This window comes from Pseudomonas grandcourensis (genome assembly GCF_039909015.1).
Classification (GTDB): domain Bacteria; phylum Pseudomonadota; class Gammaproteobacteria; order Pseudomonadales; family Pseudomonadaceae; genus Aquipseudomonas; species Aquipseudomonas grandcourensis.
The window spans coordinates 2049617-2107287 of the sequence record NZ_CP150919.1; the positions used below are offsets into that span (position 1 = coordinate 2049617).

At 60.9% G+C, this 57671-nt stretch carries 50 protein-coding genes (1 of these 50 cut by a window edge); 21 read left to right on the forward strand and 29 right to left on the reverse strand.

Annotated elements, in window-relative coordinates; all coding sequences use genetic code 11:
* Together AABM52_RS09235 and AABM52_RS09240 are read left to right on the forward strand one after the other, a co-directional pair.
* On the forward strand, positions 1-619 hold the 3' portion of the coding sequence (locus tag AABM52_RS09235) for a response regulator transcription factor (protein ID WP_347911442.1). Its footprint begins 8 nt before the window's first position; only the last 619 of its 627 coding nucleotides appear in the window; its start codon lies beyond the left edge, outside the window; its stop codon occupies positions 617-619.
* The gene (locus AABM52_RS09240; RefSeq protein ID WP_347911444.1) at positions 620-3847 is read left to right on the forward strand and encodes a transporter substrate-binding domain-containing protein; all 3228 of its coding nucleotides are present in this window, start codon (positions 620-622) and stop codon (positions 3845-3847) included.
* Positions 3848-3850: 3 nt separating this feature from the next.
* Here AABM52_RS09240 and dkgB read toward each other — a convergent pair whose 3' ends face one another.
* Both dkgB and AABM52_RS09250 read right to left on the reverse strand, forming a co-directional pair.
* Positions 3851-4654 carry a 2,5-didehydrogluconate reductase DkgB gene (gene dkgB / locus AABM52_RS09245; protein ID WP_347911445.1) on the reverse strand — a complete coding sequence of 268 codons (804 nt, stop codon included), beginning with the start codon at positions 4652-4654 and terminating at the stop codon, positions 3851-3853.
* Between the two features lie 269 nt (positions 4655-4923).
* On the reverse strand, positions 4924-5832 hold the full coding sequence (locus AABM52_RS09250; protein ID WP_347911446.1) for a LysR family transcriptional regulator: 909 nt from the start codon (positions 5830-5832) through the stop codon (positions 4924-4926).
* 104 nt (positions 5833-5936) lie between these two features.
* Here AABM52_RS09250 and AABM52_RS09255 point away from each other — a divergent pair, with 104 nt between their 5' ends.
* From AABM52_RS09255 to AABM52_RS09275, 5 genes are all read left to right on the forward strand, one after another.
* Positions 5937-6803, forward strand: coding sequence for a pirin family protein (locus AABM52_RS09255; RefSeq protein WP_347911447.1), 867 nt, complete (start codon positions 5937-5939; stop codon positions 6801-6803).
* Positions 6804-6896: 93 nt separating this feature from the next.
* Positions 6897-7580, forward strand: a complete 684-nt coding sequence (locus AABM52_RS09260; protein ID WP_008049795.1) for an isochorismatase family protein — start codon at positions 6897-6899, stop codon at positions 7578-7580.
* Positions 7581-7636: 56 nt separating this feature from the next.
* Entirely contained in the window at positions 7637-8263 is a 627-nt protein-coding gene (gene ycaC, locus AABM52_RS09265; protein WP_347911448.1) for an isochorismate family cysteine hydrolase YcaC, read from the forward strand.
* 221 nt (positions 8264-8484) lie between these two features.
* The gene (locus AABM52_RS09270; protein WP_347911449.1) at positions 8485-9927 is read left to right on the forward strand and encodes a mechanosensitive ion channel family protein; all 1443 of its coding nucleotides are present in this window, start codon (positions 8485-8487) and stop codon (positions 9925-9927) included.
* A 91-nt stretch (positions 9928-10018) separates the two neighbouring features.
* Positions 10019-10459, forward strand: a complete 441-nt coding sequence (locus AABM52_RS09275; protein ID WP_347911450.1) for a carboxymuconolactone decarboxylase family protein — start codon at positions 10019-10021, stop codon at positions 10457-10459.
* A 12-nt stretch (positions 10460-10471) separates the two neighbouring features.
* Here AABM52_RS09275 and AABM52_RS09280 read toward each other — a convergent pair whose 3' ends face one another.
* Complete coding sequence (locus tag AABM52_RS09280; protein ID WP_347911451.1) at positions 10472-12064, reverse strand: DHA2 family efflux MFS transporter permease subunit; 1593 nt, start codon at positions 12062-12064, stop codon at positions 10472-10474.
* A complete protein-coding gene (locus AABM52_RS09285; protein WP_347911452.1) occupies positions 12061-13182 on the reverse strand; it encodes an HlyD family secretion protein in 1122 nt (373 codons plus the stop codon). Before AABM52_RS09285 ends, AABM52_RS09280 begins: the two co-directional genes overlap by 4 nt.
* Before the next feature lie 336 nt (positions 13183-13518).
* Between AABM52_RS09285 and AABM52_RS09290 the strand changes: the two genes are divergently transcribed.
* From AABM52_RS09290 to AABM52_RS09310, 5 genes are all read left to right on the forward strand, one after another.
* Positions 13519-16254: a type VI secretion system tip protein VgrG gene (locus tag AABM52_RS09290; protein WP_347911453.1), complete on the forward strand. Its 2736-nt coding sequence runs from the start codon at positions 13519-13521 to the stop codon at positions 16252-16254.
* Between the two features lie 5 nt (positions 16255-16259).
* Entirely contained in the window at positions 16260-17033 is a 774-nt protein-coding gene (locus AABM52_RS09295; RefSeq protein ID WP_347911454.1) for a hypothetical protein, read from the forward strand.
* A 65-nt stretch (positions 17034-17098) separates the two neighbouring features.
* Positions 17099-17482 carry a hypothetical protein gene (locus AABM52_RS09300; RefSeq protein WP_347911455.1) on the forward strand — a complete coding sequence of 128 codons (384 nt, stop codon included), beginning with the start codon at positions 17099-17101 and terminating at the stop codon, positions 17480-17482.
* 21 nt (positions 17483-17503) lie between these two features.
* Positions 17504-17947, forward strand: coding sequence for a hypothetical protein (locus AABM52_RS09305; protein WP_347911456.1), 444 nt, complete (start codon positions 17504-17506; stop codon positions 17945-17947).
* A gap of 136 nt (positions 17948-18083) precedes the next feature.
* On the forward strand, positions 18084-18401 hold the full coding sequence (locus AABM52_RS09310; RefSeq protein WP_347911457.1) for a hypothetical protein: 318 nt from the start codon (positions 18084-18086) through the stop codon (positions 18399-18401).
* A gap of 142 nt (positions 18402-18543) precedes the next feature.
* Here the strand turns inward: AABM52_RS09310 and AABM52_RS09315 are convergent, their stop codons facing one another.
* Both AABM52_RS09315 and AABM52_RS09320 read right to left on the reverse strand, forming a co-directional pair.
* The gene (locus AABM52_RS09315) at positions 18544-19725 is read right to left on the reverse strand and encodes an acetyl-CoA C-acyltransferase family protein (RefSeq protein WP_347911458.1); all 1182 of its coding nucleotides are present in this window, start codon (positions 19723-19725) and stop codon (positions 18544-18546) included.
* Positions 19722-20504 carry an enoyl-CoA hydratase-related protein gene (locus tag AABM52_RS09320; protein ID WP_347911459.1) on the reverse strand — a complete coding sequence of 261 codons (783 nt, stop codon included), beginning with the start codon at positions 20502-20504 and terminating at the stop codon, positions 19722-19724. The genes AABM52_RS09315 and AABM52_RS09320 overlap by 4 nt, the downstream gene beginning before the upstream one ends.
* Before the next feature lie 215 nt (positions 20505-20719).
* On the opposite strand from AABM52_RS09320, the gene AABM52_RS09325 reads away from it, so the two are divergent.
* From AABM52_RS09325 to AABM52_RS09335, 3 genes are read left to right on the forward strand one after another with little or no spacing between them, the layout of a single operon-like run.
* Positions 20720-21826 carry a polyamine ABC transporter substrate-binding protein gene (locus tag AABM52_RS09325; RefSeq protein WP_347911461.1) on the forward strand — a complete coding sequence of 369 codons (1107 nt, stop codon included), beginning with the start codon at positions 20720-20722 and terminating at the stop codon, positions 21824-21826.
* 39 nt (positions 21827-21865) lie between these two features.
* Positions 21866-23284 (forward strand): aminotransferase, encoded by a 1419-nt coding sequence (locus AABM52_RS09330; protein WP_347911463.1) that lies wholly within the window; start codon positions 21866-21868, stop codon positions 23282-23284.
* Entirely contained in the window at positions 23281-24189 is a 909-nt protein-coding gene (locus tag AABM52_RS09335) for a LuxR C-terminal-related transcriptional regulator (RefSeq protein ID WP_347911464.1), read from the forward strand. Before AABM52_RS09330 ends, AABM52_RS09335 begins: the two co-directional genes overlap by 4 nt.
* 125 nt (positions 24190-24314) lie before the next feature.
* On the opposite strand, the gene paaZ is transcribed toward AABM52_RS09335, so the two are convergent.
* From paaZ to paaF, 16 genes are all read right to left on the reverse strand, one after another.
* Positions 24315-26384 carry a phenylacetic acid degradation bifunctional protein PaaZ gene (gene paaZ / locus AABM52_RS09340; protein ID WP_347911466.1) on the reverse strand — a complete coding sequence of 690 codons (2070 nt, stop codon included), beginning with the start codon at positions 26382-26384 and terminating at the stop codon, positions 24315-24317.
* A gap of 58 nt (positions 26385-26442) precedes the next feature.
* Positions 26443-27696: an OprD family porin gene (locus AABM52_RS09345; protein ID WP_347911467.1), complete on the reverse strand. Its 1254-nt coding sequence runs from the start codon at positions 27694-27696 to the stop codon at positions 26443-26445.
* Between the two features lie 34 nt (positions 27697-27730).
* Entirely contained in the window at positions 27731-29377 is a 1647-nt protein-coding gene (locus AABM52_RS09350) for a cation acetate symporter (RefSeq protein WP_347911468.1), read from the reverse strand.
* Positions 29374-29682, reverse strand: a complete 309-nt coding sequence (locus tag AABM52_RS09355) for a DUF485 domain-containing protein (protein ID WP_046042846.1) — start codon at positions 29680-29682, stop codon at positions 29374-29376. The genes AABM52_RS09350 and AABM52_RS09355 overlap by 4 nt, the downstream gene beginning before the upstream one ends.
* A gap of 172 nt (positions 29683-29854) precedes the next feature.
* Positions 29855-30931 (reverse strand): 1,2-phenylacetyl-CoA epoxidase subunit PaaE, encoded by a 1077-nt coding sequence (paaE, locus tag AABM52_RS09360; RefSeq protein ID WP_347911469.1) that lies wholly within the window; start codon positions 30929-30931, stop codon positions 29855-29857.
* A gap of 34 nt (positions 30932-30965) precedes the next feature.
* Complete coding sequence (gene paaD, locus AABM52_RS09365) at positions 30966-31499, reverse strand: 1,2-phenylacetyl-CoA epoxidase subunit PaaD (protein WP_347911470.1); 534 nt, start codon at positions 31497-31499, stop codon at positions 30966-30968.
* Positions 31486-32247, reverse strand: coding sequence for a 1,2-phenylacetyl-CoA epoxidase subunit PaaC (gene paaC / locus AABM52_RS09370; RefSeq protein ID WP_347911471.1), 762 nt, complete (start codon positions 32245-32247; stop codon positions 31486-31488). Before paaC ends, paaD begins: the two co-directional genes overlap by 14 nt.
* 8 nt (positions 32248-32255) lie before the next feature.
* Positions 32256-32537: a 1,2-phenylacetyl-CoA epoxidase subunit PaaB gene (gene paaB, locus AABM52_RS09375; protein ID WP_007943393.1), complete on the reverse strand. Its 282-nt coding sequence runs from the start codon at positions 32535-32537 to the stop codon at positions 32256-32258.
* 28 nt (positions 32538-32565) lie between these two features.
* Positions 32566-33555 carry a 1,2-phenylacetyl-CoA epoxidase subunit PaaA gene (gene paaA / locus AABM52_RS09380; protein ID WP_347911472.1) on the reverse strand — a complete coding sequence of 330 codons (990 nt, stop codon included), beginning with the start codon at positions 33553-33555 and terminating at the stop codon, positions 32566-32568.
* 984 nt (positions 33556-34539) lie between these two features.
* Positions 34540-35844, reverse strand: a complete 1305-nt coding sequence (locus AABM52_RS09385; RefSeq protein ID WP_347911473.1) for an IS4 family transposase — start codon at positions 35842-35844, stop codon at positions 34540-34542.
* A 314-nt stretch (positions 35845-36158) separates the two neighbouring features.
* Positions 36159-37484: a phenylacetate--CoA ligase PaaK gene (gene paaK / locus AABM52_RS09390; protein WP_347911474.1), complete on the reverse strand. Its 1326-nt coding sequence runs from the start codon at positions 37482-37484 to the stop codon at positions 36159-36161.
* A gap of 99 nt (positions 37485-37583) precedes the next feature.
* The gene (gene pcaF / locus AABM52_RS09395) at positions 37584-38795 is read right to left on the reverse strand and encodes a 3-oxoadipyl-CoA thiolase (protein ID WP_347911475.1); all 1212 of its coding nucleotides are present in this window, start codon (positions 38793-38795) and stop codon (positions 37584-37586) included.
* A complete protein-coding gene (paaI, locus tag AABM52_RS09400) occupies positions 38788-39237 on the reverse strand; it encodes a hydroxyphenylacetyl-CoA thioesterase PaaI (RefSeq protein ID WP_347911476.1) in 450 nt (149 codons plus the stop codon). Before paaI ends, pcaF begins: the two co-directional genes overlap by 8 nt.
* Complete coding sequence (paaH, locus tag AABM52_RS09405; protein WP_347911477.1) at positions 39230-40747, reverse strand: 3-hydroxyacyl-CoA dehydrogenase PaaH; 1518 nt, start codon at positions 40745-40747, stop codon at positions 39230-39232. The genes paaI and paaH overlap by 8 nt, the downstream gene beginning before the upstream one ends.
* 3 nt (positions 40748-40750) lie before the next feature.
* The gene (gene paaG, locus AABM52_RS09410) at positions 40751-41542 is read right to left on the reverse strand and encodes a 2-(1,2-epoxy-1,2-dihydrophenyl)acetyl-CoA isomerase PaaG (RefSeq protein ID WP_347911478.1); all 792 of its coding nucleotides are present in this window, start codon (positions 41540-41542) and stop codon (positions 40751-40753) included.
* 51 nt (positions 41543-41593) lie between these two features.
* Complete coding sequence (gene paaF / locus AABM52_RS09415) at positions 41594-42367, reverse strand: 2,3-dehydroadipyl-CoA hydratase PaaF (RefSeq protein WP_347911479.1); 774 nt, start codon at positions 42365-42367, stop codon at positions 41594-41596.
* 348 nt (positions 42368-42715) lie between these two features.
* Here paaF and paaY point away from each other — a divergent pair, with 348 nt between their 5' ends.
* From paaY to feaR, 3 genes are all read left to right on the forward strand, one after another.
* Positions 42716-43312 (forward strand): phenylacetic acid degradation protein PaaY, encoded by a 597-nt coding sequence (gene paaY, locus AABM52_RS09420; protein WP_347911480.1) that lies wholly within the window; start codon positions 42716-42718, stop codon positions 43310-43312.
* Between the two features lie 139 nt (positions 43313-43451).
* Positions 43452-44375, forward strand: a complete 924-nt coding sequence (gene paaX / locus AABM52_RS09425; RefSeq protein ID WP_347911481.1) for a phenylacetic acid degradation operon negative regulatory protein PaaX — start codon at positions 43452-43454, stop codon at positions 44373-44375.
* Between the two features lie 101 nt (positions 44376-44476).
* The gene (gene feaR, locus AABM52_RS09430; RefSeq protein ID WP_347911483.1) at positions 44477-45391 is read left to right on the forward strand and encodes a transcriptional regulator FeaR; all 915 of its coding nucleotides are present in this window, start codon (positions 44477-44479) and stop codon (positions 45389-45391) included.
* A gap of 33 nt (positions 45392-45424) precedes the next feature.
* On the opposite strand, the gene AABM52_RS09435 is transcribed toward feaR, so the two are convergent.
* Both AABM52_RS09435 and AABM52_RS09440 read right to left on the reverse strand, forming a co-directional pair.
* Positions 45425-46162, reverse strand: coding sequence for an anti-sigma factor (locus tag AABM52_RS09435; RefSeq protein ID WP_347911486.1), 738 nt, complete (start codon positions 46160-46162; stop codon positions 45425-45427).
* Positions 46155-46667, reverse strand: a complete 513-nt coding sequence (locus AABM52_RS09440) for a sigma-70 family RNA polymerase sigma factor (RefSeq protein ID WP_347911488.1) — start codon at positions 46665-46667, stop codon at positions 46155-46157. Before AABM52_RS09440 ends, AABM52_RS09435 begins: the two co-directional genes overlap by 8 nt.
* A 154-nt stretch (positions 46668-46821) precedes the next feature.
* Between AABM52_RS09440 and AABM52_RS09445 the strand changes: the two genes are divergently transcribed.
* Positions 46822-47790 (forward strand): metallophosphoesterase, encoded by a 969-nt coding sequence (locus AABM52_RS09445; RefSeq protein ID WP_347911489.1) that lies wholly within the window; start codon positions 46822-46824, stop codon positions 47788-47790.
* A 14-nt stretch (positions 47791-47804) separates the two neighbouring features.
* Positions 47805-48131 carry a plastocyanin/azurin family copper-binding protein gene (locus AABM52_RS09450; RefSeq protein WP_347911490.1) on the forward strand — a complete coding sequence of 109 codons (327 nt, stop codon included), beginning with the start codon at positions 47805-47807 and terminating at the stop codon, positions 48129-48131.
* Between the two features lie 254 nt (positions 48132-48385).
* Here the strand turns inward: AABM52_RS09450 and AABM52_RS09455 are convergent, their stop codons facing one another.
* Genes AABM52_RS09455 through AABM52_RS09475 form a run of 5 tightly spaced genes read right to left on the reverse strand, consistent with a single transcriptional unit; the run spans position 48386 to position 56716 of the window.
* The gene (locus AABM52_RS09455) at positions 48386-49672 is read right to left on the reverse strand and encodes a DUF6396 domain-containing protein (protein WP_347911491.1); all 1287 of its coding nucleotides are present in this window, start codon (positions 49670-49672) and stop codon (positions 48386-48388) included.
* Positions 49581-50930 (reverse strand): DUF6396 domain-containing protein, encoded by a 1350-nt coding sequence (locus AABM52_RS09460; protein WP_347911492.1) that lies wholly within the window; start codon positions 50928-50930, stop codon positions 49581-49583. The genes AABM52_RS09455 and AABM52_RS09460 overlap by 92 nt, the downstream gene beginning before the upstream one ends.
* Positions 50839-52104: a DUF6396 domain-containing protein gene (locus AABM52_RS09465; RefSeq protein WP_347911493.1), complete on the reverse strand. Its 1266-nt coding sequence runs from the start codon at positions 52102-52104 to the stop codon at positions 50839-50841. The genes AABM52_RS09460 and AABM52_RS09465 overlap by 92 nt, the downstream gene beginning before the upstream one ends.
* The gene (locus tag AABM52_RS09470; protein ID WP_347911494.1) at positions 52104-54008 is read right to left on the reverse strand and encodes a phospholipase D-like domain-containing protein; all 1905 of its coding nucleotides are present in this window, start codon (positions 54006-54008) and stop codon (positions 52104-52106) included. Before AABM52_RS09470 ends, AABM52_RS09465 begins: the two co-directional genes overlap by 1 nt.
* Positions 54005-56716, reverse strand: coding sequence for a type VI secretion system tip protein VgrG (locus tag AABM52_RS09475; protein ID WP_347911495.1), 2712 nt, complete (start codon positions 56714-56716; stop codon positions 54005-54007). Before AABM52_RS09475 ends, AABM52_RS09470 begins: the two co-directional genes overlap by 4 nt.
* 595 nt (positions 56717-57311) lie before the next feature.
* Between AABM52_RS09475 and AABM52_RS09480 the strand changes: the two genes are divergently transcribed.
* Positions 57312-57659 (forward strand): DUF6124 family protein, encoded by a 348-nt coding sequence (locus AABM52_RS09480; RefSeq protein ID WP_347911496.1) that lies wholly within the window; start codon positions 57312-57314, stop codon positions 57657-57659.
* Positions 57660-57671: the final 12 nt, after the last annotated feature.

A 57671-nucleotide genomic window follows, 5' to 3' on the forward strand; every position in this document is an offset into this window, starting at 1 on the left:
AGCACTGATTGTGGAAGATCATCCGGTGGTTCGATCCATGATCAAACTCGTACTCAAAGGCGAAGGGTTCAAGCAGGTTTACGAGGCTTCCCGTGGCGATGAGGTCCTGGCGTTGATCCGCGAGCATCGACCGGATGTCGTGCTGCTTGATCTGGGCCTTCCCGGTGTGGCGGGGCTTGAGGTGATGGACCGTATCAAGGCCGAAAACACGCGATGCCGCGTGGTGGTGTTCACTTCACTGGAGGCCCAGTTCTATCAGGACCGCTGCATGCGTGCCGGGGCTGTTGCCTATGTTTCCAAGAGCAAGGCCCTGGATGACCTGAAGGCGGCGGTGAATTGCGTGATGGCCGGCTACACCTATTTCGCCCAGACGCCCTCCAGCTCAGTGTCGATGGGGGAGTTGCAACGCAGTGAAAAGCAGTTGATCGACAGGCTTTCCAATCGTGAGTTGACCATTCTGCAGTACCTGGCCCGGGGCTCGAAAAACCTGGAAATCGCCGAGGTCATGCACCTGAGCTACAAGACCGTCAGTACCTACAAGACCCGACTCACCGTCAAGCTCAACGTGAGCTCGTCGGTGCACTTGAGGGATTTCGCCCTGCGCAATCATCTGATCTGAATGAACGCTCTCCGACGACTGGCAGGTGGGGTGTTGATCGGCCTTCTTCTCTGGGCATCGACGGTCTGTGCACAACAGTCGTTGACCCTGTTGGGGCGCTCGAGCGTCGAAGGCCTGAGCGTCAGGTTGTCGGGAACCGAGTCGCGCTGGCTACAGCAAAAGGGCCGATTGGTGCTGGCTGTCTCGGCGCCGGACTATCCCCCTTTCGAGTTCAACACGGCGGGCAAGGTATTCGAAGGCGTGACCGCCGATTACGCCGGGTTGCTCGAACAATTGTTGAACATCGTCATCGAGGTCCGACGTTATCCGTCGCGGGCCGATGCGGTGCAGGCCATCAAGGAAGGGCAGGCGGACCTGCTGGGAACGGCCAATCGGTTTGAAGCCGAAGATCCACAGCTGCAGATGTCCAGTGCCTACGCGGTCGATCAACCGGTGCTGGTCACCCGCACCGATTTCCCTCCGGTACTCGACCCGACACTGGCCGGCAAGCGGCTGGTGATGCTGTATCACTACCTGCCCGAATACAGCGTGCAACAGTTCTATTCCAGGGCGCAGGTCCAGCTGTTTCCCTCGACATTGGCGGCGATGGGCGCCGTGGCGTACGGTCAGGCCGATGTCTACCTGGGGGATGCGATCAATGCCCATTACCTGATCAGCAAGAATTACCTGGACAACGTGCAGCTGACGGACTTCTCGCCCATGGAGTCCGGGCGGTTTGCCTTTGCGATGGCCCGCGACAACGATTCGCTGTTGCGCATTGTCAACAAGGCGCTGGCGGCCATCACCACCAATGAACAAATGAACATCCTGCGTCGTTGGGGGGCGAACGGGGTGTCTATCCCCGGCAACCAGTCCTTGCAATTGAGCGTGGCCGAACAGCGCTGGCTCGAACGCCACCCACGGGTGAAGGTCGCGATCAACGAAAATATCCCGCCGATTTCCTTTATCGACAGCGAAGGCAAGTTCCGCGGTATCGGCATCGATGTGCTGGCGAAAATCAGTTTGCGCACCGGCTTGCAATTTGACATCCAGGGCATGAAGTCGGTGGCCGAGATGATGACCGCCATCAAGAGCGGGCAGATCGATGTACTGGCCGGTATCGGCCTCAGTTCCCAGCGTGAAGATGAGTTGCTGTTCACCCGCGCGTTCCTGAGCAGCCCTTCGGTGCTGGTGACCCGCGAGGATACGGACAGCCCCAGGACGCTGGATGACATGGCGGGAAGGACGTTGGCGCTGACCCGGGGCAACATTGTCGGCGAGTACCTTCGCCAGTATTACCCGCTGATCCAACTGGTGGATGCGCCACTGTCGACGGACGCCATGGAAATGGTCGCCCAGGGCAAGGCCCAAGGCGGCATCAATTCCTTGATCAGCGCCCGTTACCTGATTTCCCGGCAATATCGCGATCGCCTGCAAGTGACCAGCACCGTGGGCACCGACCCTGCACGAAGCACCCTGGCGACCGGTCGCGAGGCCACCGAGCTGCATTCGATCCTGGACAAGGCGCTGTTGAGCATCCCTCCCGAAGAAATTGACGAGCTGACCCAACCCTGGCGCTATGACTCGATGGTCGAGCAGAGTTACTGGCTGAGACACCGGCAGGCGATCGTGCAGGCGTTTGCGGTGGCGGGTGCCTTGCTGTTGCTGGCGTTGGTCGGGATCGTCTGGCAGCGGCGGCAGATTCGCCAGCGTCAGCAATTGCTCGGGCAATTGCAGGAAGCCAAAGACGCGGCGGATGAGGCCAACCGGGCCAAGACTACTTTCCTGGCCACCATGAGCCATGAAATCCGCACGCCGATGAACGCGTTGATCGGCATGCTCGAACTGGCACTGAAACGGGCCGATGAAGGGGAGACCGACCGCGCCGCCATCGAGGTGGCGTCCGATGCCGGGCAACAGTTACTGGATTTGATCGGCGATATTCTGGACGTCGCGCGGATCGAATCCGGGCATTTGTCGCTGGCGCCGGAACGGGTCAATCTGCACGCGCTGGTGACGTCGGTCTGCCGGGTTTTCGAAGGGCTGGCGGTGCAGAAGAATCTGCAGTGGCGGGTCGAACTCGACGAACACAGTGACTGTGACGTGATGCTCGACCCCACGCGCTTCAAACAGGTGCTGTCCAATCTGCTGAGCAATGCGATCAAGTTCACCCGGGAAGGCCAGGTGAGCCTGACGTTGCGGGTGCGACCTCAAGCCCCGGCGCACCTCGCCGTCAGCGTATGCATCGAAGACAGTGGCATCGGCATCAGCGCGCTCGACCAGCAACGCCTGTTCAGCCCGTTCGTGCAGGCGGGCAACAGCCAGCAGAGCGCCCGGCAAGGTTCCGGTCTGGGACTGGTGATCAGTCGTACCCTGTGCGAAATGATGGGTGGCCGGTTGCAACTCGACAGTGAGCTCGGGCGCGGGACTCGGGTGGACATCAACCTGGTGCTGCCTGCCCTGCAAGCCTTGCCGGCGGGAGGGGTGCCCCAGGATCCGGCGCAGCTCACGACCCGGGCGTTGTCGATTCTGGTGGTCGACGATTATCCGGCCAATCGTCTGTTGCTCTCGCGGCAGCTGAGCTACCTGGGCCATCGCGTGGTGCAGGCTGAAGACGGGGCGCAGGGGCTGGAACAGTGGCGCGGGCAAGGGTTCGACCTGGTCATCACCGACTGCAACATGCCGCAGCTCAGCGGGTACGAATTGGCGGGTGCGATACGCGAGCAAGAGCGGGTGCAGGGGCTGTCGTCGACGCTGATTCTGGGCTTTACCGCCAATGCGCAGGTCGAGGAGAAGGCTCGATGTCTGGCGGCGGGCATGGACGACTGCCTGTTCAAGCCCATTCGCCTGGTGGATTTGCAGGCGTGGCTGGCCCAGTGGTTTTCCAGCGCGTCCTCAACGGCAATCGACGATCCTGGCGTCGCCGAGTTCGATTTGAGCGGGCTGGAGCGTTATGCGGATGCAGATCGTGAGCTGTTCGATCAATTGTTGCACGATCTGGCGCTGAGCAACCGCGAGGATCGCGTGCATCTGCTCGCCTTGCATGCCGGCGGCAATCGCCCGGGCTTGGGGGAACTGGCGCACCGGATCAAGGGCGGGGCGCTGATGGTGCGAGCGCTCGCCCTGGTCGAGTGTTGCGAACAGCTGGAGCAGGCGTGCAATGACGGCCGCGCGGCAATGATCGACGACGCCGTCGACCGGTTGCAGCAAGCCATGGCCCGCCTGGACCAGCGTCTGGAGCAGGATTGAGGCTCAATCCCAGTTCGGTGCGATGCCTTTCGGGCTGGTCAAGCGGTGGCCGCGATCCAGCGTTGCGATCAAGGCCATGTCGGCCTCGCTCAAGGTCAGCTCGCGAGCCTTCAAGTTGCTTTCAAGGTTGGCCCGGCGCGTGGAAGACGGGATCACCGCGTAACCCGATTGCATGGCCCAGGCCAGGGTGACCTGCGCCGGTGTCGCGTGCAGGCGTTCGGCGATCTGCTGGATGAGCGGATCCTTGAGGACTTCACCGTAAGCCAGGGTCATGTACGACGTGATACCGATGCCCTGGCTGCGCGCGAACTCGACGACCTCACGGTTTTGCAGGTAGGGGTGCAGTTCGATCTGGTGGGTGGCGATGTGCTCGGCGCCAATGGCCGCGATCGCTTGTTTCATCAGGTCGATGGTGAAGTTGGACACGCCGATCTTCCGGGTCAGGCCCAGGCGTTTGGCTTCGAGCAGGGCGCCCATGAATTCTTCGACCGGCACTTGATCGTCCGGCGACGGCCAGTGGATCAGGGTCAGGTCCAGGTAGTCGGTCTGCAGTTTGCGCAGGCTTTCTTTCAGGCTGTCGATCAGGCGATCACCGGCCAGGTTGGCGACCCAGATCTTGCTGGTGATGAACAACTCTTCCCGGGCGATGCCGCTGGCGGCAATGGCTTCGCCGACGTCGGCTTCGTTCTCGTAGATTTGTGCGGTGTCGATCACCCGGTAGCCGAGCGCCAGGGCGGTGCTCACCGAATCGATGACCACCTGGCCTTGCAAGCGAAAGGTACCCAGGCCGAAGGCGGGAATGGACATTGAAGACTCCAGAGGTTGCAGTGGGAATAGGCGGCAGTATCCGCGCCTGCATCCGTGAGAAAAACCGCTTGATCGGCAAAGCAATGTTTACCGAAAGTCATGAATCATCGGCAGATTTCGGCATTGATGGTGTTTGTACCGGCCTCATCGCGAGCAGGTCGGGTCGCCGCACCGTCGCTCCCACATTGGATCTATATGCGCCACAAATCCCCTGTAGGAGCGAGCCTGCTCGCGATAGCCATCACTCGGTACAAAGCCTTACCCCGACCCTAAGCAATATCACTGCGACTGAACTCCTCCCCGAGAAAATCGATCAATGTGCGCACCGAAGGCAGCAAGCCCCGGCGTGAAGGGAAGATCGCGTGGATGACACCGCTCTTCGGTGCCCAGCCCGGCACCAGTTCCACCAGTTGCCCGGCGGCGATTTCATCGCGCACCACCACACTGGGCAGGTGCACGATGCCGATCCCGGCGACCGCCGCATGGCGCAAGGCCAACAGGTCATCGGTGACCATGCGCGGTGCATGCCGGATCATCGCGGTGCTGCCATCGGCCCCGAACAGTTCCCACTGATATTCGCGCTGCGCCGCGCCCCAGTGCAGGCTCGGCAAGCCGCTGAGGTCGGCCGGGGAGGCCGGTGTCGACAGGCGCGATAAAAAGGCCGGGCTGCCAACCACGCTCTGGGTGCTGTTGCCCAGCACCTTCATCACCATGTCGGTGTTCTCCAGCGGCGGAAAGCGTACACGCAAGGCAATGTCGAAGCCTTCGTGAATCAGGTCGACCCGGCGATTGGTGCTCTCGATGAACAACTCCACCAGCGGGTACTTGAGCAGGTAGCGGGTCAGCATCGGCCCGACCCAGGAATTGAGCAACGCCGTCGGGCAACTGACACGCACCAGGCCCTGAGGCTCGGAACGGTTGCGCTCGATCAGTTCGGCGGCGCTTTCCGCCTCCACCCGCATGGCTAGGCAGCGCTGGTAATAGGCCTGGCCGATTTCCGTCAATGAGCAATGCCGGCTGGTGCGGTGCAGCAGGCGCACGCCGAGGCGCTCTTCAAGCTCGGCAATGCGTCGGCTGAGCTTGGACTTGGGCATGTCCAGTGCCCGGCCGGCCGCGGCAAAACCGTGATGCTCCACCACCTGGGTGAAGTAGTAGAGGGTGTTGAGGTCTTCCACCATCGTTCTCCAAATAGAACGCTAAAGCTGATTTTTGCAGTCTAGCGCAGCAAAGGTCACGGTTTTAAGCTTTGTCCATGGCTTCACTCACCTCATCAGGAGACACCATGAAAAACATCATCGGTATCTACACCAGTCCACGGACCCATTGGGTTGGCGACGGTTTTCCGGTTCGCACGCTGTTTTCCTACGACAACCTGGGCAAGCACATCAGCCCGTTCCTGTTGCTGGATCACGCCGGCCCCGCTGAATTCACCCCGACCAGCGAGCGACGTGGCGTTGGTCAGCATCCTCATCGTGGCTTCGAAACCGTGACTATCGTTTACAAGGGCGAACTGGAGCACCGGGACTCCACCGGCAGTGGCGGCAAGATCGGCCCTGGCGATGTGCAATGGATGACCGCGGCCTCGGGGATCCTGCATGAAGAGTTTCACTCCGAAGGTTTCGCCAAAAGCGGTGGCACCCTGGAGATGGTGCAACTGTGGGTCAACCTGCCGGCCAGGGACAAAATGGCCGACCCCGGCTACCAGACGATTCTCGACCGTGACATCCCGGCCATCGCCTTGAAGGACAACGCCGGCAGCCTGCGCCTGATCGCCGGTGAGTTCGACGGCCACAAGGGCGCGGCGCGCACCTTCACCCCGGTCGACGTGTGGGACATCCGTTTGAATGCCGGCAAGTTGCTCACCCTTGACCTGCATGAAGGGCGCAACACCGCACTGGTTGTGCTGCGCGGCACGGTGCAGGTCAACGGCGTGGAATCGGTGCGTCAGGGGCAACTGGCCCTGTTTGACCGCAAGGGCGATCAGGTGACCCTTGAAGCCAGCGAAGACGCGGTGGTGCTGTTGCTCAGCGGCGAGCCGATCGACGAGCCGATCGTCGGCCACGGGCCGTTCGTGATGAACACCGAGCAGGAAATCCACCAGGCCTTCGCCGACTTCCAGTCCGGTCGCTTCGGCCGGATGCACGCCTAATTCGCAACGCTTCAACACCCGACTCTACACAGGATGAGTAGGCCGGTTTTCAGGCCAGGGATGGCTGTTGCCCAAAAGAAAGAGGAAACGCACATGAACACTGTCTACGCGGCCAACTTCAACGGCCAGAAACCGACCATCGACCCCAACGACAGCGCGATGCTGTTGATCGATCACCAGAGCGGACTGTTCCAGATCGTCAAGGACATGGACGTGCCCCAACTGCGCGCCAACGCCATTGCCCTGGCCAAGGCCGCGACCCTGCTGAAGATGCCGGTGATCACCACCGCTTCCGTTCCCCAGGGGCCTAACGGGCCGTTGATCCCGGAAATCCACGAGGCCGCACCCCATGCGCAATACGTGGCGCGCAAAGGTGAAATCAACGCCTGGGACAACCCGGAGTTTCACGCGGCGGTCAAAGCCACCGGCAAGAAAACCCTGGTGATCGCCGGCACCCTGACCAGCGTGTGCCTGGCGTTCCCGTCCATTGCAGCGGTGCATGAAGGCTACAAGGTGTTTGCCGTGGTCGACGCCTCCGGCAACCACTCGAAACTGGCCACTGATCTGACCGTTGCCCGTTTGGCCCAGGCCGGGGTGGTGCCGATCGACATCATGGCTACGCTTTCGGAGCTGCAAGGTTCGTGGAACCGTCCGGATGCCGAGCAGTGGGCCGCTGTCTACGCCCAGGCCATGCCGCATTATCAATTGCTGATCGAGAGTTACCTCAAGGCCCAGCAAGTGGCGAACGAACACGAGGCGCTGGACTCCCAGCGCTGACCGGTGACCCCACGCCGATTTCCACTCGGCATCGATAACACGCGAGGACTACTGCAATGACTACTTCCTACAAGCGTCTGGACAAGGACAACGCCGCGGTTCTGATGGTTGATCACCAGGCGGGCCTGCTGTCACTGGTGCGCGACATCGACCCGGATCGTTTCAAGAACAACGTGCTGGCCCTGGCCGACCTGGCCAAGTACTTCAAGCTGCCGACCATCCTCACCACCAGTTTCGAAACCGGCCCGAACGGCCCACTGGTGCCCGAGCTCAAGGCACTGTTTCCGGACGCGCCGTACATCGCTCGCCCCGGCCAGATCAACGCCTGGGACAACGAAGATTTCGTCAAGGCAATCAAGGCCACCGGCAAGAAACAACTGATCATCGCCGGTGTGGTGACGGAGGTGTGCGTGGCGTTCCCGGCGCTTTCGGCCCTGGCCGAAGGTTTTGAGGTGTTCGTGGTCACCGATGCGTCCGGCACCTTCAACGAACTGACCCGCGAATCGGCGTGGAACCGAATGACCGCTCAGGGCGCGCAACTGATGACCTGGTTCGGCCTGGCCTGTGAACTGCACCGCGACTGGCGCAACGACATCGAAGGGTTGGGTACGCTGTTCTCCAACCATATTCCGGATTACCGCAACCTGATGACCAGCTACAGCGCGCTGGCCAATAGCAAGTAACTTCGGCATCACGCATCCCCCCTGTGGGAGCGAGCTTGCTCGCGATGGCGGCCTGACAGTCACTGCAACAGTGACTGTTCTACCGCCTTCGCGAGCAAGCTCGCTCCCTCATTGGTTTTGTGGTGTTTTTGGGAGGGTGTTCATCCCGCCAAATCAATTGCTCCTACACTATGGCCAATCTGTGCGATCTTCGCGTTATTAGCCTTGGCTGGAGTTGCTTGATGCTGTCTTTCCTCACCGAACACCCATTGATCTGCGCCATGGTGCTGATCCTGATTGACCTCGGGTTGTGGCGTTTAATCGGTGACAACCGCAACCCTTGGAAGCTTCTGTTGCGGGTCACGATTTTCGCGCTATACAGCCTTCTGCTGTTCAATGAAGGCCTGAACCCGATGGAGCCGCCGCCCTGGGCCGACAACGTACCCTTGCATCTGGCGGCCACCGGATTGCAGATCGGCTGGTGGTTGTTCGGCGCGCGGATGCTGACCGTGCTGATCGGCGCGGTGATGATGCAACGGGTCGGGCATACCGGGCGATTGCTTCAGGATCTGCTCGGTGCGGTGATTTTCCTGATCGCGATCATTGCCGCCCTGGCCTATGTGCTCGATCTCCCGGTCAAGGGCGTGCTGGCGACGTCCGGTGCGTTGGCGATCATCGTCGGCCTGGCCTTGCAGAGTACCCTCAGCGACGTGTTCTCCGGGATCGTCCTGAACACCACCAAGCCGTACCAACTGGATGACTACATCTCCATCGATGGCATGGAGGGCAAGGTGACCGACATCGACTGGCGTGCCACGCGCATGCAGACCTCTCAAGGCAGCATGGCGGTGATTCCCAATTCACTGGCGGCCAAGGCCAAGATCATCAACTTCAGTCGGCCGAGCGATATTTTTGGCATATCCATCTCTGTGGAACTCAGCCCACATGCGCGACCGAACACCGTGATCGATGCCCTGAAGCGTGCCATGCAGGGCTGTCGCCTGCTGCTGGATGAGCCAGCGCCTAACGTCGCCCTGAAAAACGCCAGCAGCACCGGGGTGGAATACGAAATCAGCGGGTTTGTCGCGTCGATGAGCGAGAAGCGCGAGGTGCGCAATCAACTATACGACCTGGCCTACCGGCACCTACAGGCATCCGGGATCAATTTGTTGTCGAGCGTGGAACTCGACCCGCCGGTCAACTTGACACGGCAGCGGGCGTTACTGGACAGCTCGCCGATTTTCTCCACCTTGCGTCAGGAAGAGAAAGACACCTTCAGCCAGAACATGACACTGCAAACCTTCCGTGCCGGGGAGACGATTCTGGAAGGGGGGGAGGTCAGCGAACACTTGTTCATCATTGAGTCCGGCGTGGTCTCGGTGACGCTGATGCGCCACGGAGCACCATTCGAATCCGGCCGCATGGGACCGGGGGAGGTGATCGGCGAGGCGGGTATCCTCACCGACAGCGCGCTGCCTGCGCAGTTCAGCGCCAAGACCTTCTGTGGCCTGTACCGCATCGAAAAGTCCTACCTCAAGCCGTGCCTGGATGCCCGTCATGACATCAACGATGCCATGCAAGCCTTGCTCGATTACCGGCTGCACAAGGCGAAAACCCTGACTCAGGAGTTGCCGGTGGCGCAGGCGAAAAAGGGCTTTTTGCAGTGGTTGCGCAATCGGGTTTGAATGGCCTCCTCGACTTCTGAAAGATTGGCTATTTGTGTAGACCGGTCGTGGGACTAACGTAGTGCCACACCCACTTGCCCTGGAGCACGCCATGAAAACCCGTATCGATTTCTACACCGCTTCCCCTGACGCCCTCAAAGCAATGATCGCCCTGGAAACAGCGGTGTCGAAGCTGCCGCTGGAAAAAAACCTGATCGAACTGGTCAAGCTGCGTACCTCGCAAATCAACGGCTGCGCCTTCTGCCTGGACATGCACAGCGCCGATGCACGCAAGGGCGGTGAATCCGAGCGTCGCCTGGCGACACTGTCGGCCTGGCGCGAAACGCCGTTCTTCACCGAGCGTGAGCGCGCCGCACTGGCCTGGACCGAGTCCCTGACCCTGATCAGCCAGACCCATGCCCCTGACGAAGACTATGAATTGGCTACCTCTCAGTTCGACGCCAAGGAAATGGTCGACCTGACCGTCGCCATCACCACCATCAACGCCTGGAACCGCCTGGCCATCGGCTTTCGTAAAATGCCTCAGGCCTGACCTGCACAAGCATCAATGAGCATCGGCACTCGGTGCGGCCGGTGGTTGCACCTTGCGCATCAGGGGCACCATCGCCGTGGCGATAATGAAGCAGACCATGATCATCAGGAACGCGTCGCCATAGGTTTGCGTCTGGGCTTCGCGGTAGGTCAGCAGCCATAACTGATGCAGGCTGGCGGTGACCCCGACGTCACCGCCCTGACCGAGAGCGGCGAAGTTGTTGCCGACCTGGGACAGCCATTGGTTGAGCGCCTCGTTGGTGCTGTTGAGGTTCTCCGCCAACCGGGTGAAATGCAGGTTGGTGCGGTCGTTGAGGATGGTCGCACACGCGGCGATGCCGATAGCCCCGCCCAGGTTGCGCATCAGGTTGAACAACCCCGACGCATGTTTGAGCCGTGCCGGCGCCAGGCCGCCGAGGGTCAAGGTCACCGTCGGCGGCACCGCCAGTTGCTGGGCAATCCCGCGCAGGGCTTGCGGCAGCATCAATTCCTTGGCCCCCCAGTCATGGGTGATCGGGCTGAAATCCCACATCGATAACGCGAACAGCCCAAGGCCGGTCATCATGATCCAGCGCAGATCGACGCGGTTGGCCAGAAAGGCATACAGCGGAATCGCCATGATCTGGAACACCCCGGTGGAGAAAACCGCCAGACCAATGTCCAGTGCACCGTAGCCACGCACTCGGCCGAGGAACAGCGGCGTCAGGTAAATGGTGGCGAACAGGCCGATGCCAGTGACGAACGAGAAGAAACAACCGAGGGCAAAGTTGCGATCCTTCAAGGCGCGCAGATCGACAATCGGGTTGGCCGCCTGCAGGGTCCGGCCGATGAATGCCAGCCCGGCCAGGCCGCTGATCCACGCGGTGGTCAGGATCGTGCGGTCGCTGAACCAGTTCCAGCGCGGGCCTTCTTCCAGGGTGTATTCCAGGCAGCCGAGGAACAGCGCCAGAAACACCATGCTCAGGTAATCCGCGCCTTTGAGCAGCGACAGTTCCGGCTGGTCGATTTTCACCAGCATCGGCACGGCCACGGCAACAAAAATACCCGGGACCAGGTTGATGTAGAACAGCCAGTGCCAGGACGATATGTCGGTGATCCAGCCACCAATCACCGGCCCCAGGGTCGGTGCCAATGAGGCCACCGCGCCGATGGTCGCAGCGGCGATCACCCGTTGTTTGCCGGTGAAGAACACGAAGGCCGTGGTGAACACCAGTGGAATCATCGAGCCGCCCAGAAACCCTTGCAGGGCACGGAAGGCAATCATGCTCTGGATGTTCCAGGCCACGCCGCACAGCAGGCTGGTCAGGGTGAAACCCACCGCCGATGCGCAGAACAGCCAGCGCGTCGAGAACACCCGGGACAGCCAGCCCGACAGCGGGATCACGATGATTTCGGCGATCAGGTAACTGGTTTGCACCCACGCGGTTTCGTCGGTGCCGGCGGAGAGCCCGCCGCCGATGTCACGCAACGAAGCCGAGACAATCTGGATATCCAGCAACGCAATGAACATGCCGATGCACATGCTGGCAAAGGCGAAGACCTTGGTCGCCGTCGCCATGTTCGCGGCATTGAACGGTTGCGCCGGGGCGGCGAGGGCGCGGCTCATGGCGCGCTCGCAACGGCTGGCGCTTCAGGCTCCTTGCGCGTATCCACTTCAGCGGTCACCGACAACCCCGGACGCAGGTGGCCGAGCACACTGTCGGCCGGGTCGAGGTGGATCCGCACCGGCACCCGCTGCACGATCTTGGTGAAGTTGCCGGTGGCGTTTTCCGGCGGCAACACACTGAATTGCGAACCGCTGGCGGGGGCGAGGCTGTCCAGGTGACCATGGAATTCCTGGCCCGACAGCACGTCGGCGCGGATCACCACCCGTTGCCCCGGCACCATGTGCGCCAGTTGGTCTTCCTTGAAGTTGGCATCGACCCACAGGCCGCTGGTCGGCACCACCGAGAGCAATTGCGAGCCGGCCTGGGCGTAGGCGCCGACCCGTGCCCGGCGATTGCCGATCACACCATCGACCGGCGCCTTCAGTTCGGTGTAGCCGACATTCAATTGCGCCAGGTCGCGCTCGGCCCTGGCCTGGATCAAGGCGGCCCGGGCTTGTTGTTTCTGGGTGTCGATCACATTCAACTGGCGTTGCGTGGCCAGCAGTTCTGCCTGGGCGCGGTTGCTTTGGGCCTGGGCCGTCTTGAACGTGGTGTTGGCGCGCTGGGCGCTTTCCACCGAGACGGCGTTGGTGATCACCAGTTTTTTGTAGCGGGCATCGTCATCCCGCGAACGGGCGGTTTCGGCACCAGCGGCGTCGATGCCGGCACGGGCCTGGCCGATGACGGCCTGTTGCAGTTGTTCGGTGGCATCGAGGTTGGCCAGCAAGGCCTCCTGGGCGGCCACCGCGCCTTCGGCCTTGGCCAGGTTGGCGCGGTAGTCGCGGGAATCGAGACGGATCAGGACGTCGCCGGCCTTGACCTTCTGGTTATCGGCCACCAGCACTTCATCGATGTAACCCGCCACTTTCGGCCCGATCACCGTCACGTCGCCGCCGATGTAGGCGTCGTCGGTTTCCTCGATGAAACGTCCGGCGGTCCACCAATGCGCGCCATACATACCAGCCAGCACCAGTGCTGCGATGCCCACTGTTGGCAACAGCAGGCGTTTGAGCAGGGGAGGTTTTGCCGGTTTCACCGGGGAGTCCAGATCGGGTTCTACGGTGGACATGCTGGTCATGGAGGGATACCTGTCAGGGCGGCGGTTAATTATGATGGCTGTAATATGAACGTATGTAATATTTTGTGGCAAATGGTTTTTGCTGCCGGTCGTCAGGTGGAGTTCTGATCAGGAAGACTCATTCATGGCCACTGTCGAGATGCCGAGGATTCTTTTGCTGTTGTAGGTAGAGTCTTAGGGTGTTGTGGCCTGCTGCATTATTCGGAAACACCCTACACGCTTATTAGAAACGCCCTATATCAACCATTGTCAGCTTCTTGAAAGCTTCCCAGCGCTCGAGCGAGGGCGGCAACGAAGCCTCCCCGCCTGCATCGATAGACTAGGGAGGTCTGCAACATGCACCCCGTATTGCCCGTTTTCTTCGACCACAGCCGCCACACACTCTGGGTCCGAGAGCTGGACGCCCCCCTCGACGTCCTGGCCTTCCACGGCGAAGAACACCTCAGCCAGCCCTTCAGCTACTCCATCGAGTTCACCTCCAGCCAGCTCGACATCGACGCCGAACGCCTGCTCGGCCAACCCGCCAGCTTCAGCCTGCACGCGCTGCCGGAAAAAGTCTCGTCGCTGATCTTCGAACCGTCCGAGGTCAAGCCGCTGCGCACCTTGCACGGGGTGATCGGTGGCTTCAAACGCCTGTCCGCCTCCATCGACGAGGCGCGCTACGAAGTCACCCTGCAACCGCGTCTGGCGCTGCTCGCGCGGGGCCGGCAATACCGGATCTACCAGCACCGCTCGGTGCCGGAAATCGTCGAGCACATCCTGCGCGGCCGCCACGATTTCAGGGGCCAGGACTTCCTCTTCCACCTGCACCGCGAGTACCCCCGGCGCGAGCAGGTGATGCAATACGGCGAAAGCGATCTGGCCTTTATCGCCCGCCTGCTGGCCGAAGTCGGCATCTGGTACCGCTTCACCAGCGACGAACGCCTGAGTATCGACGTCGTCGAATTTCACGACTCCCCGCGCGCCTACCAGTTCGACGTCGAACTGCCGCTGCGGCCGCTCTCCGGGTTGAGCAGCAGCGGTGAGGACAGCGTCTGGGCCCTGCAGTCGGAACACCAGGTGGTGGAGCAGCACGTGAACATCCGCGCCTACCACCACCGTGACGCCCGCGCGCACCTCGACGGCGACATCGACCAGACGCGCGGCGCCAAGGGCACCTACGGCGAGGCCTATCACTACGCCGAACCCTACACCGCGCTCGGCGACCGCCATGACTTCCCCGAAGACGTGCAGTGCGAAAGCGGCTACTTCTATGCGCGCCTGCGCCACGAGCGATACCTCAACCGCCGCACCCGCCTTCGCGGCATGAGCAGCAGCGCCCGCCTGGCGCCGGGCCAGGTGCTGGAAGTCACCGACGGCGCGCCCCAGGCCTTCGCGCCGCGGGCGGTGATCATCGGGCTCAAGGCCGGCGCCGCCCGCGACCGCAGCTTCGAGTGCAGCTTCCAGGCCATCCCCTATGCGCAGGCGGTGTGCTTTCGCCCAGAGGTGCCACCCAAACCCTTGATCGCCGGCACCGTGCCGGCCCGGGTGACCAGCGCGCAGGCCCACAACCCCTACGCCGATACCGACGCCGAGGGCCGCTACCGGGTGCAGTTCCTGTTCGACCGCGACACCTGGGACGCCGGTCGCGAAAGCACCTGGCTGCGCCTGGCCCGGGCGTACGCCGGCGACACCCACGGCCTGCACCTGCCGCTGATCGCTGGCACCGAAGTGGCGGTGGCCTTCGAACAGGGCGACCCGGACCGCCCCTACATCGCCCACGCCCTGCACGACAGCCAGCACCCCGACCCCGTCACCATGTACAACGAAAAGCGCAACGTGCTGCGCACCCCGGCCAACAACAAACTGCGGCTGGACGACACCCGCGGGCAGGAGCACATCAAGCTCAGCACCGAACACAGCGGCAAGAGCCAGCTCAACCTCGGGCATGTGGTGGATGCCGAGCGTCAAAAACGGGGTGAGGGGTTTGAACTGCGTAGCGATGGTCATGGTGCCATTCGTGGCGGCAAGGGCATTTTCATCAGCGCGGACAAACAGGAGAAGGCTCAGGGCGTGCAACTCGACATGGACGCCGCCATAACGCAGCTGGAAAGTGCATTGTCGCTGGCGCGATCCCTGGCCGAGGCGGCCCGCGGGGCCAAGGTCACCCCCGGCGACACCGCCAGCCAACAGCGGCTGACCCAGGCCCTCAATGGCTTGGCCGAACCGGGCCTGTTGCTGCATGCCCCGGCCGGTATAGGTCTGCTCAGCCCTGAGGCGGTGTGCCTGTCCTCGGGTAGCGAAAGCGTGGCCATCGTTGCCGCGCACAACGTCGATCTCAGCGCCGGGCAGAACATCACCGCCACCGCCGAGGATGGAATCAGCCTGCTCGCGCACAGTGCGGACATGCAGCTCAAGGCGGCCAAGGGCAACCTCGATTTGCATGCTCTTGAGGGCCTTCTGAACGCCTTGGCGAAGGGCGATATCAGGATCGAGAGCGTGGATGGCCGAGTGCACATCCGCGCTGAGAAAGAGCTGATATTGGAATGCGGAGGGGTCTTTGTCCGCTTAAAAGACGGCGACCTCGACCAGGGCGCCCAGGGCAATATCTATCAGCGGGCCAAGCATGTGCAAAAACTTGGCAGCGCCAGGCTACATACGCCGGCAACACCTTTACCCGGAGGTTATTCCGGGGAATATGTTCTGAAAGATGAGGCCCAGGCACCGCTGGCGTTTACCCGCTACCGAATCACCACTGAACAGGGAGAGGTGTTCACCGGTGTAACCGACAAGGAGGGGCGAACCATGAGCGCTCATACCCTGTTGCCGGGCGGGCTGAAGATTGAGTTTCCGGATTCAACAAAATGGATCAGTTTTTCTGCCCCGCCTGAATTGAACTACCAGGGCATAAAGTGCACAGCCACCATGGATGACGGGGCGACTCTGCAAGGTGAATTTGATAGCGAGAATAAGGTGAACTTTTATTCTTTTGCTGGAAAATCTTGCGTCAAATTCGAAGTGGAGAGTCCGGGCAAGCAAGAAAACACGATCATCAGTGGCACTGAAAAATTGCTAAAGAAACTTGCGGAGTAACTATTATGGATTCTTTTCATCGCTACTATCTTGCTGGAAAAACACACGCAATTGATGATGACACTCTAGAAAAAGCTATTGAAAGCTTTGAGGGGGCGGCCCTAAAGTTTTCTGCGGACTTTATAAGTGACGCAAGGCAGCGTGATAATTACAATCGAAATGTAAGCAGGGTTAAAGCTGATGTTTTAGCCCAGGTGAAGTCCGGCAAAGTCTCGGTTAAGGAGGCCGCAGAATTTTGCTACGAGATGCGAAACAAAATTATGATTGAGGTCCGAGCGAAAACCTCTTCGCACGGATTATCCATCGCAGAACGTAAAAAAATGATCTCTAAAACCTTGGAAGATCTGTTGGATAGTAAGGCGATTGACAAATTTGGCAAAAGGTTCGTTGATCTGGAAGTTCATCAAAAAACCTCAATTCACTATGAGATTATTGAGTCTTCGGCGCGGCCGAATGCTCAGTACAATACGCGAAATAAGGTGTTGAGGGTCGCTGGTAAGGTATTGATTGTTGTTACTATTACCTATGCTGCATACGAAATCGCGAACGCGGAAAATAAATCGAAAGAAGTGATCAAGCAAGGGGCTGTAATTGGTGGGGGTGTGGTGGGGACTATTTTGGCAGGCAGTGCCGTTATTGCAGTGTGTGGACCAGGGGCACCGGTATGCACAATTGCACTGCTGCTTGCTGGGGGTACTTCATTTAGCTGGCTTGCATCAAGTGCGGTGAACTTTTTCGATGAAGAATTAGATGAGTTCACCAAGTGGCAGGTTAACTAATGTTAGTGTCAGCTTTGTTGGGGTGGCAAGCTGAAAAATAGTCTAGAGGGATAGAGGATGATCAATTGATTTTTACTGTTTTAAAATTGTCTTTGTTTTTTGGGCCTTTGATGGTGGCTTTAACGGGTGTTGCTATTAATTGTTATATCGCAGTTCGCGACTTGGATGTGGTGTTGGGCAATTTTAAAAATAGTTATGCAATAACTTCATTTGGGGGCGGCGGACGCTCATTTTTTTCACGCTGTATATTGGCTTCTATTGTGTCGGGTGGTGTGATTTGGCCCAGCAGGCATATACGAAATGGCACGCTTGACCCTGAAGAGTTGGCTCGATTACCAGTCTCAATAAAATGCCGTATGAAGTGGGCGGTAGTGCTCGTTTATTCGGGCGTAATATGCCTTTTTGCTGTATTCATTGGTGCCGAGATTTTCAGGTGGTCGGCTGCATGAGAAAACCAGCCGGACGGCTAAGTGACTTTTCAACAGGACAGCATCGAAACAGAAATTGTTCAGAGAAAGTCGCTTGTCGGCTACCGAATTACCAACCAGCAGGGTCAGGTGTTCAAGGGGGTGGCCGGTGGCGATATGCATACCTTGGAGATAGATACCGTGCTACCGGGTGGGCCTAAGTTTGAGTTTCAAAAAGAATCGTTAGAGTCGGGTCCGGGGCACTGGGTGACAATTGATCACAATTATGTGCTTGTCGGACATGGCTGTAGGATCAGGAGCAAGGCTACACCGCCTTGCGTCGCTGCCTACAACTACGCCAGAATCCGCCGGCTTGTGCGCCTTGGCCCTGGTCTTTATCGTTTTCGTGTCGCTGCTAATACAGCGACCGGGTTTAGCGACCCGAACAGTTACAGGGGCATAAGCACTACAGTCTTGATTGCATACGTATTTATGTCTGCAATTTGATTATGGCGGCTGTGCGTCGGAGACCTTTGGGTCTGCCGGGTTTGCCTGTAACCGGTTCGCTAACCTTCGTACAGTCGCCACCCTTACTTGTTTAGCGACAGGTCTTGGTGGTTCCAATGTCTACAGGAGCTCCACCATGCCCAAACCCACGCCCAATCCCCCCGAATCAATCACCGACAACCCTGCCGCTAATCGCAACCTAAAACCCGCCATCCTCAAATCCTGCACCCCCCACAACCCCAGCACAATGTTCGTCATTGCCTCGGAAATCAGCACTGAAGACCTGCTTGCCCACGCCTGCGAATCCCTGGCATCCGCCAGCATCATGGCCACCGATTTCGCAACGTTCGTGGACGGCCCTCAACGCAGCATGTTGTTGGGTATCCAGCAGGTGATCATGTTGGCCGACCTGGCGGTGAACCGGGCATTGGATAACCTTGATCCGCAGGGGTAACCGCTGAATCGCGTTATCGTTCATCGCGAGCAGCCTCGCCTCTATGTTTGGGGGGAACTCCCAAACATAGAGTCTCCCACAGGTACTGCTGATTACCGCAGCATCCCTGTAGAGGTTGCATCTACAGGGGATGGTGCAGGGTTCAGACGCGCTCAAAAATCGCCGCAATCCCCTGGCCACCACCGATGCACATGGTCACCAGCGCATAACGGCCGCCGGTGCGGTGCAGTTCGTGGATGGCCTTGGTGGCGATGATTGCGCCGGTTGCGCCCACCGGGTGGCCCAGGGCGATGCCCGAACCGTTCGGGTTGACCTTGGCCGGGTCGAGGTCCAGCTCCTGGCTGACGGCGCAAGCCTGGGCGGCGAAGGCGATGTTGGCTTCGATCACGTCCAGGTCGGCGACGGTCAGGCCGGCGCGCTTGAGCGCCAGGCGGGTGGCCGGGATCGGGCCTAGGCCCATGAATTCCGGTTCGACGCCGGCGTGGGCGTAGCTGACCAGGCGGGCAAGTGGCTTCAGGTTGTTGGCCTGGACCGCATTGCCGCTGGCCATGACCAGTGCGGCGGCGCCGTCGTTGAGGCCCGAGGCGTTGCCGGCGGTGACCGAGCCGTCCTTCTTGAATGCCGGCTTCATCGCAGCCAGCTGTTCCAGGGACGTGGCGCGCGGATGTTCGTCGACGCTGAACAGTTTGACGCCTTTGCGATCCTGGATTTCCACGGTCGCGATCTGCTTGCTGAAGTAGCCGTTGGCAATCGCGTGGGCCGCGCGTTTCTGGTCTTCGAAAGCCAGGGCGTCCTGCATTTCGCGGGTGATGCCGTTGCGCGTGGCGACGTTCTCGGCGGTGATGCCCATGTGGATGCCATGGAACGGGTCATGCAGGATGCCGAGCATGTAGTCGATGACCTGGGCGTTGCCCATGCGCGAACCCCAACGGGCGGACGGCATCAGGTACGGACCACGGCTCATGGATTCGGCACCGGCACCGACGACGATGTCGGCATCGCCGAGCATCAGGGTCTGGGCGGCGTTGATGATCGCTTGCAGGCCCGAACCGCACAGACGGTTGACGTTGTAGGCCGGGGTTTCCTTCGGAATACCGGCGTTCATCGCCGCGACGCGGGAGATGTAGGCGTCGCGGGTTTCGGTCGGGATCACGTTGCCCATCACCAGATGGCCAACGAGCGCCGGGTCCACGGCGGCTCGCTCCAGGGCGGCTTTCACGGCCGTGGTCGCGAGGTCGGCCAGTGGCACGTCCTTGAGCGAACCGCCGAATGTACCGATGGCGGTACGGGCGGCGCTGACGACGTAGATTTCTGGAGTGTTCATGGCTGGTTTCCTTTCGGTGGATTCTTATCTGTACTGCGATTGAGCAGGGCGTTCAAGGCGGTTTTCGCCTCGTCGGTATTCAGGCGCTGGATGAACAGCGTGTTTTCTTCGCGCAGGGTGGCTTCCAGTTCGGCCAGGGAAGCCTGTTTCATCAGCTGTCGGGACTGGCGCAAGGCTTGCTGGGGCATGGCCAGGAAGCGCTGGGCGATTTTTGTCGCCGCCGCCAGGCATTGTTCGCCGTCATCGAAGGCTTCGTTGGCCAGGCCCCAGGCCACCGCTTCGTTGCCGTCCAGGCCATTGCCCAACAGCAGCAGGCTCGCGGCGCGGGCATGGCCTAGGCGGCGGGGCAGCAACAGGCTGGCGCCGAATTCTGGGCACAGGCCGATGTTGACGAACGGCATGCGCAGCTTGGCGTTGCGGGTGACCAGTACCTGATCGCAATGCAGCAACAAGGTGGTGCCGATGCCGATGGCCGCCCCGCAGACTGCCGCGACCAGCGGTTTTTGCAGGCGCGTGACGACCTTCATCAGGTGGAACGCCGGGGCGTCCAGATGAGTGGGCGGATTCTGCAGGAAATCCACCAGGTCATTGCCGCTGGTAAAGCACGCCGGGCCACCGGTGAGGATGATCACGCCGGTCTGCGTGTCTTCGTCGGCGGCCAGCAACAGCTCGGCCAGTTGCGTGTACATGGCGTTGTTCAGTGCGTTGAGCTTGTCTGGGCGGTCGATGGTCAGCGTCAACACGCCGTCGCGTTGCTCGTGTTTGATCAGGTCGGTCATCGCAGGCTCTGCAGGGTCGGTTCAGGGCTGCCACTTTAAGCGCCGGGCAAACCCCGATCTATGGCCAAACGGGTCAACTGCACTGCCGCTTTTTGCCATGCCGGTGTGCCAAAAGCGACACACACCCATTCGGGGTATGGCCGCGCCAGGCGAATCCACCAATAGTGAGGGCATCCGCTCATCCAGAGCCGAACTCGCTATAAGGTGCATTTGCTATGGGCAAGACGCTGCTTAAGGTGATTTCCAGCCTGTTTGTTGTACCGCTGACCTTTCATGCCTACGCCGCCGAGGTGGACGGCAGCAATACGCTGCGGTTGTACAACTGGGCGGACTACATCGGTGAAAAAACCATCGCCGATTTCGAAAAGGCCAGCGGTATCAAGGTGGTCTACGACACATTCGATTCTTATGAAACGGTACAGGCCAAGCTGCTCACCGGTCATTCCGGTTATGACCTGATCGTGTTGAATGCCTCCCTCGCGCCGCCGCTGATCAAGGCCAAGGTGTTTCAGCCGCTGGACAAAAAACAGTTGCCGGGGTGGACCAACCTGGATCCGCAGATCCTCGAGGACCTGCAAGGCTATGACCCCGGCACCCAGTACTCTGCGCCCTACACCTGGGGCAGCAACGGCGTGACCTACAACGTCGACAAGATCAAGGAACGCATGCCGGACGCGCCGATCGGCTCGCTGGCGATGATCTTCGACCCGAAAATCGTCTCGCGCTTCGCCGATTGCGGCGTGACCCTGCTCGATGCCCCAACCGAAGTCATCCCCATGGCCCTGAAGTACCTGGGACGTGATCCGCGCAGCGCCGCACCGGAAGATCTGAAAGCCGCCCAGGACTTGCTGCTGTCGGTGCGGCCGTACATCCGCAAGTTCGACTCGGTCAATTACCTGACCAGCCTGCCCAACGGCGACGTGTGCATGGCCATGACCTGGTCCGGCGACTACGCCACGGCCATGGCCCGCGCCGCAGAGGCCAAGAAGAAGATCGACCTGGCCTACTTCATCCCCAAGGAAGGTTCGCTGATCTGGTTCGACAACCTGTACATCCCGGCCGATGCGACGCACGTCGCCAATGCTCACAAATTCCTGGAATACCTGATGCAGCCGCAGGTGATGGCGGACGTGAGTGATTTCATCAACTACGCCAACAGTAACGCGGCGGCCACGCCGTTGTTGAACGCCGATGTGCGCAACAACCCGGCCATCTACCCCGATCCGCAGACCCGCGAGCGCCTGTTCCCGCAGAAGACCCAGGACGCCAAGGACATGCGGGCGATTACCCGGGTCTGGAGCACCGTGAAAAGCGGCATCTGATGGGTTCGAACGTTAGTCAATTCGGTTAGAGGTTTATTTATGGCGACGCCAACACGCAGTGTTTTTTCCCCAGCGGACGAGTCCCGGCTGGTCAAGGCCGACAAGGCTCACCACATGCACGGCTATCACGTGTTCGACGAACACGCCGAACAGGGCTCGTTGAACATCGTCGCAGGCGATGGCGCCTACATCTACGACACCCAGGGCAACCGCTTCCTCGATGCGGTGGGCGGCATGTGGTGCACCAACATCGGCCTGGGCCGTGAGGAAATGGCCGAAGCCATCGCCGATCAGGTGCGGCAACTGGCCTATTCCAATCCGTTTTCCGACATGTCGAACAACGTGGCGATCCAGCTGTGCGAAAAACTCGCCAGCCTGGCCCCCGGTGACCTCGACCATGTGTTCCTCACCACCGGCGGCTCCACCGCCGTGGACACCGCCTACCGGCTGATCCAGTACTACCAGAACTGCCGTGGCAAACCCGAGAAGAAGCACGTCATCGCGCGGTTCAACGCCTATCACGGCTCCACCACCCTGACCATGTCGATCGGCAACAAGGCCGCCGACCGGGTGCCGGAGTTCGACTACGCCAACCCGCTGATCCACCACGTCTCCAACCCCAACCCGTACCGCGCGCCGGACGGCATGGACGAAGCGCAGTTCCTCGAGTTCCTGGTCAAGGAGTTTGAAGACAAGATCCTCTCGATTGGCGCGGACAAAGTCGCCGGGTTTTTCGCCGAGCCGATCATGGGCTCGGGCGGGGTGATCATTCCGCCCCGGGGTTATCTCAAGTGCATGTGGGACGTGTGCCAGCGCTACGACATTCTGTTCGTCGCCGACGAAGTGGTGACCTCGTTCGGGCGTCTGGGCAAGTTCTTTGCTTCTTATGATGTGTTCGACGTGCAGCCCGACATCATCACCACCGCCAAGGGCCTGACCTCGGCCTACCTGCCGCTGGGCGCGTGCATCTTTTCCGACCGTATCTGGAAAGTCATCGCCGAGCCGGGCAAGGGCCGCTGCTTCACCCACGGCTTCACCTACAGCGGGCATCCGGTGTGCTGCACCGCGGCGCTGAAGAACATCGAGATCATCGAGCGGGAAAACCTGCTGACCCATGTCGACACGGTGGGCGCCTATCTGGAGGAGCGCCTGGCAACCTTGCGGGACTTGCCGCTGGTAGGGGATGTGCGTTGCCAGAAACTCATGGCCTGCGTGGAGTTTGTCGCCGATAAACGCACCAAGGCGCTGTTCCCCGACGCGATCAACATCGGCGAGAAAATCCACGTGCGGGCCCAGGCCCGGGGCTTGCTGGTGCGGCCGATCATGCACCTCAACGTCATGTCGCCGCCGCTGATCCTGACGTTTGCCCAGGTCGATGAAATCGTCGAGACCCTGCGCGAGTGCATTCTGGAAGTGGCCGCCGAGCTTGAAGCAAGCGGACAGTACGCGGGCCAATGATTTCGTCAGTCAGGCTGTTACCAAGGGCTTGCTCAGCCGCTAGACTGCGGGGCATGAGCAAACCACACGACGATACGCTGATCGCGGTGCCCTTCGGGGCATTGCACAAATGGCATGGGGGAATGCGCGAGGCATTCGCCCATATCGATGAGCCTGACGCCTTGCAACACCTGGCGTCGGCGTTGGCGCAACTGGTGTCCGTCGAATCGATGATGATCAGCCTGGAGCGCAAGGACCGCGCGCCCCAGTTGCTGCATCAGCGCGGGATTGCCCAGGAGTATCAGGTCTCGATCCTTGAGCGCTATTTTGCCGGGGGCTATTTGCTCGACCCGTTCTGCCTGGCGGTGGAGCAGGGGTTGGCGCAAGGCTTCTATCACCTGGAGGAAATTGCCCCGGACAACTTCTTCGACAGTGACTACTACAAATCCTATTACCTGAAGGCGGGTTGCTCGGAAGACAGCTACTACATCGTCGATACCGGCAATGACACGAAGATTTCCGTCAGCCTCTATCAGGGCTTCGGCGGCGAATGCCTGAGCGCCGAACAGCTGAATCTGCTGCGCGCCGTGGAACCGCTGGTGCGCGAATTCATCAGCGAGTTCAGTCAGCGGGGCATGCTGCGCAGTCGCGAGATCCAGTGCGATAAAGACCAGGGCCTGCGCGATGATCTCAAGCACCGGGTGCAGTCGGCGTTCGAGCATTTCGGCAGCGACTTGCTCACCGAACGCGAGCGGCAAGTGGCGCACATGGTGTTGCGCGGGCATTCGGTGAAGTCCACGGCCAGCCAGATGAACATCTCACCGGAAACCGTGCGCATGCACCGCAAGAACCTGTACCTGAAACTGGAGGTGGGGTCGCAGTCGGAGTTGTTTGCGCTGTTTATCGAGTGGTTGCGCAGGCACTGACCCAATTTTTTTCCTACCGATACCCCTGTAGGAGCGAGCCTGCTCGCGATAGCGGTCTGTCAGTCACCATTGATATTGGCTGACGCGCCCTCATCGCGAGCAGGCTCACTCCTACAGGTGTTGCGTTAGTCTTCGCGTTTTACGACCAAGGTGAGAATGTCATAGCTCGCCACCAGCTCTCCCAACTGGTTGGTCACTTCCACATCCCACGCCACCACCCCTTGCGGGACGCCTTGCGGACTCTTCTTGCCCTGGTCGATCTTGCGTTTGCAAGTCAGGCGCGCCTGGATGGTGTCGCCGATGCCCACCGGGTTGATGAAGCGCAGGGTGTCGAGGCCGTAGTTGGCCAGTACCGGGCCGACGCCAGGGGACACGAACAGGCCGGCCGCCGCCGACAGCACGAAGTAACCGTGGGCGATGCGCTTGCCGAATTGCGATTCCTTGGCCGCGATGTCGTCGAAGTGCATGTAGAAGTGATCGCCCGACAGGCAGCCGAAGTTCACCAGGTCCGCTTCGGTGACGGTGCGGCGGTGAGTCAGCAGCGATTCGCCGATCTGCAGGTCTTGGAAGTGGCGACGGAACGGATGCACGTCGGTTTCGATGACCTTGGCGCCGCGCACGTATTCGCCGGTGACCGCTGCCAGCATGGTCGGCGAACCTTGTACCGCCGCGCGTTGCAGGTAGTGCTTGACCGCGCGCAGGCCGCCGAGTTCTTCACCACCGCCGGCACGACCAGGACCGCCGTGCTTGAGTTGTGGCAGCGGCGAGCCGTGGCCGGTGGATTCGCCGGCAGAGTGGCGATCCAGTACCAGCAAACGACCGTGCCAGGCAGCCGCGACCGGGATGGCCTTGGCGGCGATTTGCGGATCCTTGGTCACCAGGCTGGCCACCAGGCTGCCTTTGCCGCGCGCGGCCAGGGCCAGCGCCTCGTCCAGATCGTCGTAGGCCATCAGGGTGCTGACCGGGCCGAACGCTTCGATATCGTGGGCTCCGCCCTCGGCATGCGGATCACGGGCTTGCAACAGGGTCGGGGCGAAGAAGGCACCTTTGTCGACATTCACACCACGGGGTTCGAAACCGTCGCGGGCGCCGAACAGCATGTCGCTGCTCTGCAACAGCGCTTCCAGGCGTTCAGCCACGTCTTTCTGCTGGTCGTGGGAAGCCAGTGCACCCATGCGCACGCCTTCCACCGACGGGTCGCCGACCACCACTTTGGCCAGACGGTCACGCAGGCGGGTAGCAACGGCATCGATGTGTTTGGCCGGCACGATGGCGCGGCGGATGGCGGTGCATTTCTGCCCGGCCTTGGTGGTCATTTCCCGGGCGACTTCCTTGATGAACAGCTCGAACTCTTCGTCATCCGGGGTTACGTCCGGGGCGAGAATGGCGCAGTTCAGCGAGTCGGCTTCGGCATTGAACGGTACCGAATTGCGGATCAGGTTCGGGTTGACTCGCAGCTTGGCCGCGGTGTCGGCGGAACCGGTGAAAGTCACCACGTCCTGGCCTTGCAGGCGGTCGAGCAGGTCGCCGGTGCTGCCGATGATCAATTGCAGGCTGCCCGCTGGCAGCAGGCCGGATTCGTCCATCAGGCGCACCACGGCTTCGGTCAGGTAGCTGGTGGCGCTGGCCGGTTTGACGATGCACGGCATGCCGGCGAGGAAGCTCGGGGCGAACTTTTCCAGCATGCCCCAGATCGGGAAGTTGAACGCATTGATGTGCACCGCCAGACCGCCGCGAGGCACCAGAATGTGCGTACCGGCAAAGGTGCCCATTTTGCTCAGCTGCATCGCCGGGCCTTCGTGGACGATGTTGCCCGACGGCAGCTCGCGGGAGCCGAGGCTGGCGTAGGTGAACAGCGTGCTGTTGCCGCCTTCGATGTCGATCCAGCTGTCGGCACGGGTCGCGCCGCTGTGGTGGGAAATCGCGTAGAGCTGTTCCTTGCGCTCGCTCAGGTACAGGGCCAGGGCCTTGAGACGCTGGGCGCGTTGCTGGAAGTCCAGCGCCATCAAACCGCTGATGCCCTGGCGACGGCCGTGTTCGATGGCCTCGGCGAAGTCCGGGCGCTCCTCATGGGTGCGGGCGATTTCATGGCCGTCGATGGCGCTGCGCAGCACTTGTGCGCCCTGTTGGCCGATCCAGCGACCGGCGATGAAACTCTGCAGGGTAGGGGCATGCAGGGTAGGGGCGTGAGACATCACGATTGCTCCTGGTTATGAAGGGTTGTGGCGCGGTCGCGACCGCGCCCTTTCGGAATTACCAAAGCGCCAGGGTGTAACCGACGATCAGCCGGTTTTCATCCAGGTCGGTAGTCACGCCATTGCCGGAACGGAAGGTCACGTTGCGCCAGCGCAGGCTGACGTTCTTGAACACACCGCTCTGGATGACGTAGTTGATATCGGTGTCGCGCTCCCATTCGCTTCCGTTGTCGACCTTGCCCGCGTTGACATGGCTGCCGTCGGTGTAGCGGGTCATGAAGGTCAGGCCGGGAATGCCTTGCGCCGCGAAGTCATAGTCGTAACGCAGCTGCCAGGAATCCTCGTCGGCGCGGGTAAAGGTGTTGAAGGTCACGAGGTTGACCACGTACGGATCGCCGCCGTTGAGGAACGGAAAGGCACTGTCGCCGGACAATTGCTGGTAGGCGGCACTGACCTTGTGGGCGCCGTGGGACACCGTGAACATGCCGTTGAGGTTGCGGTTTTCGATACGCCCGGCCCGTTCGGCACCGTCGCCCCGGCTGTCGAAATAACGCAGGTCACTGCGCAGGTTGAAGCCGTTGCCCAGCGGTTGCGTATGCACCAGTCCGGCAAATTGCTGGCGATAGATCTGGTCGAGCTTGCCGTAGTAATAGCTCAGGTTCAGTTGCGGACTGAACGCGTAGCTGCCGCCACCGAAGTCGAAGTGATCGCTGGTGGCCGCGCCGAAGCCGATGTCATCGTTGCTGGAGGAGTCCCGCAGGTTGGCCTTGGTCAGGCGTCCGGCATTCACCGTCAGGCCGTCGATTTCCTGGCTGGTCAGCAAGCCACCTTCAAAGGTCGAGCTCAGCAGGCGTGTGTCGTTGTAGGTCGCCACTGGCAACAAGGGTTGCAGGGTGCCGAGTTTCAACACGCTCTTGGAGACCCGCAATTTGCCGGTCAGGCCCAGTTCGCTGTAATTGTCGTCGGGCTCGTGGCTCTGCGGGCCGAACGGCAGCAGGCCGGTGCCACGGCGGTCCGGGCTGGAGTCGAGCTTGAGCCCCAGTTCGCCCAGTGCGTCGAGACCGAAACCGAAGGTGCCGTCGGTGAACCCGGACTCGATGCGCGCAGTGAATCCCTGGGCCCATTCTTCGGCCTTGGATTGCGGCGCGTTGTCCTGACGGAAATCGCGATTGATGTAGTGGTTGCGCATATCAATACGGGCCTTGCTGTCGCCGATGAAGTCGGCCATGGCGCTCGGCGCGATCATGGGCAGACTCAATGCGGCGGCCAGCGAAAACAGTGATGGGTAAGACGTGGTACGTGCGGGTGTCATTATTTTTATTCCCTGCCAACTGTTCGGTCGTCGTTTAGTGTTTGCTGGCGCCAGTGGCACCGATGCCGGTCATCGAGCGGATGAACTGCGCCAGATAACGGCCACGCTCAAGGGCTGCACGGGGCGAGGTATCGGTGACGGAAAACAGCCATGCACTAAAGAACGCCAGGCTCATGGAAAACAGGGCCGGGTTGGAGTACGGGAACAGCGCCTTGTCGTGGTGCATCACGTTGACCCACACCGCCGGGCTCAGCACCAGCAACACAATCGCCGAGACCAGTCCGGACAGGCTGCCGAGGACAGCGCCGCGGGTGGTCAGGCCTTTCCAGTACATCGAGAGGAACAGCACCGGGAAATTCACCGACGCGGCGATGGCCAGCACCAGGCCCGAGAGGAAGGCGATGTTCTGCGATTCGAACAGCAGGCCGAGGATGATCGCCAGCACACCGATGCACAGGGTGGCGATTCGCGACACGCGCATCTCTTGCTGTTCGCTGGCCTGGCCTTTGCGCATCACGCAGGCATACAGGTCGTGGGACACCGCCGAGGCGCCGGACAGCGCCAGCCCGGCAACCACCGCCAGAATGGTGGCGAAGGCGACCGCCGAGATGAAGCCGAGGAACAGGTTGCCGCCTACTGCCTGGGCCAGGTGCACGGCGATCATGTTGCCGCCGCCGATGATCGCGCCGCTGGCGTCACGGAACGCCGGATCGGTGCCGACCATGACGATGGCGCCGAAGCCGACGATGATCAGCAGCAAGTAGAAGTAGCCGATGAAACCGGTGGCGTAGAACACGCTTTTACGCGCTTCCTTGGCATCGCTGACGGTGAAGAAACGCATCAGGATGTGCGGCAGGCCGGCGGTGCCGAACATCATGCCCAAGCCAAGGGAAATCGCGTCGATCGGGTTGGACAGCAGGCCGCCGGGGGCCATGATCGCGTTGCCCTTGGCATGCACGGCGGTGGCACCGGCAAACATCGCTTCAGTGCTGAAACCGAAGTGCTTGAGCACCATGAACGCCATGAAGCTGGTGCCGAACAACAGCATCACCGCCTTGATGATCTGCACCCAGGTGGTGGCGAGCATGCCGCCGAAGGTCACGTAGAACACCATCAACACGCCGACCAGCATCACCGCGTAGAGGTAGTCGATGCCGAACAACAGTTCGATCAGCTTGCCAGCGCCGACCATCTGCGCCACCAGGTACATCAGGGCCACGGTCAGGGTGCCGAAGGCCGAGGTCAGGCGCACCGGGGTCTGTTCCAGGCGATAGGAAACCACGTCAGCAAAGGTGTACTTGCCGAGGTTACGCAGGCGTTCGGCAATCAGGAACAGGATGATCGGCCAGCCGGCCAGCACGCCCAGGGCGTAGAGCAAACCGTCGTAGCCATTTAGGAACATCATCGCGGAGATGCCGAGGAACGAGGCAGCCGAGATCATGTCGCCGGCAATCGCCAGACCGTTCTGGAAACCGGTCATGCCGCCACCAGCGGTATAAAAGTCGCTGGTGGAGCGGGTGCGAAGTGCCGCCCAGCGCGTCACGCCAAGGGTGAACAGCACGAACACCAGGAACATGCCGATGGCATTCCAGTTCAGTGGGCGGGCTGCGCCGTCGGCGGCCATCGCAAAATCAGTGACAGCCGCCAGCGGCAGCAGGAACAACGCGAGAAGGCGGCTCATCGGGCGCACTCCTGCTTGAGTTTTTCATTCAGCGGGTCGATCACGTTGTTGGCGCGATAGACATAGAAACCGGTCAGCGCAAAGGCCAGCCCGACGATGACGACACCCACCAGCATGCCCACGGTGGTCACGCCGCCGCTCAAGGATTGGCCGAGGGTGGAAGGGGAGAAAGCCACCAGCAACACGAAGCCGTAGTAAATCACCAGCATGGCCAGGCTCAGTGACCAGTACAGCTTCTGTTTACGGCGAACCAGCTGGATGAAATCCGGGTGCTGGCGAATGAGTTCTACTTCCTGGGGTGTCATGACGCGCGCTCCTTTGTTGTTTTTGTTTTGGGTGAAACGGTGTATTCGGGTCGATCGCTGGACCCCTGTGGGAGCGAGCTTGCTCGCGATAGCGGTGGTCCAGTCACCATTGATGTTGAATGGACTGTCCTCATCGCGAGCAGGCTCGCTCCTACAGGGTTTTGTGGCGGTTTCAGAGCTGATCGAAATCCAGCACCACCTTGTCGCTGATCGGGAAGGCCTGGCACGACAGCACATAGCCGGCGGCCACTTCGTAGTCTTCCAGGGCGTGGTTGCTGTCCATTTCCACTTCGCCTTCGATGACCTTGCATTTGCATGTCGAGCACACGCCGGCCTTGCACGAGTAGGGCAGTTCCGCACCTTGCTCGTTACCTGCTTCGAGGATGCTCATGCTGTTGCGCGGCAGGTCGAAGGCGAGGGCGCGGCCGTCGCTGATCACGGTGATCTGGCTGACCGCTTCATCCACCTGACGGGCGGCTTCCCGGGCGGCGCGCTTCTGCTCGCTACCGGCGGCGGCGAACAGTTCGAAATGGATGCGCTCAGGTTGCATGCCCTTGGCCTTGAGGCTGTCGCGCACGGTCTCGGTCATTTCCTGCGGGCCGCAAATGAAGGCGGCGTCGAGGGCCTTGACGTCGAGCCAGCGGCTGAACAGTTGCTCGCACTTCTCGGCGTTGATCCGGCCGTTGTACAGGTCGACGTCCTGCTGCTCGCGGCTGAACACGAAGATCAGGTTCAGGCGTTGCAGGTAGCGGTTTTTCAGGTCTTCCAGCTGCTCGCGGAACAGCGCGCCGGAGCTGGAGCGGTTGCCGTACAGCAGGGTCACGCGGCTGTGGGGCTCGGTTTGCAGGGTGGTCTTGATGATCGACAGGATCGGCGTGATGCCGCTGCCTGCGGCCACAGCGAGGTAGTTGCCATGGCGGGCCGGGTCGAGCTCGACGCAGAAGTGCCCGGCCGGCGGCATCACTTCCAGGGTGTGCCCGGCTTTCAGCTGTTCGTTGGCAAACGCCGAGAAACGTCCACCGGTAACACGCTTGACGGCGATGCGCAGTTCACCGTCGTTGACCCCGGTGCAGATCGAGTAGGAGCGACGTACTTCTTCGCCATCCAGTTGGGTGCGCATCACCAGGTGCTGGCCCTGGGTGAAATGGAAGCTGTCCTGCAAGTGCTGCGGAATCTCGAAGGCGATGGACACCGCGTCACGGGTCTCGGCGCGCACTTCCTTGATGGTCAGGCTGTGAAATTTGCTCATTGTTGTTCTCCAGCTGGGACGGCCGATTCGCCGCTCAGATGCACTTGAAATAGTCGAACGGTTCCCGGCAATCGACGCAGCGGTACAGCGCCTTGCACGCGGTGGAGCCGAACTGGCTGAGGACCTCGGTGTGGGCGCTGCCGCATTGCGGGCACACAACCCGCGGGCTTTCACCGAGCAGGCTGCGCTTGCTGGTGCTGCCCTCGGGCGGCGCGATGCCGTAGGCGCGCAGGCGTTCGCGACCGCTATCGCTGATCCAGTCGGTGGTCCAGGCCGGGGTCAATTTGCGCTCCAATTGCGGCGCCTTGAATCCGGCCAGTTCCAGGGCTTCGCGGATATCGCTCTCGATCACTTCGGTGGCCGGGCAGCCGGAGTAGGTCGGCGTGACCACCACGTGAAGGTGGCCGGCCTGCCAGTCCAGATCGCGGACGATGCCGAGGTCAACCACGCTGACCACCGGCACTTCCGGGTCCATGACCTCCGACAAAATCGCCCACGCGGCAGCCAGGTCGGTCGGTTGTGCCGGCCGGGCGCCGAGGTCGCTGGCGATCAGCTCACCAGGTTGCATCGGGGTACGCTCGTGGCAGGAACTGCATTTCGGCCAGCAGGATGCCCAGGTGTTCGGTGTGCAGGCCCTTGCGTGCATTCAGGTAGAAGTAGGTCGGCGCCGCGGGAACGGGCAGGGTGGCGCTGGTGAAAATCTGCTCGACCTTGGCTTGCCACTGGGTGGCGACGCTGGCGATGTCCGGGGTGATGCCGGCTTCGCACAGACGCTGTTCGCTGTCATCGGCGGCGATCAGTTCAACGGTGAAACGCCAGACTTCGGGGATCGCCGCGAGCATGCGCTTGTGGCTTTCCTCGGTGCCGTCACCCATGCGCTCGATCCATTCGCCGGAGCGGCGCAGGTGATAGGTCACTTCCTTCACCGCCTTGGCGGCGATCCCGGCAATGCGTTCGTCGCTGGACTGGCTCAGGCCCTGCAGCACCGGCAAATGCCAGGCGTCATAGAGGAACTGCTTGAGCATGGTCACCGCGAAGTCGCCGTTGGGTTGTTCCACCAGCAACAGGTTGCGGTAGGCACGCTCGTCGCGACGGAACGCCAGGTGATCGGCGTCGCGGCCGTCGTCCAGCAGTTCGGCGGCGTATTCCAGCCAGTTGCGCGCCTGGCCCACCAGGTCCAGGCCGACGTTCATCAGCGCCAGCTCTTCTTCCAGCGCCGGGGCTTTGCCGCACCACTGGCACAGGCGCTGGCCCTGGATCAGGGCGCTGTCGCCGAGGCGCAGCAGGTATTCGATCAGATCAGTCTTGTTGTCCATGGTCGACCTCACATGTGCCCGACTTCGGCCGGCAGCTCGTAGAAGCTGGCGTGGCGGTAAACCTTGTCGTCCGACGGATCGAACAGCGGGTCTTTTTCATCCGGCGACGAAGCGGTGATCAGCGCCGAAGGCACGACCCACAGGCTCACGCCTTCGCTGCGACGGGTGTAGAGCTCGCGCGCGTTCTCGATGGCCATGGTGGTGTCGGCGGCATGCACGCTGCCGACGTGCTTGTGGTTGAGGCCGTGCTTGCTGCGCACGAAGACTTCGAAGAGGGTCCACTCGGACATTTCAGTTACTCCACATCAGGTGGCCGGATCAGGCGGCGTTCTTGTTTTGTTTTTTGCGGGCGTGGGCGACGGCGGCTTCACGGACCCAGGCACCGTCTTCCATCGCCTTGCGGCGGGTGGCGACGCGTTCCTGGTTGCACGGGCCGTTGCCCTTGAGCACTTCGTAGAATTCGCTCCACTGGATTTCGCCGAAGTCGTAGTGACCGCGTTCGGCGTTCCACTTCAGGTCCGGATCGGGGCAGGTGCAGCCCAGCAATTCCAGTTGCGGGATGGTCTGGTCGATGAAGCGCTGGCGCAGTTCGTCGTTGCTCTGGCGCTTGATTTTCCAGGCCATGGACTGGGCGCTGTTCGGCGAGTGTTCATCGCTCGGGCCAAACATCATCAGCGACGGCCACCACAGTCGGTTGATCGCGTCCTGGACCATGTCTTTTTGCGCCTGGTTGCCGTGGCGCATCATGGTCAGGAGGATTTCGTAGCCCTGGCGCTGGTGGAAGCTCTCTTCCTTGCAGATGCGCACCATCGCCCGGGAGTAGGGGCCGTAGGAGGTGCGCTGCAGCACCACCTGGTTGACGATCGCCGCGCCATCCACCAGCCAGCCCACCGCGCCCATGTCGGCCCAGTTCAGCGTCGGGTAATTGAAGATGCTCGAGTACTTGGCTTTGCCGCTGTGCAGCTTGGCGACTTCTTCATCACGGTCGGCACCGAGGGTTTCCATGGCGCTGTACAGGTACAGGCCGTGGCCGGCTTCGTCCTGGATCTTGGCCATCAGTTGCAGTTTGCGTTTGAGCGACGGCGCGCGGGTGACCCAGTTGCCTTCGGGCAGCATGCCGACGATTTCGGAGTGGGCGTGCTGGGAAATCTGCCGGATCAAGGTCTGGCGATAGGCATCTGGCATCCAGTTCTTGGCTTCGATCTTGATTTCTGAATCGATTTTTTCCTGGAAGGCGCGTTCCTGTTCGGACATCTCCGAGAGGTCTTTGATGCGCTTGACGCCTGTTTCTACGAGCTGTGCGTACATTTTTGAGTTCCCGCCTTGAATCTGTTCTGGGGCATGGGGAACTTTATAAGCGATACAGAATTTAATATCAAACACAAAATGACGTGTCGTATTTGTTTTTTGTATCGCTTTGGATGGGTGGTCGCTTTTTTGGGGCGGGATGGTCGGTGTACATATCCATTCCTGCGGTAACGGCCGCTTATGGTTTCGCCCTTACGGCGAGTCCCTTTTGGCAAACGCCCCAAAAGGAACCAAAAGGTCTCGCCCCTTACGTACGGCCCCTCGCTAAGGCTCGGCGTTCCTTCGCTCCGGTATTCATCCGGGGGCATTGCCCTCCGGTCGGCTTCGCTTCGACCTACATGCAATGTGTTCGACTGCGTCGAACGGCGCTGCGCGCCAATCCCCGGATGAACACCTCCACTCAGCCTTCCGAGGGGGCGGGTGGATCAAGATCAAGAGCTGCAGGCGAGCTAACGCTCGGCCTGATGAGTGGTGAGAAGCGTGGGTGTACGGCGGTCTGCCTTTGCTCTTCTGTGGGAGCTGGCTTGCCCGCGAAGGCGGCCTGACAGCCGACCTGATTTTGCTGCTGCACACGGTCCAATTGTGGGAGCTGGCTTGCTCGCGAAGGCGGCCTGCCAGCCGACCGAAATCTTGCGGATGTACTGAGTACCTGTGGGAGTGAGCCTGCTCGCGATGACGGTCTGCCAGTCGACCAGGTACCTCACAGACGAACGACCCCAACAACCAGGCCGGCCGGTAGGCCGCCTCGGGCGCTGTTGCGGTGTACGCCCCCTCGTGAGGCCGAGTGGAGGTTCTGCGCAGTGGGCAACCCGGCATGGATGCCGGGTTAGCCGCCCCCGGCCATGGATGGCCGATGGCGGCGGGCCCACGGAGCAGGACCGGAGCGAGGGCATGCCGAGCCACGGCGAGGCACCGAATGTCAGGGGCAAGAGCCCTTGGTTACTTGGGGCTTTTCCAAGTGACCCGCCGTAAGGGCCAGCCCTTTCAAGGTGTTTTCCCTTTATGGGCTTTGAGCACCCGGTTGGTCGACACATGAGCATGCGCAGCTTTGCCGTCCAGCCACTCCTTGGGTTTGGCGATTTTGGGACCACGTATGCTTTTGGCGACCTGTTTGGGCTTGATGTTCCTGGCCAGCGCCAACAGACGCTCCGCCAGCGTTTCCGAGGTCGTTTGGAGTGATAGATAGTCCGAGGGCAACGCGATCTGCATGCCCTCATAACCGCTGCGTACTTGTACCGTCAGATGGAAGATCGAAGCTTCCCAGCCTTCGGGCAATGTCTCGCGATGAGCCTGCTCCACGCTGCGTTTGAGCACTGCCAGGACGTTGTAGGCCAAGATCGCTGAAGCAAAACCCAGCAACGCCGCCCGCGGAGCGCCAAGGCTTTCGATTTCACTGTCCAGCACCGATTCCAGGCGCTGGAACATCCCTTCGATACTCCAGCGACGACGGTATAACTCGGCGATCTGCCCGGCGCTGACGGTGTCTGGCAAGTTGCTCCAGAACCACATCACAGTGTCGCCTGAGTCAGTAGGTGTCTGTAGGTTCAGTTCAACTCGGCGCCAGCGGTGACCACCTTTGAGTTCGATGATTTGCTCGCGCACCGTTCCGGATTCGATGGCCACAGATTCTTGCCAGCCGCCTTCCTCAATCAACCGTGGATGCTTGCTTTGCTGGCGAATAATGAAAGAAGCGCCCGCTTCCTCGCAGGCTTGCATGACGGGCAGCGTGCAGTACAACCGATCAGCCATCCACAGCTGGCCCTTAGTGGCGCAGGCCAACAACGGCAGCACGCTGACGCGCTCACTCGCGTAGGCATCCTCGCATGGCTGCAAGTCGACAATCTGATCCCGGTCCGGGTCGTAGACCACTACTGAAAACCCTGGTCGCGCCGCACCTCGCTCACGCCGCAAAGCCCCCAAGCGTTTTTCGGTAGATGGCAGGTGATTGCCGTCAACGATGCGCAGCTGCCAGCCGGGCAAAATGGCTGAACAGCCCAACTCTTTTATCGTCGGAGCCAAGCGCTCGGCGCTGCCGGTGACCAAGGCTCGCAACAAGGCCGGTTCTGTGCGGCTGACCTTGTCATAGAGCGCCGCCAACGTAACCGGCAGCCCCTCCATTTGCCGGGCAGCGGCATGTAAAGAAGGGCGCAAACCCAATGAAACAAGGGGCATCAGCTCAACGATGGTCGAAAACAAAAGCTCACGCGGGTATTGGCGTTGACGGTGTTCTTCAAACACCTGATCAACCCATTCGGCAGGAACAGCCTGCTGCAGTATCAATTTAGTCATGACACTGGCCGGTGTCTTTTTTTCAAACCGCGCTAGAACTTCTGCCCACATCGTTTTCGTCACCCTGACTGGAGTTTTGGGGGAGTTTAAACGAAGACCTTGAAAGGGCTGGCCGTAAGGGCGGAACCGTCAGCGGCCGTTACCGCAGCAATGGATATGTACACCCACAAACCACTCGTCGCCTGACACAAAGCCATCGTCGGAACGCCGCCCGGACCAAGCTCGCTCCCACAGGGATTGTGCCCGGCTCCAGACTCAGTAAAGCCCGGGCAAAAAAAACCCCGCAAAAAGCGGGGCCATAAAGGGTGCAGCAGTCATGCTTTAGGACGTTTATCCACCACGTGGCAAGCCTTGCCCTCCGACCGCTTGATCGAATGAAACGGCTGCAAAACGATCCGCGAACTGATCCCGATGTACGTCTTGATGTGCTTGCTCAACTCCCCACAAACAGCCTTCTGCTGTTCATCGCTCAGGTGCTGGTGCTCAGCCTTCAATTCGACATGCACATCAACGCTGTCCAGGTTGCCATTGCGATACAGATGGATCTCATAGCACTCGGCAAGCTGTTTAACTTTGAGAACCTGCTCCTCGATCTGCGTCGGAAACACGTTGACCCCGCGAATGATCAGCATGTCATCGCTGCGCCCGGTGATCTTGTCGATGCGTCGCATCGGCCGTGCGGTGCCCGGCAGCAGGCGCGTCAGGTCGCGGGTGCGGTAGCGGATCATCGGCAGGGCTTCTTTGCTCAATGAGGTGAACACCAGTTCGCCCATCTGCCCGTCCGGCAGCACTTCGCCGGTGACCGGGTCGATGATTTCCGGGTAGAAGTGGTCTTCCCAGATGGTCGGGCCGTCCTTGGTTTCGGCGCATTCCATCGCGACACCTGGCCCCATGATTTCCGAGAGGCCGTAGATGTCCAGGGCGGTGATGCCCAGGCGTTGCTCGATGGCGCTGCGCAGTTCGGCGGTCCAGGGTTCGGCGCCGAAGATGCCCAGGCGCAGGGCCAGTTTGTGCGGGTCGATGCCCTGACGCTCGATTTCATCGGCGATGTTGAGCATGTAGGACGGCGTGACCATGATGATGTCCGGCTGGAAATCCTTGATCAGTTGCACTTGTTTTTCGGTCTGGCCGCCGGACATCGGGATCACCGTGCAGCCCAGGCGTTCGGCGCCGTAGTGCGCGCCGAGGCCGCCGGTGAATAGGCCGTAGCCATAGGAAATATGCACCTTGTCGCCACGGCGGCCACCGCCGGCGCGGATCGAGCGCGCCACCACATTGGCCCAGGTGTCGATGTCGTTCTGGGTGTAGCCGACCACGGTCGGTTTGCCGGTGGTGCCGCTGGACGCGTGCAGGCGCACGATGTCGTGCATCGGCACGGCAAACATGCCGTAGGGGTAGTTGTCCCGCAGGTCGGACTTGGTGGTGAAAGGGAATTTCGCCAGATCGTCCAGGGATTTGATGTCGTCCGGGTGCACGCCCAGCGCATCGAAACGCTGACGGTACAGCGGCACGTTGTTGTAGGCGTGGTTCAGGCTCCAGCGCAGGCGCTCCAGCTGATGCTGGCGCAACTCGTCGATGCTGGCGGTTTCCAGCGGGTCCAGCACAGGATCCAGGATGGATTTGGCTATTGGCATGTTCATGTGTTCACTCGAATTGTTTTTGTGTTCCAGCCCTTTTGCACAAGGGCTTTGAGTGCATGCCCCAAGGATACCTCTCGGCTCCTTGGGAATCGCGATTCTTTAGTGGGATAGACGCTCGATGATCAGCGCGATCCCCTGGCCGACACCGATGCACATGGTGCACAGGGCGTAGCGGCCATTGCGTTCCTCAAGCTCATGCAGGGCGGTGGTGACCAAGCGTGCGCCACTCATGCCCAGCGGATGGCCCAGGGCGATGGCGCCGCCGTTGGGGTTGACCCGTGGGTCGGTGTCGCTCAGGCCCAGTTCACGCAGCACCGCCAGACCTTGTGCGGCGAAGGCTTCGTTGAGCTCTATCACGTCCATGTCGGCCAGGCTCAGGTTGGCCACTTCCAGCACCTTGCGGGTGGCTGGCACCGGGCCGATGCCCATGATTCGGGGCTCGACGCCGGCAGTGGCCATTGCTACAACGCGGCCACGAGCGGTCAGACCGTGGCGTTTGGCGACTTCCGGGCTGGCCAGCAGCAAGGCGCAGGCCCCGTCGTTGACCCCGGAGGCGTTGCCGGCGGTGACGCTGCCGCCTTCGCGGAACGGCGTGCCGAGTTTGGCCAGCTGTTCAAGGGTGGTGTCGCCGCGTGGGTGTTCGTCGTGCTCGACCACTTTGGCCGGGCCTTTGCGCTGTGGAATTTCCACCGCGACGATTTCCTTGGCCAAGCGCCCATTGGCTTGGGCGGCGGCAGCGCGTTGCTGGCTGCGCAGGGCGAAGGCGTCCTGGTCGGCCCGGGAGATGTTGAACTGTTCGGCGACGTTCTCTGCCGTTTCCGGCATGGAATCGATGCCATAGGCCTTTTTCATCAGCGGATTGACGAAGCGCCAGCCGATGGTGGTGTCGAAGATCTCGGCCGATCGGGAAAACGCCTGCTCGGCCTTGCCCATCACCAACGGCGCGCGGGACATGGATTCAACGCCACCGACCAGCATCAGCCCGGTTTCGCCGCTGCGAATCGCCCGGGCGGCGGTGCCGATGGCATCCAGCCCGGAACCGCACAGGCGATTGAGGGTGGTGCCCGGAACGCTGACCGGCAACCCGGCCAGCAACGCCGACATGCGCGCGACGTTGCGGTTGTCTTCGCCGGCCTGGTTGGCGCAGCCGTAGATCACATCGTCGACTGTGGTCCAGTCCACTTGAGGGTGACGGCGCAGCAGTTCGCGCAACGGTACCGCGCCGAGGTCGTCGGCACGGACGCCGCTCAAGACGCCGGCGTAACGGCCAATCGGGGTGCGGACGGCGTCGATGATCAGGGCGTCATTCATTGGGGGTCTCCTGCGTCAGCACCGGGCCGCGCACTTTGTAGGATTTGCCGTGGAACAGGGCGATCAACTGGCCCTGCTGGTTTTCGATGCGCACGTCGTAGTTGCCGGTGCGCCCGGAACGGCTCTGCTCGATGCAGTCGGCGTTCAGCGTGTCGCCCAGGCGCGCCGGGGCGATGTAGTCGATGCTGCAACCGATGGCCACGGTGGCTTCGTTGTAGCTGTTGCAGGCAAAGGCGAACGCCGAGTCGGCCAGCGCGAACAGGTAGCCGCCGTGGCAGGTGCCGTGGCCCTGGACCATGTCGGCGCGCACGGTCATGCCGACCCGGGAGCAACCGGGGCCGGCCGAGAGCAGGCGCATGCCCATGGCCTGGCTGGCGTTATCACGCTGGAACAGCGATTGCGCGCATTCACTGGCCAGGGTCATGGATTCATGGTTAGTCATGGAAGCTTCTCCCTTCGGCAACGCGACGGCGCAGCAGCAGCGACGGCCGGTAGCGTTCTTCGCCATAACTGGCTTGCAGGTTTTCCAGCGTTTCAAGCATGTGCGCCAAGCCAATGGCATCGGCCCAGGCCAGCGGCCCTTGCGGATAATTGACCCCGGCGCGCATGGCCAGATCGATGTCGGCGGCCGAGGCCACGCCTTGCAGCAGGGCGTCGGCGGCTTCGTTGGCGAGCATGGCCACGGTGCGCAGGACGGCGAGCGCCGGGCTGTCGCTGAGCAGGCTGACCTTGAGGCCGGCCCGTTGCAGCAGGGCAACGCCTTGTTCGAGTGCCAGTGGATCGATACCTGCCGCGTAGCTGATCGCGATGCGCTGGGCTTTGCCGTAATCGAACGCCAGGTCCAGCAGGATCAGGTTGCGCAGACCGTCTTCGCGAGCCCGCTGACAGGCCATGCGCCCGTCGCTCAAGGCCAGCACGGCATCACCGACCCGCAGCAAGCCTCGACCATCGCGCTGGATGATCTTGACGCCTTGTTCATGCAAGCGTGCGAGCAAGCCTTTAGCGATACCGAGATCGCCTTCCACGGCACAAACCTCGACTTTCGCGTCGCTGCTGATTTCAGCGGCGAGCGGGCGCTCCGCACCTTGGGCGTAGCTGTAGAATCCCTGGCCGCTCTTGCGTCCCAGGCGCCCGCCGTCCACCAGTTCTTTCTGGATCAGCGACGGCAGGAAGCGCGTGTCCTGGTAATAGGCGTCGAACACCGAGCAGGTCACGGCATAGTTGACGTCGTGGCCGATCAAGTCGGTCAGTTCGAACGCGCCCATGGCAAAACCACCGGCCTCACGCATCAACGCATCCAGGGTTGGGTAGTCGGCCGCGCCTTCCTGCAGCATCCGCAGGCTTTCGGCATAGAACGGCCGGGCCACGCGGTTGACGATAAAGCCCGGCGTGGAGCGAGTGTGCACCGGTTTTTTGCCCCAGGCATTGGCCGTGTCATACAGGCACTTGGCGAGTGCCGGATCGCTGGCCAGGCCGGAGACGACTTCCACCAGCGCCATCACCGGTGCCGGGTTGAAGAAGTGCAGGCCGAGCAAGCGTTCTGGATGCTCAAGTTGCGCGGCGATGCTGGTGATCGACAGCGACGAGGTGTTGCTGGCGAGGATGCAATGCTTGCCGCAGATGCCTTCGAGCTGGCGGAACAGCGCGCGCTTGACCTCAAGGTTCTCGACGATGGCTTCGATGATCAGATCGCTGTCGGCCAGGGTTTCGATGGCTTCCACCGCTTGCAGGCGGGCAATCGTCGCGCTGTGCGATTCGGCGGACAGCTTGCCGTTCTCGACTCGCTTGCCCAGTTGCCGATCAATGCCTTCAATCGCTTGAGCAGCAGCGCCGGGACGATTGTCCAGCAGCAATACCGGATGTCCGGCCTGGGCCGCGACCTGGGCGATACCGGCACCCATGGCCCCGGCGCCGATCACGGCGATGCGTGCGTTGGTGTTCAGTGCGGTCATGGCTCAGCGTCCCTTGAAACTAGGTGTGCGTTTTTCCATGAAGGCGCCGACGCCTTCGCGGTAGTCCTCGCTGCGCCCGGCCAGGCGCTGCAGATCTTTTTCCAGCTCAAGCTGTTCGTCGAAGCTGTTGCTCAGGCTGGCGTTGAGGCTGCGCTTGATCAGCGCCAGACCGTAGGTCGGCTGGGTTGCCAGGTGGCGGGCCAGTTTCAGCGCTTCGTCGCGCAAATCGGCGTCGTCCACACACTGGTAGATCAAGCCCCATTGCTCGGCTTGTTCGGCGCTCAGGCGATTGCCGAGCAGGGCCAGGGCCTTGGCGCGGGCCATGCCAACAAGACGCGGCAGGGTCCAGGTGCCACCGGAATCGGGGATCAAACCAATCTTGCAGAACGCCTGGATGAAACTGGCCGAACGTGCCGCCAGTACCAGATCGCAGGCCAACGGAATGTTGGCGCCAGCCCCGGCCGCCACGCCGTTGACCGCGCAGATCACCGGCAGCGGCAGGTCGCGCAATTGGCGGATCAACGGGTTGTAGAACTTCTCGATGGACTCGCCCAGGTCCGGCACGGCGCTGCCCGGCGCGACATTGCGGTCGCTCAGGTCTTGCCCGGCGCAGAAGCCGCGGCCTTCACCGGTCAGCAGCAGCACGCGCACGTCCGGGTGTTGCCGCACTTGCTTGAGCGCTTCCTTCACTTCGCCATGCATCTGGGTGTTGAAGCTGTTGAGCTGGTCCGGCCGATTGAGGCTGAGCAGGGCGACGCCGGCGTCGATGGAAAACAGGATGTGTTCGAAGTTCATGGTCTTGGCGTTCTCTTGGCAGTCGTTCGAATTCGGATGTCGGTGGCCGCTTTATTGCCCGGTGAAAGTCGGGCTGCGCTTTTCCTGGAAGGCCGCAATGCCCTCGTCGCGGTCGCGGGTGCCGGCCAGCACGGTGAAGGCATGGCGCTCGAAGCGCAGGCCGCTGGCCAGGTCGGTGTCCATGGCCTTCAGTAGCGACTCTTTGGCCAGGCGCACCGCCAGCGGTGCCTTGGCCGCAATGCCGCGGGCGATGTGCAGGGCGCGCTCGACGGTGAATTCCGGTTGGGTGACTTCGCTGACCAGCCCGGCGCGCTGGGCCTGGCGGGCGTCGATCGGCTCGCCGGTCAGCACCATCTGCATGGCCATGGATTTGCCGACGGCGCGTAGCAGGCGTTGGGTGCCACCGGCGCCGGGCATGATCCCGAGGTTGATTTCCGGCTGGCCGAAACGGGCGTCTTCACCGGCAATGATGATGTCGGCGTGCATCGCCAGTTCGCAGCCACCACCGAGGGCGAAGCCGTTGACCGCCGCGATCAGCGGTTTGCTGAAGCGGGTAATGGTTTGCCACGAAGCCTGGCGCGGATCGTCGAGGATGCCGACCAGGTTGCGTTCGGCCATTTCCTTGATGTCGGCGCCGGCGGCGAAGGCCTTGCGGCTGCCGGTGAGGACCACGGCGCGGGTGTCGGGGTCGGCTTGCGCGATGTTCAGTTCAGCGGCCAGCTCGCCCAGCAACTCGGTGGTCAAGGCATTCAGGGCCTGCGGGCGCTGCAGGGTAATCAGGCGGACGCCAGGCTCGATCAATTCGACGGCAAGGGTCAGAGGCATGGCGGATGCTCTCACGGTGCACGCTCGGCGTGGTGCCGGCTCGTTATTGGATCGGCCGCAGGGGCCGGTTTTGCCCAAGTATAGCTATAACGTGATACGTAAATGCAATACGAAAATAGATTTAATGTGTCTTATTGTGGGGCTTTTCGATTTTCATGCTTCCTGCTGAAGGAGGGCTGGTGGCGGGTTTTACCAAGAAAACATTGGGCTTTATGGCGATTTTTGAGGCGCGCGGGCATTCGTCGGAAAGGTGCATTTCAAGTGATACGGTTTTTAGTCTTTGTGCTGTTAAAAGTGATGTGATACAAAATGAGTCATTATTTGCATCGCTTTGTGAAGGAAGCTTCCATGACCTGCTACAGCCTTGATGGCCTGACTCCGGTGGTTGACCCGAGCGCTTATGTGCACCCGTCCGCCGTATTGATCGGTGACGTGATCATCGGCCCCCATTGCTACGTCGGTCCGCTGGCCAGCCTGCGCGGCGATTTCGGGCGGATCGTGCTGGAGGAGGGCGCCAACCTGCAGGACACCTGCGTGATGCACGGTTTCCCCGACAGCGACACCGTGATCGAGCGCAACGGCCACATCGGCCACGGCGCGGTGCTGCACGGTTGCCGGATCGGCGCCGACGCGCTGGTGGGCATGAATGCGGTGGTGATGGACAACGCCAGGATCGGCCCGCGTTCATTCGTTTCGGCGGCGGCATTCGTCAAGGCCGGCTTCGAATGCCCGGAGCAGTCGCTGGTCATGGGCGCACCGGCCAGCGTCAAGCGCAGCCTCAGCGATCAGGAAGTGGCGTGGAAACAGGCCGGCACCCGGGAGTATCAGCAGTTGGCCCAGCGTTGCCTTACGCAGATGCAGGTCTGCGAACCGCTGAGCGAACCGGAGCCGGATCGCCCGCGGATCAGTGACAGCGGGTTGCGGCCAAAGGACAGTACCTCATGAACACCACCCCTGTAGGAGCTGCCGAAGGCTGCGATCTTTTGATCTTGATCTTTCAAAAAACAAAATCAAAAGATCGCAGCCTTCGGCAGCTCCTACGGAGTTTCGGTATATTCCTTTTCTTTTTTTCCACGGAACGCCCATGTCGTCCCTGACTCCCTTGAACCATCTGATTACCCGCTTCCAGGAGCAGACGCCGATCCGCGCCAGCTCTTTGATCATCACGTTGTACGGGGATGCCATCGAACCCCATGGCGGCACCGTGTGGCTGGGCAGCCTGATTCAATTGCTCGAGCCCGTCGGCATCAACGAACGGCTGATCCGCACCTCGATTTTTCGCCTGACCAAGGAAGGCTGGCTGACCGCCGAGAAGGTCGGTCGTCGCAGCTACTACAGCCTGACCGGCACCGGTCGCCGGCGTTTCGACAAGGCCTTCAAGCGGGTCTACAGCACCACGATGCCGGCCTGGGATGGTTCCTGGTGCCTGGTGATGCTCTCGCAACTGACCCAGGACAAACGCAAACAGGTGCGTGAAGAACTGGAGTGGCAAGGCTTCGGCGCGATTTCGCCGGTGGTGCTGGCCTGTCCGCGCAGCGACCGTTCCGACGTCAACGCGACCCTGCTCGACCTTGGCGTCCAGGAAGACACCATCGTCTTCGAAACCACCGCACAGGACGTACTGGCCTCCAAGGCCCTGCGCCTGCAAGTGCGCGAAAGCTGGAACATCGAGGAGCTGGCGGCGCACTACAGCGAGTTCATCCAGTTGTTCCGGCCGTTGTGGCAAGCCCTGCGCGAGCAGGAAAACCTGCAACCGGCCGACTGCTTCCTGGCGCGGGTGCTGTTGATTCACGAGTACCGCAAGCTGCTGCTGCGCGACCCGCAACTGCCGGACGAGTTGCTGCCCGGCGATTGGGAAGGCCGCGCCGCCCGCCAGTTGTGCCGCAACATTTACCGTTTGATCTACGCCAAGGCCGAAGAATGGCTGAACGCCGCACTGGAAACGGCCGATGGCCCGTTGCCGGATGTGGGCGAAAGCTTCTATCGGCGTTTTGGCGGACTGAAATAGCACGTCATTGTTCAGGGAATGGTGCGGTTCAGGAGACTCGAAGCATCCGATGTCGTGTGGATTGACGTAGACAATAAAAATAAGCCTGCGTGAGGCCTGACATGATTTCTACAATTGCACAGCGCCATGATGGGTTCGACCAGTGGATCCATCAGATCAACCAGATCTGTGGCGCCTTCAACGCACAACCCCTGGGCAGCGAATTTGCCGGGCGCATCCGCGAATACCAGAGCGATGCGCTCAAGCTCAGTTTCGTCGACGTGTGCCAGGCGCGTTTGTACCGTACGCCCCAGGAAGTCGCGGCGGGCGAGGGCGGCAAGTATTTTGCGGTGTTCCAGCTCGACGGCACGGCGGGCATGGCCCAGGGCGACGACAAGGTCTTGCTGTCCCCCGGCGACATCACGCTGATCGATGCCGCGCGCCCCAGTGACTTCACCTACAGCGAAAACTCCCGGCAGTTGTCATTGATCCTGCCGTATCAACTGGTCGAGCAAACCCTGCGCTTCAATCAGGTCAAGTGCGGCCACCGGATTGCCGCGACTTCGCCCATTGCGATGCTCTCGCACCGGCTGATCCTCGATGCCACCCGCCAGCAGCACCTGACCCGCCAGGAAAGCGAAGCGACCCTGGAGGCGATTGTCAGCCTGCTGCGCCCGGCGATCAGCCAGGCCGACGACAGCAGCGATGCCCATGAGCGGAGCTTCCGCAAGACGCTCACCTGCATCGACGACAACATTCGCTCCGAAGACCTGTGCCCGGAATGGCTGGCGCGGGAAGTCGGCATGTCCACCCGGGGCCTGTACCGCATGTTTGCCAAGAAGGGCTTGGTGGTGGCGCGCTACATCAAGAACCGTCGCCTGGATTTGTGCGCCGAATCCCTGCGCCGGTCAGGCAGGGAAGAGAAGTTGTCAGTGCTGGGGTATTCGTGGGGGTTTTCCGATTCGAGCTACTTCTCCACCGCGTTCAAGTCGCGCTTCGGCATTGCGCCGGGGGAGTATCGCAAGCGGCATGCTTGAGGTTTTTTTTGCTCTTGCTTCGGTGAAAAAATGCTACGGCTTGAGTAACTGGCTGAACGCCTCCAGCTCACTTTTCTCCAGGTCGGACACCAGCACAAAGCGCATGTGGTTTTCTTGCCAGGACACCACGTTGAAACCTCGGATCGTCAGGCTTTGCCGTGGCTCGTCCGTCTCAGGCGTGGGCAAGATAAAAACATTGATGATGTGCTTGGCCCGTCCGTAACTCAGGGCCGCCGTGGTCTGATGTTGCAGATAATCCAGCCGCCCGCCCAGCAGGGGAAATCCTTGCGCCGAGTAATCGAATACCGGCGGCGAGAAGTCGAGTTTGCCGGTGAACCAGGGCTTCACGGTGTGGCGGTCGGACGACACCACATCGTTCAAATGCTCGCCCATCAGCGAACGCACATGGCTGGAGACCGCCTCGTCCATCAATGGCTGTTCGCTGCCTGGCGTCGCCACATACAGCACCACCGCCAAGGCCAGCGCCGTCGCTGAAAAAGCCGGTGCGAACCATTTGCGCCAACGCTCGACGACGCCAACCGATGGGGGTTCAGGGGCGAACACCCGGGAAGTCAATGACGCCGGCGCTGCGTAATACGGCGCTCGTTGCTTCACACCGGCCATCAGCAGCCTCGTCTGATCATGCAATCGCGCGCACGCGACGCACTCGGCCAGATGCCCGGACACATTCGCAGCCGTCGCCGAGTCGAGTTCCTTGTCCAGATAGCCATGTATCAGCGTCTGGCAAACCGTGCAGTCGAGTTCATTCATGATCGTGCAACTTCAGTAGTTCGAGCGTGAGCATGGCGCGAGCCCTGGCCAGCCTCGACATGACGGTACCGATGGGGATGTCGACCACCAGGGCGATGTCCTTGTAGGGCATGTCTTCGAGTTCCTTGAGCACGATCACCTCGCGAAACGCCGGCGGCAGGGCGCACAGGGCTTGCTGGATCAGCGCCGCATTTTCGCTGTGGATGGCCAGCAGTTCCGGGGTCTGGCTGTGGCTGAGCGCCTTGTCGTCTTCGGCGAGTTCATCGCCGATGGCGACCCAACGGCGCCCGGCTGAAGCCTTGAGCCAGGTGTAGCTTTCGTTGCGCACGATGGTCAGGAACCAGGCCTTGGCGTTGCCGTCGGCGAAGCGCTGCGAAAATCTGAACGCCCGCAGGGCGCTTTCCTGCACGACATCGTGCGCGGCGCTGTCGTTGCCAGTGAGCCAGCGCGCGAGGTTGTAGGCGGCGTCCAGGTGGGGCGCAAACAATTCCTCAAATCGCTTCATAGTGGTTTCCGCACTGTCCCATCCCTATAACTGTGAAGCGTTGCGTTTTATTCCCGAGAAAAAATATATTTTCGACAGGGAATAAAGACCTGTCCCGCCAGGTTTTTACCTCGTGTCAGCTACATCACTGTAGTTCTCCAGCGAGGGATTACCGATGGACATTCATTCAAAACACCAACGACGTACCGACGGCCCGTTGAACCCTGACCGCCGAACGCTGCTCAAGTGCTCTGCATGGGCCGGGGCTGGCGTGATCTGGGCCTTGAGTGGCGGTATTCCCCGGGCCTTCGCCCTGGATGAGACGGGTAACGTCGCCGACCCCAAGGCACTCGCCAGCACGTTCCAGTTTGTGCAGATCAGCGACTCGCACATCGGTTTCAACAAGGAGGCCAATCCGGAACCGCTGAAGACCTTGCAGGTGGCTATCGACAAGGTCGTTGCCCTGCCGAAACGGCCGTCGTTGATCCTGCATACCGGCGATATTACCCATCTGTCCAAAGCCGAGGAGTTCGACACCGCCGCCCAGTTGCTCAAAGGCTTGCCGTCCCCCGTGCACTACGTGCCGGGCGAGCACGACACCCTCGACGAAGGCGGCGGCAAGCTCTATCTGGAACGTTACGGCAAGGGCACCAAAGGCAATGGCTGGTACAGCTTCGACGACCACGGCGTGCACTTCATTGCACTGGTGAATGTCTTCAACTTCCAGGCCGGCCATGAAGCAACCCTTGGTGCCGATCAACTGGCGTGGCTGGCCGATGACTTGCGAGCCGTGAGCAGCAGCACGCCCATCGTGGTGTTTACCCATATTCCGTTGTGGACGGTTTATCAGCCGTGGGGCTGGGGTACCGAGGATGGCGATCAGGCGATTGCCATGCTGCGCAAGTACGGTTCGGTAACGGTGTTGAACGGGCACATCCATCAGGTCATCCAGAAAGTCGAAGGCAATATCACCTTCCACACCGCTCGCGGCACGGCTTATCCACAACCCGCACCGGGCGCGGCGCCGACGCCGGGGCCGATGACCGTGGCGGCTGATCAACTGCGCAATTATTTGGGGGTCACCGAAGTGCGAGCGACCCAGGGTGATCATCCGCTGGCGCTGATCGATTCGACACTGGCTTAACGGAGGGGACTGGGATGAAAGCACGATTATTGGCCGTTGCCTGCCTGATGCTGTCGATGCCGGTGTGGGCTAATGAGGTAAAAATCGATATCAAGGAATTCATGTTCGGGCCCAAGGATCTGGCCGTGGCCGTGGCCGTGGCCGTGGCCGTGGGCACCAAAGTCACGTGGGTAAACGATGACGAGATCCCGCACACAGTGGCGGAAATCCACAAGATATTTCGCTCCGGGGCGCTGGATACCGGAGACAGTTATTCCTGGGTGTTCAATACGCCGGGGGAATTTGAGTATTTTTGTGCGCTGCATCCACAGATGATCGGGAAGATTGTGGTGAGTCAATAATACCGCGAGAAGCATGCGAGAGTGATGTAGAAACGCGTATCCCTGTGGGAGCGAGCTTGCTCGCGATGGCGTTGTGTCATTCACCGTTTAAGTTGACTGACGCGACGCCTTCGCTGGCAAGCCAGCGCCTACAGAGGGGCTGGAGCCAATTGATTCGTTGCAGCAACTGTAGGAGCTGTCTGGCGGCCCCCATAGGGACTGTCAGATATTTTGTGTGCGGGCCGGTAACGGTCTGCCGTTAGGCAGGCCATGCTTTACCAGGTCGGCATGATCTCGCCCTTCTCGAAGCGCCGGGGCTCGCCTTTTTCCAGGCGCGACCAGGATTGACCGGCGATACTTTCCGCCAGCCAATAACCGGTATGCGTGCAGGCTTGGCCGCTATTGCAGGTCGGCCTTTTGATGTAGTCGATCTCTATAAAGGCCGAGGAGCCTGGCATGGGCCGGCCGGTGGCGGGTTCGAGGACTTTGGCCTTGGCCAGTTGGTGAATCAGTGCTTCGCTGGGCTTTTCTGGTGGGATATTGGCCAGGCGTTCTTCGAGCCATTGCAGTTTGCCGTCCCAGGCGGGTAACGGGGCGGGCGGCAGCGGGAGGATCTCGTTGATCTCAGCGACCTTGGGATTGGCGTAGGAGTAACCATAGAGGATTTTCCAGATTTTTTCGTAGCGATCGGCGCGTTCGAGGTCTTCCTGTTGGCCCAGGTAGTGCAGCCGATTGTCTGGTTTTGGACCACGGAAGCCTTTGCTCAAAAAAGAAGCCGAAGTACTGTCACCAGCCCCCACGCCAAGTTGGAATCCTTCAAGTGCTTCCTGATAATGACCATCTGTCGACAGATCAACACCTAGTGCTGTCGCCGCATTGCCGTTTCCTTGCTCCCCAGCGCAACGGCGCATTTGCCGAGCAACGTCCGGGGCAATGTTGATCGGCGCCAACTTGTCTGCGACATAGGCTTGAGCTAGCGCACTACCTTCATCAGCGGCTTTGCGGTAGTAACGCAATGCTATTTCGTGATCTTTCTGTAGTCCCGCCGAACCGTTCTGCAGGAAAATGCCGACAAAGTAATATCCCGTTGCCACGCCCGCGTTGATCAGTTGCTCACTCATGCGCAAATGCTCTTCGCCACGGAGTTTGAAAGTACCGCGCATCGCACCGTTCTGCAGGTTGATATTGGCCTTGTAATGTCCGTTCTCACTGGCGATGCGATACAGGCGCTCGATTTGCACATCGACGGCTTCGTCTTGCTTGAGCTGGTTGTTCTTTTGCAACCAGCGCGCGTATTGGAACAGCACATCGGTCTCGGCGGGCGGCGCCGGAATTGTTTCGTGTTGGCAGGCGAAGGCGAGACTAACGTTTATATCGGTGAGCGGGTTTACAAAGTCCACCGACAAAGGTTCGGCATTGTTGGCGCCACAGCCGGTCAAGGCGATGAGTATCCAATAGCCCCATAAATACTTAGGCCTCACCGAACAGACTCCATCTAATGTTTTCTTCGCCGATGGTGACCCGGTCGGCGAGCAGGAAGCGGCTATGGCTGCGCTGGACATTCAGGGTCGGCATAATTTCGCCTTTTTCGAAACGTTGGATCTTGTCGACGATGCCTTCGGCTTTCCAATAACCGGTATGCGTGCAGGCTTGGCCGCTGATGCAGGTCGGTCGTTTGATGTAGTCGATCTGTATAAAGGCCGAGGAGCCTGGCATGGGCCGGCCGGTGGCGGGTTCGAGGATTTTGGCCTTGGCCAGTTGGTGAATCAGCGCTTCGCTGGGCTTTTCTGGTGGGACATTGGCCAGGCGTTCTTCGAGCCATTGCAGTTTGCCGTCCCAGGCGGGCAACGGCGCAGGCGGCAGCGGGAGGATCTCGTTGATCTCAGCGACCTTGGGATTGGCGTAGGAGTAGCCATAGAGGATTTTCCAGATTTTTTCGTAGCGATCGGCGCGTTCGAGGTCTTCCTGTTGGCCGAGGTAGTGCAAGCGATTATCTGGCTTAGGGCCACGGAAGCCTTTGCTCAAAAAAGAAGTCGAAGTGCTGTCACCGGCCGCTACCCCGAGCTGGAATGCTTCGAGCGCTTCCTGATAACGCCCTTTCCCCGATAGATTTATACCTAGGTCGGAGGCTGCATCACCGTGCCCTTGCTCGGCCGCGCAGCGGCGCATCTGCCGGGCAACGTCCGGCGCAATGTCAATCGGCGCCAACTTGTCTGCGACATAGGCTTGAGCCAGCGCACTACCTTCATCAGCGGCTTTGCGGTAGTAACGCAATGCTATTTCGTGATCTTTCTGTAGTCCCGCCGAACCGTTCTGCAGGAAAATGCCGACAAAGTAATATCCCGTTGCCACGCCCGCGTTGATCAGTTGCTCACTCATGCGCAAATGCTCTTCGCCACGGAGTTTGAAAGTACCGCGCATCGCGCCGTTCTGCAGGTTGATATTGGCCTTGTAATGTCCGTTCTCACTGGCGATGCGATACAGGCGCTCGATCTCTCCATCGACAGTCTTGTCCTGTTTGAGCTGGTTGTTCTTTTGCAACCAGCGCGCGTAATGGAACAGCACATCGGCCTCAGCGGGCGGCGCCGGAATTGTTTCGTGTTGGCAGGCGAAGGCGAGACTAACGTTTATATCGGTGAGCGGGTTTACAAAGTCCACCGACAAAGGTTCGGCATTGTTGGCGCCACAGCCGGTCAAGGCGATGAGTATCCAATAGCCCCATAAATACTTAGGCCTCACCGAACAGACTCCATCTAATGTTTTCTTCGCCGATGGTGACCCGGTCGGCGAGCAGGAAGCGGCTATGGCTGCGCTGGACATTCAGGGTCGGCATAATTTCGCCTTTTTCGAAACGTTGGATCTTGTCGACGATGCCTTCGGCTTTCCAATAACCGGTATGCGTACAGGCTTGGCCGCTATTGCAGGTCGGCCTTTTGATGTAGTCGATCTCTATAAAGGCCGAGGAGCCTGGCATGGGCCGGCCGGTGGCGGGTTCGAGGACCTTGGCTTTGGCCAGTTGGTGAATCAGTGCTTCGCTGGGTTTTTCTGGCGGGACATTGGCCAGGCGTTCTTCGAGCCATTGGAGCTTGCCGTCCCAAGCAGGCAACGTGGCAGGCGGCAGTGGGACGATCTCGTTGATCTCGGGGACTTTGGGATTGGCGTAGGAGTAGCCCGAGAGGATTTTCCAGATTTTTTCGTAGCGATCGGCGCGTTCGAGGTCTTCCTGTTGGCCGAGGTAGAGCAAGCGGTTATCTGGCTTAGGGCCACGGAAGCCTTTTTCCAACCGGCCGGCAGCGCCGTCGCTACCAGCTACAACGCCCATCTGGAAGACCTCAAGCGCTTCTTGGTACTTTCCTTTGTTCTTAAAGTGGACACCTAGGGCGACGGCTGATTTACCGTGACCTTGTTCAGCTGCGCAACGGCGCATCTGCCGCGCAACATCCGGGGCAATATCAATCGGCGCCAACTTGTCGGCTACAACTGCCTGAGCTTGCGCATTGCCCTGATCGGCGGCTTTGCGGTAGTAACGCAAGGCCATTTCGTGATCTTGCTGCAACCCGCCTGCGCCGTGCTGCAAAAAGATACCGACAAAGTAATATCCCGTTGCCACTTCCGCGTTGATCAGTTGTTCACTCATGCGCAAATGCTCTTCACCACGGAGTTTGAAAGTACCGCGCATCGCACCGTTCTGCAGGTTGATATTGGCCTTGTAGTGGCCGTTCTCACTGGCGATGCGATATAAACGTTCGATCTCTCCATCGACAGTCTTGTCCTGTTTGAGTTGGTTGTTCTTTTGCAACCAGCGCGCGTAATGGAACAGCACATCGGCCTCGGCGGAGGCCGTGGGGATCTGCTCGTGCACACAGGTAAAGGCCATATTGGCCTTGGCTTCAGTCAAAGGGTTCAAGGGCGCTTCCTTGGTCGAAGTAGAAGTAGGATTACTGGTATCGCAGGCGAGCAGCAGCAGGCATGACAAAAACAAGACCCGTCGCATCAGTCGAGGTCCGACAGGTCGGATTTACCGAAGTAGAACTCAACGAGGGGGGCACAAGGCACATCCTTGTCTTCCTGAAAGTCTTTGTTGTCGTCGATGATCCACTGCCAAGCTTCGAACGCCTCCTCCGGATCATCCTGCGCGCCCAATCCATTCGTATGCATCTCCCACAACCGCCGCCGCAACCCCTGCGTCACACTCGCCCACTCATGCGCAATGTTCAGTTCGCTATCCACCTGCATGCTGCGAGTATTGATGTTGGCCGAGCCGTGAGTGGTGAACACATCGTCGACGATCATCAACTTGGAGTGGATGTACACTGGCATCCAGGGCTTACCGGCGGGCGAGTCGGGGGCAACCAGTGAGCACACATGGACTTTCAGGCCGGAGAGTTCCGGGAGTTGAGCAAAAGTCTCACCCTCAATTGCCTCGATTTGGCTCTGGAGTGCGACTTTGCGCCAATCGTTGAGCCAGGCCTTGTGTCGCTGATCTTCCTTGGCCTTGTCGCTGAGATCGGTTCCGCCCAATGCGTCGGTGAGTTTCGTCAGCGTGATCAGGGCATGCTGTTCAATACGTTCGCCCAGGCTGGTTTCCAGTGCCGCGGCGTCAGCTTTTGCCTGTTCAATACGCCGTAACTTGGTGATTGCAGGCATGGTTTCACCTCGCCCGAGGCTTTCGAGCATGCGCTGGGTGTTGACGGTGCCGGAGCCTATGCCGCCCTTGCTAGCATTGGTGATCACAAACAGGTGCAAGGGGCCGTGTATGGCGGGGTCGCGACCGGCCTTGGTCTGGCCGGCGGCGACGGCCTTGATCAATTCGGCCAGGGGCGGCCAGCGGAAATACTGGTTTTCGATGTAGATGAACTGGGTCGCGTTGTTGACGGCTTGCAGGTAGAGCTTTTCGATATCGCGCTTGCCCTCCTGGGCCTGGGTGCGCAGGATCTGCGCGATTTGTCGGGTGGCTTGCGGGGCGCATTGCTGTTGCGGCCCGATCGCTTTGGCTTGGCGTAAGTCGAGCAGGTCCTCGCCAGTTTCCTTGCGCCAGGCGCTGGCGAAGTTGTGGTGCAGGTGTTCCAGGATCGGCCCGCTGACCTGGCTTGAAATGTCCTGACGTGGGGTATCGCCACGCGGGCCCTTGTTGGGGGCGGGTTTGGTGTCCTTGTCACGGTTCACCGCCAGATGGTCATTGGTGTCCCAGTACTCGTCGAGCATGTTGTGACCCATCACGAAGCCGACGGCGCGGTCCGGCAGTTCATAATCGACGAGAACGGTTTTTTGATGATGGGTCGCTGTCGCCGTCAGGATGAATTGCGTGGTGGCGCTGATCTGCGGGTCGAGACTTTTGTATTTCGCCTGATGGGCTATTTCGGCCCTCTCAAGCACGCTGAAACCGCGACTGACGAACACTGGAGTGCCGCGAGCCGCCAGATGCGCAGCGGCCATGTTGTCGGCAAGCGCACAGTTGGCAAACCACTGGCGGTCATAAGCATATTGCTCGTCCGTGGAGGGTTGCATCGCCCGGTCGTATATCCGGTACGGGCCTTTACCGGGCAGATTGGATTCGTCGGCAAAGCCCGCGCTGTTAAACGGCATTTCCCACCCCAATATCCGCACCTTGACGCCTTCGCGCGCCATGGCCATCAGCAATTCACCGATACACGGCGATATTCCATCGCGGATGAAATACATCGACGGCTGAAAGCCCCAACAGATGATGTCGACAGTTGCCTTGGCCTTTGAAATGGCCAGGTGCACGGCCTTGAATGCTTCTTCACCGTTGATCAGCGGTTGATAAGTCGCCATGGCGGGAGGGTATTCGGTATTGCGCACATACCATGGCGGGGTACAGGTCACCTCTTGGGTGTGCTGGAGTGCGACCGGTGTGACGATCTCGTATTGGCTCATTGTGTTTTCCCTTCCTGATCACTAGCGCCTTCCATCACCGTGGCATACAGGCCTCGGTGATCCGTGTGCGATGTGGGCTGGCTCACCTCGGCATCGGCTTGCGAGGGGTGGTTGTGCAGACCACGATTGGCGAGTTCCGCCTGCTTGGCGTTGCGGTATTCGGTGGGGACCGGAATCTGGTAGGTCACACCGTTGGCCATCACCAACCGGTAGCCCTGGGTGACGACCTGATGGTCGATCGACAGTTGCCCGGTCTTGTCCAGCACGCCCTGCTTGAGCACAGCGCCATCGGCGTACAGGGTGTAGGGCATGCCCGCCCAGTTCTGGCTGGAGGCATTTGGGGCGGGTGACAGGTTGAATCGTAAGGTCTGTCTGGACAGGCTTTGCGGATAGTCCGGATGCGTGGCCTTCATGCTCGCCGGACCGCTGTACTCGAAATGCGCCGCCTTGACGTTGTGATCCCCCGCCGTGCCGGATTCGATGCCACACGTCTCCAGGCGCAGGTAGCTGCCCCCGCCGTTGAGGACGATTTTCTTCTTCGCGGTGATGTGGATCTCATCTTCGGTGCTGGTGATCTCCAGCCCCTGCCGCGCCAGCAATTCCAGCCGATCGTTTTGCGCCTGTATCTGTACCGGGCCCTGATTGGCGATCAGCTTGAGGCCGAGCTTGCGCACGAACAGGCTCAAGCCCTGGCCGACGCCGATAAACAAGCGCTTGACCACGCTGAGGTCGGCCTCGCCGCCGGCGTTGAGCATCAGGTTGTCTTGCGCGGCCAGTTGCAGGTGCTGGCCGCTGGTCAGGGCGATGCCCTGGGGTGCGCTGAGCAGCAGCACCGAGGCTTTCAATTCATCGAGCTGCTGGCGCATCAGCGCCAGTTGCGCGGGCACATCCGCGGGTTCGGCGTGGGCCGTCTGGGCATCTTCCGAGAGTGCTTGCAGTTGTTCGCCGGCCTGTCGCAGGCGCTCGATCGCCGGGCCCATTTCCAGCACCTGGCCTTGGGCTTTGCTCTGTTCATCGGCACTGATAAACAGCCCCTTGCCCCCGCGAATCGCGCCCCAGGCATCGGTGCGCAACTCAAACCCCTCACCCCGTTTTTGACGCTCGGCATCCACCACATGCCCGAGGTTGAGCTGGCTCTTGCCGCTGTGTTCGGTGCTGAGCTTGATGTGCTCCTGCCCGCGGGTGTCGTCCAGCCGCAGTTTGTTGTTGGCCGGGGTGCGCAGCACGTTGCGCTTTTCGTTGTACATGGTGACGGGGTCGGGGTGCTGGCTGTCGTGCAGGGCGTGGGCTATGTAGGGGCGGTCCGGGTCGCCCTGTTCGAAGGCCACCGCCACTTCGGTGCCGGCGATCAGCGGCAGGTGCAGGCCGTGGGTGTCGCCGGCGTACGCCCGGGCCAGGCGCAGCCAAGTGCTTTCGCGACCGGCGTCCCAGGTGTCGCGGTCGAACAGGAAATGCACCCGGTAGCGGCCTTCGGCGTCGGTATCGGCGTAGGGGTTGTGGGCCTGCGCGCTGGTCACCCGGGCCGGCACGGTGCCGGCGATCAAGGGTTTGGGTGGCACCTCTGGGCGAAAGCACACCGCCTGCGCATAGGGGATGGCCTGGAAGCTGCACTCGAAGCTGCGGTCGCGGGCGGCGCCGGCCTTGAGCCCGATGATCACCGCCCGCGGCGCGAAGGCCTGGGGCGCGCCGTCGGTGACTTCCAGCACCTGGCCCGGCGCCAGGCGGGCGCTGCTGCTCATGCCGCTGAGGCGGGTGCGGTGATTGAGGTATCGCTCGTGGCGCAGGCGCGCATAGAAGTAGCCGCTTTCGCACTGCACGTCTTCGGGGAAGTCATGGCGGTCGCCGAGCGCGGTGTAGGGCTCGGCGTAGTGATAGGCCTCGCCGTAGGTGCCCTTGGCGCCGCGCGTCTGGTCGATGTCGCCGTCGAGGTGCGCGCGGGCGTCACGGTGGTGGTAGGCGCGGACATTGACGTGCTGTTCCACCACCTGGTGTTCCGACTGCAAGGCCCAGACGCTGTCCTCACCGCTGCTGCTCAACCCGGAGAGCGGCCGCAACGGTAGCTCGACGTCGAACTGGTAGGCGCGCGGGGAGTCGTGGAATTCGACGACGTCGATACTCAGGCGCTCGTCGCTGGTGAAGCGGTACCAGATGCCGACTTCGGCCAGCAGGCGGGCGATGAAGGCCAGATCGCTTTCGCCGTATTGCATCACCTGTTCACGCCGGGGGTACTCGCGGTGCAGGTGGAAGAGGAAGTCCTGGCCCCTGAAATCATGGCGGCCGCGCAGGATGTGCTCGACGATCTCCGGCACCGAGCGGTGCTGGTAGATCCGGTATTGCCGACCTCGCGCGAGCAGCGCCAGACGCGGTTGCAGGGTGACTTCGTAGCGCGCTTCGTCGATGGAACCGGACAGGCGTTTGAAGCCACCGATCACCCCGTGCAAGGTGCGCAGCGGCTTGACCTCGGACGGTTCGAAGATCAGCGACGAGACTTTTTCCGGTAGCGCGTGCAGGCTGAAGCTGGCGGGTTGGCCGAGCAGGCGTTCGGCGTCGATGTCGAGCTGGCTGGAGGTGAACTCGATGTGGTAGCTGAAGGGTTGGCTGAGGTGTTCTTCGCCGTGGAAGGCCAGGACGTCGAGGGGGGCGTCCAGCTCTCGGACCCAGAGTGTGTGGCGGCTGTGGTCGAAGAAAACGGGCAATACGGGGTGCATGTTGCAGACCTCCCTAGTCTATCGATGCAGGCGGGGAGGCTTCGTTGCCGCCCGCGTTCAAGCGCTCGACAGCTTTCAGGAAGGTAAAAAAGGTTGATATAGGAAGGTTCCGACGCTCGCGTAGGATGCATCCGAGTGTTGATGCTGCGTACCTGTAGGACCGTTCGCGATTTTGTCGGCGCCAGGTGCAGCGGCTGCTTTTCGACAGGGTTGAACCGTTCGGATCGAACGCTACTGCAGAGCGCAAAGCCTGCTTGTTTAAAAGCCCTCAAGGTTACTTCGTGAAAGCCACAGCGCCTTGCGTCGTTGCCTACAGTTACCCCAGAATCCGCCGGCTTGTGCGCTTTGGGACCGCTCGGTAACTTGCTCCGCGTCACTGATTGTCAGTGATCGGGTTTAGTCGCCCGGCTAGTTTTCCTCGGTTGTACCGGTGTCATCCAGTCAGGCATCCGCCTGCACTTGATGGTGGCTGTGCGCATGGCGTCTTCGGGCGCGCCGGGTTTTGGGAAACTTTACCGGTCGACTAACTTGCGCACGGCCACCACCCTTTTGTTTAGTCGCGAGATGGTTGTGGCCCTTACTGGAGAAAATTCCCATGTTCAAGGTCACACCGAATCCGCCGGACACCGGTCCGACATCCTCATCAGTAGAATTCGACTCAAACACCCCCCACGAACCCGCCGACCGCATCCCCTCAGCCGCCGACATCCGAGCCACTCCACGCAAACTGTGCGCGATGTTTTTCGTCAACCCGGAACTCGATACCGCAACCCTGCTGGCCCATGCCTGCGAGTCACTGGCATCGGCCAATGTCATGACCATGGATCTGGCGGATCGAACGGATGGGACAAGTCGCAATACCCTGCTGGGCATCGCGCAAGTCATCCTGTTGGGGGAGTTGGCGGTGAACCGGGCGCTGGACCGGATCGATGCGGGGGGGTAGAGGATCAGCGAA

Coding starts and splice junctions, on each gene's coding strand:
- AABM52_RS09240 (WP_347911444.1), top strand. CDS start 620: ATGAACGCTCTCCGACGACTGGCAGGTGGGGTGTTGATCGGCCTTCTT.
- dkgB (WP_347911445.1), bottom strand. CDS start 4,654: ATGTCCATTCCCGCCTTCGGCCTGGGTACCTTTCGCTTGCAAGGCCAG.
- AABM52_RS09250 (WP_347911446.1), bottom strand. CDS start 5,832: ATGGTGGAAGACCTCAACACCCTCTACTACTTCACCCAGGTGGTGGAG.
- AABM52_RS09255 (WP_347911447.1), top strand. CDS start 5,937: ATGAAAAACATCATCGGTATCTACACCAGTCCACGGACCCATTGGGTT.
- AABM52_RS09260 (WP_008049795.1), top strand. CDS start 6,897: ATGAACACTGTCTACGCGGCCAACTTCAACGGCCAGAAACCGACCATC.
- ycaC (WP_347911448.1), top strand. CDS start 7,637: ATGACTACTTCCTACAAGCGTCTGGACAAGGACAACGCCGCGGTTCTG.
- AABM52_RS09270 (WP_347911449.1), top strand. CDS start 8,485: ATGCTGTCTTTCCTCACCGAACACCCATTGATCTGCGCCATGGTGCTG.
- AABM52_RS09275 (WP_347911450.1), top strand. CDS start 10,019: ATGAAAACCCGTATCGATTTCTACACCGCTTCCCCTGACGCCCTCAAA.
- AABM52_RS09280 (WP_347911451.1), bottom strand. CDS start 12,064: ATGAGCCGCGCCCTCGCCGCCCCGGCGCAACCGTTCAATGCCGCGAAC.
- AABM52_RS09285 (WP_347911452.1), bottom strand. CDS start 13,182: ATGACCAGCATGTCCACCGTAGAACCCGATCTGGACTCCCCGGTGAAA.
- AABM52_RS09290 (WP_347911453.1), top strand. CDS start 13,519: ATGCACCCCGTATTGCCCGTTTTCTTCGACCACAGCCGCCACACACTC.
- AABM52_RS09295 (WP_347911454.1), top strand. CDS start 16,260: ATGGATTCTTTTCATCGCTACTATCTTGCTGGAAAAACACACGCAATT.
- AABM52_RS09310 (WP_347911457.1), top strand. CDS start 18,084: ATGCCCAAACCCACGCCCAATCCCCCCGAATCAATCACCGACAACCCT.
- AABM52_RS09315 (WP_347911458.1), bottom strand. CDS start 19,725: ATGAACACTCCAGAAATCTACGTCGTCAGCGCCGCCCGTACCGCCATC.
- AABM52_RS09320 (WP_347911459.1), bottom strand. CDS start 20,504: ATGACCGACCTGATCAAACACGAGCAACGCGACGGCGTGTTGACGCTG.
- AABM52_RS09325 (WP_347911461.1), top strand. CDS start 20,720: ATGGGCAAGACGCTGCTTAAGGTGATTTCCAGCCTGTTTGTTGTACCG.
- AABM52_RS09330 (WP_347911463.1), top strand. CDS start 21,866: ATGGCGACGCCAACACGCAGTGTTTTTTCCCCAGCGGACGAGTCCCGG.
- AABM52_RS09335 (WP_347911464.1), top strand. CDS start 23,281: ATGATTTCGTCAGTCAGGCTGTTACCAAGGGCTTGCTCAGCCGCTAGA.
- paaZ (WP_347911466.1), bottom strand. CDS start 26,384: ATGTCTCACGCCCCTACCCTGCATGCCCCTACCCTGCAGAGTTTCATC.
- AABM52_RS09345 (WP_347911467.1), bottom strand. CDS start 27,696: ATGACACCCGCACGTACCACGTCTTACCCATCACTGTTTTCGCTGGCC.
- AABM52_RS09350 (WP_347911468.1), bottom strand. CDS start 29,377: ATGAGCCGCCTTCTCGCGTTGTTCCTGCTGCCGCTGGCGGCTGTCACT.
- AABM52_RS09355 (WP_046042846.1), bottom strand. CDS start 29,682: ATGACACCCCAGGAAGTAGAACTCATTCGCCAGCACCCGGATTTCATC.
- paaE (WP_347911469.1), bottom strand. CDS start 30,931: ATGAGCAAATTTCACAGCCTGACCATCAAGGAAGTGCGCGCCGAGACC.
- paaD (WP_347911470.1), bottom strand. CDS start 31,499: ATGCAACCTGGTGAGCTGATCGCCAGCGACCTCGGCGCCCGGCCGGCA.
- paaC (WP_347911471.1), bottom strand. CDS start 32,247: ATGGACAACAAGACTGATCTGATCGAATACCTGCTGCGCCTCGGCGAC.
- paaB (WP_007943393.1), bottom strand. CDS start 32,537: ATGTCCGAGTGGACCCTCTTCGAAGTCTTCGTGCGCAGCAAGCACGGC.
- paaA (WP_347911472.1), bottom strand. CDS start 33,555: ATGTACGCACAGCTCGTAGAAACAGGCGTCAAGCGCATCAAAGACCTC.
- AABM52_RS09385 (WP_347911473.1), bottom strand. CDS start 35,844: ATGACTAAATTGATACTGCAGCAGGCTGTTCCTGCCGAATGGGTTGAT.
- paaK (WP_347911474.1), bottom strand. CDS start 37,484: ATGAACATGCCAATAGCCAAATCCATCCTGGATCCTGTGCTGGACCCG.
- pcaF (WP_347911475.1), bottom strand. CDS start 38,795: ATGAATGACGCCCTGATCATCGACGCCGTCCGCACCCCGATTGGCCGT.
- paaI (WP_347911476.1), bottom strand. CDS start 39,237: ATGACTAACCATGAATCCATGACCCTGGCCAGTGAATGCGCGCAATCG.
- paaH (WP_347911477.1), bottom strand. CDS start 40,747: ATGACCGCACTGAACACCAACGCACGCATCGCCGTGATCGGCGCCGGG.
- paaG (WP_347911478.1), bottom strand. CDS start 41,542: ATGAACTTCGAACACATCCTGTTTTCCATCGACGCCGGCGTCGCCCTG.
- paaF (WP_347911479.1), bottom strand. CDS start 42,367: ATGCCTCTGACCCTTGCCGTCGAATTGATCGAGCCTGGCGTCCGCCTG.
- paaY (WP_347911480.1), top strand. CDS start 42,716: ATGACCTGCTACAGCCTTGATGGCCTGACTCCGGTGGTTGACCCGAGC.
- paaX (WP_347911481.1), top strand. CDS start 43,452: ATGTCGTCCCTGACTCCCTTGAACCATCTGATTACCCGCTTCCAGGAG.
- feaR (WP_347911483.1), top strand. CDS start 44,477: ATGATTTCTACAATTGCACAGCGCCATGATGGGTTCGACCAGTGGATC.
- AABM52_RS09435 (WP_347911486.1), bottom strand. CDS start 46,162: ATGAATGAACTCGACTGCACGGTTTGCCAGACGCTGATACATGGCTAT.
- AABM52_RS09440 (WP_347911488.1), bottom strand. CDS start 46,667: ATGAAGCGATTTGAGGAATTGTTTGCGCCCCACCTGGACGCCGCCTAC.
- AABM52_RS09445 (WP_347911489.1), top strand. CDS start 46,822: ATGGACATTCATTCAAAACACCAACGACGTACCGACGGCCCGTTGAAC.
- AABM52_RS09450 (WP_347911490.1), top strand. CDS start 47,805: ATGAAAGCACGATTATTGGCCGTTGCCTGCCTGATGCTGTCGATGCCG.
- AABM52_RS09455 (WP_347911491.1), bottom strand. CDS start 49,672: ATGTCCAGCGCAGCCATAGCCGCTTCCTGCTCGCCGACCGGGTCACCA.
- AABM52_RS09460 (WP_347911492.1), bottom strand. CDS start 50,930: ATGTCCAGCGCAGCCATAGCCGCTTCCTGCTCGCCGACCGGGTCACCA.
- AABM52_RS09465 (WP_347911493.1), bottom strand. CDS start 52,104: ATGCGACGGGTCTTGTTTTTGTCATGCCTGCTGCTGCTCGCCTGCGAT.
- AABM52_RS09470 (WP_347911494.1), bottom strand. CDS start 54,008: ATGAGCCAATACGAGATCGTCACACCGGTCGCACTCCAGCACACCCAA.
- AABM52_RS09475 (WP_347911495.1), bottom strand. CDS start 56,716: ATGCACCCCGTATTGCCCGTTTTCTTCGACCACAGCCGCCACACACTC.
- AABM52_RS09480 (WP_347911496.1), top strand. CDS start 57,312: ATGTTCAAGGTCACACCGAATCCGCCGGACACCGGTCCGACATCCTCA.